This is a genomic window from Rhizobium laguerreae (genome assembly GCF_002008165.1).
Classification (GTDB): Bacteria; Pseudomonadota; Alphaproteobacteria; order Rhizobiales; family Rhizobiaceae; genus Rhizobium; species Rhizobium laguerreae.
The window spans coordinates 226412-280740 of sequence record NZ_MRDM01000032.1 but is presented as its reverse complement, the minus strand read 5'-3'; the positions used below and the strand labels follow the sequence as shown (position 1 = coordinate 280740).

Here is a 54329-nt window from a genome sequence, read left to right as displayed (position 1 = left end):
CGCGCCTTTATTTCAAAATCGTCGAGGCAGAGCACGTCGCGGCAGAGCCGGGTCGATCGATCGGTGTTGCCGCTGCGGATCGTCATGGAGCTTCATCTTCTCGGTATTTCGGGCGGGCTTGTCTAGGCTGTGGTGGTGCAGGACTGCATACAATCGCGCACCACCGATTGCTGTCAACTCCAGCATTCCGCAGTCTTCTCTGCATCTCGTCGGCGATCAGCCGCAGTGTTTGTTCAGATCAGCTTCAGCCCCTTCAGGCTGACATGCCCATCCTTGCCGATGATGACGTGGTCGTGGACGGTGATATCGAGCGCTTTGGCCGCATCAATGATCACCTTCGTCATGTCGATGTCGGCACGCGATGGCGTCGGATCGCCGGAGGGGTGGTTGTGGACGAGGATCATCGCCGTTGCCGAAAGCTCGAGCGCGCGTTTGACCACCTCGCGCGGATAGACCGGCGTATGGTCGACCGTACCGCGGCCCTGCACCTCGTCGGCGATCAGCACATTGCGCTTGTCGAGGAAGAGGATGCGGAACTGTTCGCGGGTCTCGTGCGCCATGGCGGCATGGCAATACTGGATGACAGAAGACCACGAGGACAGGACCTGTTTGCTCCTGAGCTCGCTCTTCAGCGTCCGGTGAGCGATAGTCGAGATCAGCTTCAGGTCGAGCGCCACGGCCTCGCCGACACCCTTTACTTCGGTCAGCAGCGCCTGAGGCGCGCCGAAGACACCCGAAAGTGAGCCGAACCGTTCGATCAGCGCCTTGGCGATCGGCTTGGTGTCACGCCGGGGGATCAGGCGGAAAAGCAAGAGCTCGAGGATTTCGTAGTCGGCAAGCGCGGTGTCGCCGAGCTCCCGGAAGCGGTCACGCAATCGCTCGCGATGGCCGTGATAATGCTCTTGGCCGGCGAGCGAGGCGGGCAGGGCGGTCCTGGCATTCGGCGCGGACGGCTTTTGCGGCCGTCCGCCAAAGAACGAGCGTTCGTCGGCGGCAAGGGACTCTTGCGTTAGGAAAGGCAGCTCGTCGTCGGAAGATGTCGAAACGGGGCCTTTCGCCATCGGACCGTCACCCGTTGTGCGACGGCAGGCCGGGGCGGTCGAGCCCACCCGGCGACAACGTGAAGATCTCGCAGCCATCGGAGGTGACGCCGACGGTATGTTCGTACTGCGCCGACAGTGAGCGGTCGCGGGTGACTGCCGTCCAGCCGTCGGCCAGCACCTTCACATGCGGGCGGCCGAGGTTGATCATCGGCTCGATGGTGAAGATCATGCCTTCGCGCAGCTCCGGCCCCTCGTTGGCGCGGCCGTAATGCAGGATATTCGGCGAATCGTGGAACAGCCGGCCGACACCGTGGCCGCAGAAATCGCGCACCACCGAACAGCGCTCGGCCTCTGCATAGGTCTGGATCGCCTCGCCGATCGCGCCGGTGCGGGCGCCGGGCCTGACGGCGGCAATGCCGCGCATCAGCGATTCATAAGTGACCTCGAGCAGCCGCTCGGCGGCACGCTTGACGACGCCGACCGGATACATCCGGCTGGAATCGCCATGCCAGCCGTCGACCACGAAGGTAACGTCGATATTGACGATATCGCCGTCACGCAGCGGCTTGTCGTTCGGAATGCCATGGCAGACGACGTGGTTGATCGAAGTGCAGGTCGATTTGGTGTAGCCGCGATAGTTCAGCGTCGCCGGATAGGCGCCGTGATCCATGCCGAAATCGAAGACGAACCTGTCGATCTCATCGGTCAGCAGGCCGGGCTTGACGATATCGGCAAGCGCATCGAGGCAGCGCGCGGTCAGCTGGCATGCCTTGCGCATGCCCTCGAATGCTTCAGCGTCATAAAGCCGGATGGCGCCCGTATTCTTCGGGGGCGCGGTAGAGGCTTCGATATAGTTCACCATTGCTTGGCCTTAGCGGAGATTGTTAGATTTGTTCATAATGCAGCTATGCCGGGTTCGTCCATCACGATCAACCGCCAGGACGAGATTTCTGAGCGGATCCGATCCGCCCAACGTGCAGCCCTCCACATCCGTTCGACGGACAATCAACGGTCCGGATCGAATATCCACAATCTTCCCAAAGGGATAGGATTGATTGCATGCAGCCTCCCCGTTACTCACCGATTGGTGACAGCGGGGAAGGGTCAATCATGCTGAATGAAGCCGTAAATCTTGAAAATTCACCCGGGACCGGCGAGGGGCCGGAACGGCGCGCGCGTGATCGCGGCGCCACCGAGCGCGCCATCCTTGCCGCCGCCAAGGGGCTGCTCGCCGAGGAAGGCTTCCAGAATTTCGGCATCAATGCGGTCGCCCGCCGCGCCGGTTGCGACAAGCAGCTGATCTATCGTTACTATGGCGGCCTCGACGGCTTGGTCGAGGCGATCGGTGCCGATCTCGGCACATGGGTCAAGGATCGCATTCCGGAAGACGCCGGCGGCATGTTCCTGCTCACCTATGGTGACCTGATGGAGCGGCTGTCGCTTCTCCTGCTCGACGCCTTGAGAAACGATCCGCTGATGCGCCGCATCCTCGCCTGGGAGATATCGGAAAACACCGAACAGGTGAGGCGGTTGTCCGAGGCGCGTTCGAAGGCGCTGGCTCTTTGGCTGGAGCGCATGCGCGGCTCGCTGGCGCCGCCGAAGGGGGTGGATGCGGCAGCCGTCAACGCCGTCGTCATCGCCGCGATCCAGCACCTCGTGCTCGCCGCCGCAGCCGGCGGGCAGTGCGCCGGCCTGTCGCTGAAAACGCCCAAGGACTGGGAGAAGGCAGCGACGGCGCTGAAGCGCATCGTGCGCGGCGTCTACGGCTGATATCTACTCATCCACAGGGGGCGGGCGTAGCATTAACCTTAACAAATGGTTTACGTTGCGTGGGGCTGGTTAACCCGACAGTGTGGTCTCAGCAGAGATTGTATGAGTAGAAGACCCGAGTTGACGACCATGGGAACCAAGATCGCCAAGGCAGTGTTTTTGGTGGCGGCGATGATGTTTTTCGCAGTCCTGGCGCTGGATATCGCAATTCCGACGCTGGTGCTTTGCATCATGGCATTGTCGACCTGGTTGGTCTCCCTCGATCTGCCCGTGGCGCGCAAGCATGGAGGAGAGGCCGCATGAAGTGGTTTCTGATCTTCTGGGCCGGCCCCATCGTCTTTCTGGGCGGATGGTACTGGCTCTCCTATTACGACATGAGTTTCGGCATCTTCATGCTGAGCCGGCAGGTCCATGACCTGACCTTCGAGCTTTACGGCAAGGCGCTCGGCATTCCGCCGGAGACCATCCCGCCGCTGGTTGCCCGCGCGATTGCGGTGGACAGCCTCGTCGTCTTCGCCATCCTGGCCTTCCGGAAGCGCAAATCGATCATCGCCTGGTGGAAGACGCGTCAGGCGCTGAATTCATCTCCATCAGACCTTGCCAGCAAGGATAGCCTGTCAAGCGCGCCCTGAAGGATGAAGCTTGCCGCGGCCGAATCGATCCGTTCGGCCCGCTTGGCGCGCGAAACGTCCATTTCGAGCAGCGTCCGTTCGGCGGCAACCGTCGAAAGCCGCTCGTCCCAATAGACGAAGGGCAACGCCGTCTTCTGCTCCATATTGCGCACGAAGGCGCGCGTCGCCTGCACGCGCGGACCCGCCGATCCATCCATGTTCATCGGCAGGCCGATGATGAAGCCTGCGACCTTTTCCGATTGTGCGAAGTCCAAGAGCGCCTGGGCATCGATGGTGAACTTGACGCGGCGGATCACTGTGCGCGGCGTGGCGAAACGCCGCCCGAGATCGGACATCGAAAGCCCGATTGTCTTGGTGCCGAGATCGAGGCCGGCAATCGCCTGTCGCGGGACAAGCGTCTCGGCCATTTCCTCGATCGTCAGCACCGTCATCGCCGTTTCATCCCGTCAAAACAAATTGAAGTCGCCGCCGCTTTTCTTTGCGGCCACATAAGATATGTCCTTAGAGCATGATGCCGAAAAGTGTGAGCGGTTTTCGGACGACATCATGCTTCAATTCTTTGATTGAGATCCGGATTCAGATTTTGGGCCGATCCGGCCCAAATCATCCGGATCTCCCGTCGAAACCGCCTTTGCATCACGTAATAAAGGAGACATTTCATGAAGATCACCTGGCTCGGCCATTCCGCCTTCCGCATCGAGACATCAAAGGCGAAGATCCTGCTCGATCCATTCCTCAGCTATAACGCCTCCTTTTCCGGCCAGGATATCAAGGATGTGTCGGCCGGCATCACCCATATCCTGCTGACGCATGGCCATGGCGACCATGTCGGCGATACCGTGGCACTCGCCAAGGAAACCGGCGCCGTCGTTCTCGCCAATGCCGATCTCGCCGCCTGGCTCGGCTCCAAGGGCGTCGACAAGATCGAGATGGGCAATACCGGCGGCACGATCGCCCTCGGCAGCTTCTCGGCAACCTTCACCAATGCGCTGCACTCCTCCGCCCAAATCACCGAGGACGGCGTCTCGCACGCACTCGGCAACGCCAACGGCCTGATGCTGCATTTCGACGACGAAGCCTCGATCCTTGCCATGGGCGACACCGACATATTTTCCGACATGGCGCTGATCAATGAATTGCACCAGCCTGATATCGGCTTCGTGCCGGTCGGCGACCGCTTCACCATGGGCGGCGCTGTGGCAGCACTTGCCTGCCGGCGCTATTTCAACTTCAAGACCGCGATCCCCTGCCACTACGGCACCTTTCCGATCATCGACCAGACGGCTGAAAAATTCGTTGCCGGCATGGACGGATCGAAGACGGATGTGAAGGCGATCAGGCCTTCCGAGAGCCTGTCGATCTGACGAAATCCCGTTGCGTCAGGCGGACATGGCCTTTATAGCGGGTAGGAAAAATCCTATCCGGAGAATGCCATGTCCGTCGATCTTGCCACTGTGAAGCGCGTCGCCCACCTTGCCCGTATTGCCGTCTCCGAGGACGAGGCAAATCGCATGGTTGGCGAGCTGAACGGCATCCTTGGCTTCGTCGAGCAACTCTCCGAAGTGAATGTCGACGGCGTCGAGGCGATGACGTCGGTGACCCCGACGGCGATGAAGAAGCGGCCCGATGAGGTGACCGACGGCAGCAAGGCAGCCGATATCGTCGCCAATGCGCCCGTCACCGACCACAATTTTTTCCTGGTGCCGAAAGTCGTCGAATAAGGCTTCGAAGCCTCTTTCCGACCCTGTTGCCATTCCAGATCTGAAGCGAAAACACGATGAGCGAACTCACCAGCCTGACCATTGCCGAAGCCCGCCAGAAGCTGCGCGCCAAGGAAATCACCGCGATCGAACTGACCGAAGCCTATATCTCGGCGATCGATGCGGCCAACGGTCGGCTTAACGCCTATATCAAGGTCACGCCGGATCTCGCCCGCGTCATGGCGAAGAACTCCGACGAGCGCATCGCCGCCGGCAAGGCAGGCGAACTCGAAGGCATTCCGCTCGGCATCAAGGATCTCTTCGCCACCGTCGGCGTTCACACCCAGGCCTGCAGCCACATTCTCGATGGTTTCGAGCCGCGTTATGAATCGACCGTCACGCAGAACCTCTGGGATGACGGCGCCGTCATGCTCGGCAAGCTGAACATGGACGAGTTCGCCATGGGCTCGTCCAACGAGACCTCGCATTACGGCGCTGTGATCAATCCCTGGCGTGCCGCAGGCTCCAACCAGCAGCTCGTGCCCGGCGGCTCATCGGGCGGTTCGGCCGCAGCCGTTGCCGCCCATCTTTGCGCCGGCGCGACCGCGACCGATACAGGCGGCTCGATCCGCCAGCCGGCCGCCTTCACCGGCACCGTCGGCATCAAGCCGACCTATGGCCGTTGCTCGCGCTGGGGCACCGTCGCCTTCGCCTCTTCGCTCGACCAGGCAGGCCCGATCGCCCGCGACGTACGCGATGCCGCGATCCTTTTGAAGTCGATGGCAAGCGTCGACGCAAAGGACACCACATCGGTCGATCTGCCGGTGCCGGATTACGAAGCAGCTCTGGGTCAGTCGCTGAAGGGCATGAAGATCGGCATTCCGAACGAATACCGTGTCGACGGCATGCCGGATGAGATCGAGACCCTCTGGCGCCAGGGCATCGCCTGGCTGAAGGATGCCGGCGCCGAGATCGTCGACATCTCGCTGCCGCACACCAAATACGCCCTTCCGGCCTATTACATCGTCGCTCCCGCCGAGGCATCCTCGAACCTCGCGCGCTACGACGGCGTGCGCTACGGCCTGCGCGTCGACGGCAAGGATATCGTCGACATGTACGAGAAGACGCGTGCCGCGGGCTTCGGCAAGGAAGTCAAGCGCCGCATCATGATCGGCACCTATGTGCTGTCGGCCGGTTATTACGATGCCTATTACATCCGCGCCCAGAAGGTGCGCACGCTGATCAAGCGCGATTTCGAACTCGTCTTCGACGCCGGCGTCGACGCCATCCTGACGCCGGCAACGCCGTCGTCAGCCTTCGGCGTTGCCGATGAGAACCTCGCCGCCGATCCGGTGAAGATGTATCTGAACGACATCTTCACGGTGACGGTCAACATGGCGGGCCTGCCCGGCATCGCCGTGCCGGCCGGCCTCGACCATAAGGGCCTACCCCTCGGCCTGCAGCTGATCGGCAAGCCCTTCGATGAGGAAACCCTCTTCAAGACCGCCCACGTCATCGAGCAGGCAGCCGGCCGGTTTACGCCGGCCAAGTGGTGGTAACGGATCTAAAGATCCGAAAGATCGCAGCTGCCGACCACGAAACGGTCGGCGCCGTCGGCTTTGCCGCATGGGCCGCAAGCGATGCCTTCGAGGACAGCTATCTCGATCCCGATGTGATCACCAGGGTGCGGCACGAGTTCGCCATCTTTGCCGCGGAAACGAAAGGCGAGATCTTCGTTGCCGAACGGGGCGGGACGATCGTCGGCTGGGGCGCGCGTGAAAACCAACCGAATTATGTGTCCGACCTCTGGGTGCATCCCGACCATCAGGGCAACGGCGTCGGCCGGGCTCTCTTGCTTCATTTGTGCGAACTGATGGCGGCAGAGGGGCTGGCGACTGCCAGGCTCGACACGCATGCCGGGAATAAGGGCGCAATCCGCCTCTACGAGCGCTGCGGCTTCACCATCATCTGGCGTGGCCGCGAATTTTCCGAGAGCATGGGTGTCGAACTTGAAAAGGTGCATCTGGAGAAACGGTTGGCTGACCAATAGCAGGAACCAGAGGAGGTCTTATGGTGAACAATGATCTTGCGCAATTGATCGAGGCATTCGATCGCCTCTCTGCCTGCGGTTTCACCATGGGCGCGGATTGGCAGGCGGTGCACGACATCTGCCAGCGCCACGAAGGCGAACAGCCGTTCGACTGGGGGCATGCCCTTTGCCATCGCATCGAGGGCGACGACTGGAACGCCGATTACTGGTATCGCCGCGCCGGCAAGGCGCGCGGCACGGGCACGATGGCCGACGAGTGGTCGGTGATGCGGACGGAACTCTCTGCAAAGGCTTGAGGCGATACTCCCGATCGCGCCGGGTTCAGACGCGATCGGGAGTGCCACTATTACCTGTTGTTCAGCTGCGACCTGACCAATCTCAGCCCTCTTTCGGTGATCCGGTAGGGGTGGCCGCCTGAGGACTTGATTGCCTTCAGTCGCTTCAGCCTGCGGAAGAGATCGAGGTCGACGCCGGGATAGAGCCAGCCGTCGCGAGTGAAGCAACTGACCGCTTCGATCTTCCTGTCGTCGTCGCGGGTAATTTCAATGCGGCCGCCTTGGGCCATGAGATGCAGGATGCGCTGCTCCGTGCGAGAAATGTCCATGTGTTGAGATCCGGTATTCGCGCCCGGCAGGGCGCACAAAAACGATCTGGCGCTCATTCGAACGTCAGGGCTTCGTTTTTTTCGGGCCCATGCGCGCAAGAAAACTTGCGGGCAGGGCCTTTACCGGGTCTCAGGCAGGCTCAACATAAAACACCTCGATAAGACCTATTATTCAGCCCGGAAAATTCGGTCAAGAGCGTACTTGCCTCTCAAAAACCAGTCGAAAACCGCGGTTTCTGTCGATCATCCCGTTGGAGCTACTGGTAAAATTCGCGACTCAATGGTCTAGTTGCGGGGTAACGCGGAGGTGTCGTTGATCCACATTCGCAATGCCCGCGACGGTGAAGCGGAGCTATTGAGCGAGATCGGGCTGAGGGCCTGGCAAAAGGCGATGGCGTCGATCGGCGAATCGGACGCGATGATTGACGCGGCGCGCAGCGCCTTCCGGAATTTCGTGGAAAACGACTGGCTAACCATCACCGTCGTCGAGCAGAACGGCCAGGTCGCAGGCTGGGCAGCACGCGAGGGATTGGACGAAACCATCTCGGATTTCTGGATCGATCCCGCCTTCACCCGCCAGGGCCTCGGTTCGGCTCTTCTCGTCCGCATCGAAAACGAGATCGCCGATCAGGGCTTCGAGAAGGCGGCGATGCAGACCCATTCCGGCAACAGCGAGGCGATCGGCTTCTTCCGGAAGCACGGCTATAGCATCCATTGGCTCTCGGTCGCCTACAATCCGAAGCTTGATCGAGACGTACCCTCCGTTGGATTGACGAAACAGCTCGTTTCGGACGGCCAAGGTGGATATGGGCAGGAATTCTGACGCTTCAAAAATCCTGAGGAAGCAGAAAGCTCCATTGCGGCACGAAGGCCAGCGCACCAATCAGTGCGCCATGCAGGATCAGGATCGCCGCCAGGATTGACCGGAACGGCTCCTTTCTCGTCTTGTGCCGCAACAGCTGCTGTGCCGCCGCCGCGCCAAGGCTGCCGCCGATCAGCGCAAGCAAAAGAAGCGTGCGCTCGCTGATGCGCCGCTTGCCGTGGCGGGCCGCCTGCTTGTCCCTGAGATAGATCGAAAACACCAAAAGGTTCAGCGCCAGAAACAGGAAGGCCCATTTGAGAATATCGATCATCGTCATAGGGGAACCCTACCGCGGCTGCGTTAATGGACGGCAAAACAGCGATGCGCCCCATGGCGAAAGCCTTGCACCGGCACGCCATTTCCTTTACCTCACCAGTGGAAAAGAACAGCCTGTAAAGAGCATCAGATGACCCTTGTCGACGTCCGCACGCCTGATCCGAAACGCTTCATCCCGGGCGCCACCGGCGACTGGGAAGTCATCGTCGGCATGGAAGTCCATGCCCAGGTGCTGTCCAATTCGAAGCTCTTCTCCGGCGCTTCGACGGAGTTCGGCAAGCCGCAGAATTCGAATGTCTCGATGGTCGACGCTGCCATGCCCGGCATGCTGCCCGTCATCAACGAGGAATGCGTCAAGCAGGCCGTTCGCACCGGCCTCGGCCTGAAAGCCCAGATCAACAAGCGCTCCTTGTTTGATCGCAAGAACTATTTCTATCCCGACCTGCCGCAGGGCTATCAAATCTCGCAGTTCAAGGATCCGATCGTCGGCGAGGGCAAGATCGTCATTTCGCTCGGGCCGGATCGCCAGGGCCAGTTCGAGGATATCGAGATCGGCATCGAGCGCCTGCATCTGGAGCAGGATGCCGGCAAGTCGATGCATGACCAGCACGCGACCATGTCCTATGTCGATCTCAACCGTTCCGGCGTTGCGCTGATGGAGATCGTCTCCAAGCCCGACATGCGCTCGTCCGACGAGGCCAAGGCCTATATGACCAAGCTGCGCTCGATCGTGCGTTATCTCGGCACCTGCGACGGCAACATGGACGAGGGCTCGATGCGCGCCGACGTCAACGTCTCCGTCCGCCGTCCGGGCGAGGAATTCGGCACGCGTTGCGAGATCAAGAACGTCAACTCCATCCGTTTCATCGGCCAGGCGATCGAATATGAAGCCCGTCGCCAGATCGGCATTCTGGAGGACGGCGGCAAGATCGATCAGGAGACCCGCCTCTTCGACCCGAACAAGGGCGAGACGCGTTCGATGCGCTCCAAGGAGGATGCGCACGACTATCGTTATTTCCCCGATCCGGACCTGCTGCCGCTCGAATTCGACGACGCCTTCATCAAGGCGCTCGAAGCCGATCTGCCGGAACTGCCTGACGACAAGAAGGAGCGCTTCGTGCGCGAGCTCGGCCTGTCGATCTACGACGCCTCGGTGCTCGTTTCCGAAAAAGCGATCGCCGACTATTTCGAAGCCGTCGCCGCAGGCCGTGACGGCAAGACGGCCGCCAACTGGGTGATCAACGATCTGCTCGGCGCGCTGAACCGCACCGGCAAGGACATCGAGCAGACGCCGGTTTCGCCGGCCCAGCTCGGCGCTATCATCGATCTCATCAAGGCGGGAACCATCTCCGGCAAGATCGCCAAGGATCTCTTCGAGATCGTGCTCACCGAGGGCGGCGATCCCGCCGAGATCGTCGAGGCGCGCGGCATGAAGCAGGTGACGGATACCGGCGCAATCGAAAAGGCCGTGGACGAGATCATCGCCGCCAATCCGGACCAGGTTGAAAAGGTCAAGGCGAAGCCGACCATGGCGGCATGGTTCGTCGGCCAGGTGATGAAGGCGACCAGCGGCAAGGCCAATCCGCAGGCTGTCCAGGCCCTCGTCAAGGCGAAGCTCGGCATCGAGGAGTAACCGGTGTATTTCGTCCGCACCGCCGGCGAGCGCGACCTGGAGAAGGTGCGCACCCTCTTGGTGGAGAGCTTTCATGCCACCTATGACAGCCTGCATGGCAGAGCCAAGGTGGCGGATCTGATCGCCCATCTCTTTTCGCCGGCGGCGCTGAAGACGCGCCTCGTGCGAAAGGATGTCGAATTCCTCGTTGCCGATGACGGCCGCAATATCGGCGGCATGGGTTATGCGGCAATGTCGCAGCAATTGACGAGGACGGTCATGCTGCATCTCCTCTATGTCAGGCCGGCGCTGCAGCGCCAGGGTGTCGGCCGCGATATCTTCGCTGAGCTCGAAACCTGCTTTCCCGATGCCGAGATCATGCGCCTCGAAGTCGAACCGCAGAATGCTGCGGCGATCGCCTTCTATCGCACGCATGGCTTCACTGAGGTCGGACGCAACGAAAATAGCGGGGCCGGACAATCCGGCATTCCGGCATTGGTGTTGGAAAAGCGCTTGGCGGGTTAAACGCCTGTATCGTTGAGTGCCTTGCTGTGGTGGGTGTGGTAGGTCTGGAGCAGTTGCATCAGTCGCTCCTTGCTGACGGTAAGACCACTCGTTTCGATGCGCAGTTGCCGAAGATCATTCGTGGCACGTGCGGTATGGAATAGTGAGAACATCGGTTTGCGACCCTGAATGCCGTCTGGTCGGCACCAGACAGCGATTGTATTTCCGGTGCCCTCTGCGTCCGTTCCCGGCGATGCGGACAACAGGTTGCCCAGAACCAGAAAAATTGTTCGTAGAATCCTTTGCGCCAGGGTGGGTGCCGCAGCCTCGATGCGTGCGACTGCCGGCCACGGAATTAATTCTTGCATTAGCCGAAGATCTTTGAAGCCATTTGGGCCTATCGCAATGATCGTCTTATTGGATGAAAAGATCAGGACATAAAGATTGCAAAATAAGTAGTACGCAATTGGCGGCCCACAGAGCAGAGACAGGAAAAACGAATTCAAGGTCCTATCGAAAATCCAGAAGCCGAAGACAATTATCACCAGTGTTGATAGTGCAATTCTAAGCCGAATATCCCTGGCGGAGTATCTGACCTCACGGATATCGCTCAAGAACATCCGTCTTTTTCCTTCCGCAACAATCATCGTCCGATTTTACATAGGTAGAAAAGTGTGATGCCACAAGATTTGAATATCCGTGAAGCTCGCAAGGACGACCTGCCGGCTCTGGTGGCTATGTTTGCCGCCGATGCGCTCGGCGGTCACGGCGATACAACCGACCCCGAAGCCTTTCCCGATTACGTCAGGGCCTTCGTCGCCATCGAGGCTTCGCCTGACCAGACGCTTTACGTCGCAGAGCGCAGAGGCGAGGTCGTCGGCACATTTCAGACGATGGTGACGACCTCGCTCACCGGTCGTGGCTCCTCGGCGATGATTATCGAGGCGGTGCAGACGCGCGCCGATATGCGCGGGCAGGGGGTCGGCGGACTGATGATCGAATTCGCCATTGCCGAGGCAAAAGGCCGCGGTATCGGGCGGGTAGCGTTGACCTCGAATGCAGTGCGCAAGGATGCCCACCGTTTCTATGAAAGGCTGGGCTTCAAGCCCTCTCACCTCGGCTTCAAGATGGCTTTGAAATGACCCATGGCCGTCGTGGAATCGCTGGACAATTCGGCTTGGCGACGGCATAAGCGAGGAAACGAATTCTGGTTTGGCTCGCATCTGGCGGGCACAAGGAAAAGACATGTGGAATCTTCTGGTTCAGACCTTTACCTGGTGGAACGGTCAGACGATGGGCACGCGTTTTGCGACCTGGCGTTTTGGCAAGCGCGTCGGCGAGGATGAATTCGGCAACGTCTACTACGAAGGCGGCATGTCCTCCTACGGTCTGCCGAAGCGTTGGGTGATCTACAAGGGTTATGCCGAAGCCTCCGCCATTCCGCCGGGCTGGCATGGCTGGATGCATCATCGCACCGATGTTCCCCCCTCCAAGGAGAGCTACATCGCCAAAGATTGGCAGAAGCCGCACCGGCCCAACCATACCGGTTCGCCGCAGGCCTATCGTCCGCCGGGTTCCATCGCCGTTCCGGGCGAGCGTCCGCGCGTCACCGGCGATTACGACGCCTGGACGCCAGGCAACTGAGACGGCTCGACCGGGCGATCCCAAGACCCGGCTTTTGGCCACAATTGACCTTTACCCGCAGGTTGGCCGCGCTTGACCGCGGCTGTGAACTGAAAATGTCTGGAGACGGGTACATATGAAGCTCTTCACGCGGAACATGGTCCTGCGTGCCGCCGGATCGCTGCTGGCGCTCTCGGCCCTGCTTCCGCCAGTTGCGGCACATGCCGCACGCATCGAAAATCCGGTTGCCGTCTTTTCCGGCCTCGACAAGATCACCGGCCGCATCACGACCTTCGACGTCTATGTCAACGAGACGGTGCAGTTCGGTGCGCTGCAGGTGACACCGAAGGCCTGTTATTCGCGCGACCAGTCGGAAGCACAGAAGATCGACGGTTTCGTCGAGGTCGACGAGATCACCCTCGACCGCAAAATCCGCCGCATCTTCACCGGCTGGATGTTCGCCGCCAGCCCCGGCCTCAACGCTGTCGAGCACCCGATCTACGACGTCTGGCTGAAAGAATGCAAGGCAAGTTCGGATGTCCCGGCGCCTGACGGCGCCAAGGCGAAGTAACTGCGTCTTCGGCGAAGTAACTGCGTCTTCGCTGGTCTGCCGCATCTTCCTCAACCCGGCGTGTGGCAAGGGGCGATGTTGTCTGCCGGATTTTACTCTGAAAACAATCCTCAGAATTCCAGATGCGGCGATTCCATCGCCGCGGCGAGCATCGCGGCATAATCGGCCTTCGGAACGTCGATCGCTCCGAATGTTTTCAGGTGCTCGGTGGTGAACTGGGTGTCAAGCAGGGTGAAGCCCCTTTCCCGCAGCCGGTCTACCAGATGAACGAGGCAGATCTTCGAGGCATCCGTCCGGCGCGAAAACATGCTTTCGCCGAAGAAGGCCGAGCCGAGCGAGACGCCGTAGAGGCCGCCGACCAACTCATCGCCCTCCCAGGCTTCGACGGTATGGGCATGGCCCATGTCGAAGAGCGTCGAATAAAGCGATCTGATCGTCCTGTTGATCCAGGTGCTCGGGCGCCCGGACGTCTCCTCCGCACAGGCGGCGATGACCTGATCGAACGCGTAATCGAAACGGATCTCGAAGGGCTTCTTGCGCACCGCCTTGGCCAGGCTTTTCGACACATGGAAATGGTCGAGCGGCAGCACGCCGCGCAGTTCCGGTTCGACCCAGAAGATCTCCGGGTCGTCGGCGGATTCGGCCATCGGGAACAGGCCGATGGAATAGGCGCGCAGGAGAATGTCAGGGGTTATGCCTGGTGACTTCCTGCGCGATCCTGCCATTCCTGTCCTATGCCGCCGGTGTGTTGGCGAGGTAGTCTTCCAGCCAATGGATGTCGTAATCGCCGTTGGCGATATCCTGGTTGGAGACGAGATCCTGGAACAGCGGCAGCGTCGTATTGATGCCGTCGACGACGAATTCGTCGAGCGCCCGGCGCAGGCGCATCATGCATTCGACGCGGGTACGGCCGTGCACGATCAGCTTGCCGATCAGGCTGTCGTAATAAGGCGGGATTTTGTAGCCCTGATAGGCACCGGAATCGATGCGCACGCCGAGGCCGCCCGGCGCGTGGAAATGCGTGATCGTGCCCGGCGAAGGCACGAAGGTGCGCGGGTGCTCGGCATTGATACGGCACTCGATGGCGTGACCGGAAAAATGCACTTCGTCCTGCGTCACCGAGAGACCGCCGCCGGAAGCGACGCGGATCTGCTCGTGCACGAGGTCGATGCCGGTGATCGCTTCGGTGATCGGATGCTCCACCTGCAGGCGGGTGTTCATTTCGATGAAATAGAACTCGCCGTTTTCGTAGAGGAATTCGATCGTGCCGGCGCCGCGATATTTCAGCTTCTTCATGGCGTCGGCGCAGACCTGGCCGATCTTCATGCGCTGCTCGACGTTGAGTGCCGGCGAATTCGCCTCCTCCCAGACTTTCTGATGGCGCCGCTGCAGCGAGCAGTCGCGCTCGCCGAGATGGATGGCATTGCCTTCCCCGTCACCGAACACCTGAATTTCGATGTGGCGCGGCTTGCCGAGATATTTTTCCATGTAGACGGCATCGTTGCCGAAGGCGGCTGCCGCCTCCGTGCGCGCCGTCGACCAGGCTTCGATCAAATCGGCTTCGCTCTTGGCGACCTTCATGCCACGCCCGCCGCCGCCGGCAGTGGCCTTGATCAGCACGGGATAGCCGATTTCAGCCGCCGTCTTCAGCGCATCCTCTTCGGTCTTCACTTCGCCGTCCGAGCCCGGAACGACGGGAATGCCGAGCTCGAGCGCCGTCGTCTTGGCGGTGATCTTGTCGCCCATGATGCGGATATGGTCCGCCGTCGGCCCAATGAAAGTAATGCCGTGGGCTTCGAGGATATCGGCGAACTTGGCATTCTCCGACAGAAAGCCGTAGCCCGGATGCACGGCGTCGGCGCCGGTGATCTCGCAGGCGGCGACAATCTGGTGGATGTTGAGATAGCTCTCGCGCGAGGAGGGCGGGCCGATGCAGACACTTTCGTCTGCAAGGCGCACATGCATGGCATCGGCGTCGGCGGTGGAATGGACCACGACGCAGGCGATGCCGAGCTCCTTGCAGGCCCGGAGCACGCGAAGGGCGATTTCCCCGCGATTGGCGATGAGGATTTTCGAGATCATGGGCATCGGCCTATTCGATGACGACGAGGGCTTGGCCGTATTCGACGGGATGTCCGTCATCGACGAGGATCTCGGTCACCTTGCCTGACTTCGGCGAGGGGATCTGGTTCATGGTCTTCATCGCTTCGATGATGATCAACGTCTGGCCTTCCTTGACGGTTGCGCCGACTTCGATGAACGGACGCGCGCCCGGAGCCGGCGCCATATAGACGGTACCCACCATCGGTGCATTGACGACATTGGCCGGGTTGCGGCTGGGAGCTGCGGCAGGCGCAGCAACGGCTGCCGCAGCGGCGGCTGCGGGCGCGGCATAACCAGGTGCTGCGATCGGCGCCTGGACATATTGCGGCGTGCCGGCGCGTGAAACGCGGATGCGCAGGTCATCCTGCTCGACCTCGATCTCCGTCAGATCCGTTTCGTTCAGAATATTGGCGAGATCGCGGATCAGTGCCTGGTCGATACCCGATTTCTTTTCAGCCATGGTGTTGCCCTGTCTTCTTCTTATGCCGTGATGTTCTTCAGCGCGTGGAGCGCCAGGATGTAGCTGTGAGGCCCGAAGCCGCAGATCACGCCTTTGCATGCCGGCGCGATCATCGACTTGTGGCGGAATTCTTCCCGTGCATGCACGTTGGATATGTGGAGCTCGACGACGGGAATGGAAATAGCGCGGATCGCATCATGCAGCGCGACCGATGTATGCGTATAGGCGCCTGCATTGATGGCAACGCCGACGGACTTTTCGTCGGCCTCATGGAACCAATCGACGAGCGTGCCTTCATGGTTGCTCTGGCGGAAATCGATATCGAGGCCGAGTTCGCGGCCTGCGGCCTTGCAGTCCGCCTCGATGTCCTTGAGCGTCTTGCCGCCATAAATGCCGGGCTCTCGTTTGCCCAGCATGTTCAGGTTGGGGCCGTTCAGGACAAAAATCGTTTGCGTCATCGAATGTTCCGTAAAATGTACGACGGCAACCTATAGACTCCGCGAAGGCTGAATGAAAGCCCTTACGGATTGGCCAGCGGCAATCGTGCCACATTTGTCCACATGGTTGAAACACTTCGATTTTGGCGATTTGATGGGCTGCCGGCTGGCGACTGGTTTGCTTAGCAGGTGGTCTTGCCGCAGCTGCGCATGTTCTTGACCTTGGCTTCGAGATCGTCGAGCCCGACGGCGCCGGGCACCAGTTCGTTGCCGATCACGTAGGACGGCGTGCCGCTGATGCCGAGACTGGAGGCGAGCTGGTAGGTCGCCTGGACGATCCCGTCATTCGGGCTCTTTGCCATCTCGGCGCGGATCTTGTCCTCGCTGACGCCGAGCGAGGCAGCGACCGCGACCGCTGTTTCGTCAGAGGCACGGCCTTCGGTGCCGAGAAGGGCGGTGTGGAAATCGGCATATTTCTCCGGTGCGAGCTTCCGGAAGGCGTCGGCCACCTTGTGCGCGGCGACCGAATCCGGCCCGAGGATCGGGAATTCCTTGAGGACGAAACGGACGTTCTTGTCCTTCTTTAGCATCGCCTGCATGTCGGGAAGCGCATGGCGGCAGTAGCTGCAATTATAATCGAAGAATTCGACGACAGTGACATCGCCCTTGGGATTGCCGAGCGTGACGTCGTTCTTCGATTCGAAGATGTTGGTGCTGTTCTCTTCGATCGCCATATTGGCCTTCACCGACCGCTGGGCCTCCTGCTTCTTCTGCAGCGCATCCTGGACTTCGAGCATGATCTCGGGGTTCTCGAGCAGGTATTGCTTGATGAATTCGCCGAACTCCTTCTTCTGCTGGTCGTCGAGCGCTGCCGCCGGAAGCGGAAGGGCGATCGATGCGGCAAGCGCCAGTGCGGTGAAGGTCTTCGGGAAGAATGCCATGATATCCTCGTCATCGGCGATATGGTCGTCTCTTCGTTAAGAAGACCGTCGCCGGGTTAATGGACTTGAATGCGTCGCGTCAAGGTACGGTGCGTTCGGTTCTGCTCAAACCAGAATTTTTCATCCCCGCGCGGCCCTCGCGGGATTGTGATGAGCCGATTAATGCGGCAATTGTCGGGCCGTGATTGAAGAAGCTGAGCGAGAAACGATCTTGTTTTCCATATCGAAACGCAGCGAAGTCGAGCCTTTTCACGCCATGGACGTCCTGGCCGAGGCGACGAAGCGGCGTGCGAGCGGCCATCCGGTGATCTCGATGGCGGTTGGCCAGCCCTCGCATCCGGCGCCTCAGGCGGCCCTCGAAGCAGCGCGCGCAGCCCTTGCCGAAGGCCGGATCGGTTATACCGATGCGCTGGGGACGGCACGGCTGAAATCGGCGCTCGCCTGGCACTACAAGGATCGCCACGGCCTGGAGATCGATCCCAAACGCATCGCCATCACCACAGGTTCCTCGGCCGGCTTCAATCTCGCCTTCCTGTCGCTCTTCGATGCCGGCGATGCGGTGGCGATCGCAAGACCCGGTTATCCCGCCTATCGCAATATCCTCGGCGCGCTGGGTCTGAAGGTTCTCGAAGTGCCGGTAACGGCCGAGACCCACTTCACCCTGACGCCGCAAAGCCTCGAAGCGGCGCAGAAGGAGAGCGGCATCACGCTGAAAGGCGTGCTGCTCGCAAGCCCCGCCAACCCGACCGGTACGGTGACCGGCCGCGAGGGGCTGAAGGCGCTTTCGGATTACTGCGCGGCCCATTCCATCGCCTTCATCTCCGATGAAATCTACCACGGGCTGACCTTCGCCGGCGAGGAGGCGAGCGCGCTGGAGCTGACCGACGAGGCGATCGTCATCAACTCTTTTTCTAAATACTATTGCATGACCGGCTGGCGAATCGGCTGGATGGTACTGCCGGAACGCCTGGTTCGGCCGATCGAGCGGGTGGCGCAGAGCCTCTATATATCCCCGCCGGAGCTTTCCCAGATTGCCGCCACGGCCGCTCTCAGCGCCGGCGCCGAGCTCGATCATTACAAGGCTAGTTACGCCGGCAACCGCGACTTGCTGATGCGGCGACTGCCGCAGATCGGGTTATCGATTGCCTCGCCGATGGACGGGGCCTTCTACGCCTATCTCGACGTCACCCGCTTCACCAATGACAGCATGGGCTTTGCCAAGCGCATGCTCGCGGAAATCGACGTCGCCGCTACGCCCGGTCTCGATTTTGATCCGCTGGAGGGAAATCGAACGCTGCGTCTGTCCTACGCGGGCTCGCAAGCGGAGATCGCCGAGGCGGTGGAGCGAATCGCAGCCTGGCTGAAGTAGCGCGTCCGCTGCCGGGCAAGCGGCGGTGCGCTCTCCAATCCTCAGCTGCGCCGCGAAAACAGCGAGGCAAGCGTCGAAGACGGTTTGTTGTTCAGCCGCGGCACCACGACGAGCTGCTTGATGTCGCCGCGTTTGTAGGCGGCGAGGAAGCGGCGGTAGTCCTTGAAGGAGACGCAGCCGTTGGAATCGCCGTTCTTGCCGAGCATGTAGGTGTGGGCAAGCAGGCCGACACGGTCATAGATGGCGTCCGAACCCTCGATCGGTGTCAGCCGCAGCGCCTCGACGCCGTGGAAAAGGCTCTCGCGCATGGTAAGAACATAGGTGTGCGGCGGCGTCGGTCCGTGCATCTTCTTGTTGGCGAAACGCGGCTTGTCGCGCATCTTGCCGAGCCCGGAATGGGCCTCGAGCCGCTCGCCGTTCGGCAGATAGACGGTGCTGTTCTCGATATCGTAGATCGCTACGCCTGCGCGCAGCTTCGGCGAGAAGACCGGCTTGTCGTAGCGCGGTACTGCATCGTCCTCGTCATCCTCGATCGGCGCGTTCGGCTGGGCGTAGGCAAGCACAGGCTCGCCAGAGCGCTCAGACCCCTTGGAGAGCGGTGTCGGTTTGCCGACGAGTCCGTCAGGACGCGCCATCGGCAGCGGCACCGAATCCTCGTTCGGCGCCAGCACGAGATCGAAGGGTGGCGCGTCTTCCGCGGCGGCGACAACCACCGGAGCTGGTGCCGATGCGGGAATGGAGGCCGTTTTGAGGGGAGATGCGGTTGGCTCGACCGGAGCCGGCGCGATTTGCCGGGATCCGGCATCGGCAAGAGCCAGCAGGGTCGGGAGTTCGGCTGCGGCGACGGCTTCTTTCGACGGAACGATGATCCGGTCGCCGTCTTCTTCTTCTTCCGTCTCTGCCGAGGCGAGCTCGACCGGCGCCGCCGCGATCACATCGTCCTTGCGGAATTTGGCGCTGTCGGAGATCGCCGCCACGACCGGCTGTTCGGCAGCCATTGCGAGCCGATTGTTTTTGGCGAGAACCGCAAGCGCCGTCGCAGCGGCGGCGGTCTTTTCGGCATGGGATTGAATGCGGCTCGCCGTCAGCGGGACCTTCGGCTTCGCATCGAAGGCGGCCAGCCGGTCGGCCTTGCCGACATGGATCAGCCTCTCATGGCGCGTTGAAGGCGCCACCTTCGGCGCAGCGCCGAGCTGTGCCAGGCGATCGGACGGAGAATAGGGAGTGGCTATCGAGTGCATCGTCGCGAAGGTCGCGATCAGCCAGGTGGAGGTCAGAAATCCGGCGCCGACAACACCGTAAAGGAAACCGCGAGATCTGCGCCAACGGAAAGCAGATCCGCCAAGAGGGGTGACGTCATCGAACGTCCCAACCGCACACGCCATACTACACTCGTCTTTCAAACTCGCTACGCAGGCCGGCGGCACTGACTGATACACTTCGCCGGGGCCGGTACAGGCGCAAATGGGCCGAATTTAGACCAACCGCGACTTCCGACTGTCTCGCAAGGATGACGAATTATGGTTTCTAATTTGTTTACGCGGCGTCGCTCTGTCTCTCGACGTCTCAAAAGAGATGTGTTGGGCCTTCTCAGGCGCGCTCCATCACATAACTTCCCGGCGCTTCCTCGATCGCGTTCAATGCATCGCCGCCAGGTTTGCGGGCCGGCACGCGCCTGCCGTCATGCGTCTCGATCCAGGCCTGCCAATGCGGCCACCATGATCCCGGGGTCTCCGTCGCGTGCTCGAGCCAGGTCTCGTAGTCTCCCTTGGCGGGGCCGCCCGTCCAGAATTGATACTTCTTCCTGTCGGGCGGATTAACGACGCCGGCGATGTGTCCGGAGCCGGTCACGACGAATTCCACCTTGCCGCCGAAGAACCGGCTGCCGAGGAAGACGGACTTGGCAGGTGCGATGTGATCCTCGCGGGTGGCGAGATTGTAGATCGGGATCTTCACGTCCTTCAGCGACACGGACTTGCCGTCGAGGATCATCTCGTTCTGCGTCAGCGCGTTCTTGAGATAGCAATTGCGCAGGTAGAAAGCATGGTTTGCCGCCGCCATGCGGGTCGAATCGGCATTCCAGAACAACAGGTCGAAGGGCAGGGGATCCTGGCCCTTGAGGTAGTTGTTGACGAAATAAGGCCAGATCAGCTCGGAGGCGCGCAACATGTTGAAGGCCATCGACATCTTCGTGCCGTCGAGATAGCCGGCCGCCTGCATATGCTCTTCGAGCGCTTCAAGCTGCTCCTCGTCGACGAAGACTTTGAGGTCGCCGGCATGGGTGAAGTCGACCTGGGTGGTGAAGAGTGTCGCGGTCTTGATACGCTTGTTCTTCTCCTTGGCATGCAGCGCCAGTGTTGCCGCAAGCAGCGTGCCGCCGACGCAGTAGCCGACGGCGTTGACGTCCTTCTCGCCGGTGGCCTTCTCGACCGTTGCCAGCGCGAAATCGATGCCCTCGCGGGCATAGGCCGCCCAGTCCTTGTCGGCGTGGCGCGCATCCGGGTTGACCCAGGAAATGACGAAGACCGTCTGCCCCTGGTCGACGCACCATTTGATGAAGGATTTTTGCGGGTTGAGGTCGAGAATATAGAACTTGTTGATCCAGGGCGGGCAGATCAGAAGCGGCCGCTTCAGCACCGTTTCGGTCGAAGCCTCGTACTGGATGATCTGGCAGATGTCGTTCTGGGCGATCACCTTGCCTGGCGTCAGCGCCATATCGCGGCCGACGGCGAATTTCGTCATGTCGGTCTGGCGAAGGCGAAGGTCGCCATGTCCGGCAGCGATATCCTCGGCCAGCATCTTCATCCCGCGCACCAGATTGGCGCCGCTGGTCGCGATCGTCTCGCGGTAGAGCTGCGGATTGGTGACAATGAAGTTGGTCGGCGAAAGCGCTGCCGTAATCTGCTTCACGTAGAAGCCGGCCTTGTGTTTGGTGTGCTCGTCGAGGCCCTCGGTCTCCGACACCATCTTTTCTACCCAGTCGGTCGTGACGAAATAGACCTGGCGAAGAAAATCGAAGAACGGATTCTTCTCCCAGTCCTCGTCCGAAAAGCGCTTGTCCTTGCGGGTGTCCGGCTCGGGAGGCGTGGGATCGCCCTGCATGCCGCGCGTGCCTTGCATGCGCTGCATCGAGCGCATCCAGATGCCGAAGAACGAGGACATCAGCTGCGTCTGTGCCTCGAAGGTGCGGCGCGGATCGGAAATCCAGTATTCGGTGACCTTGGAAAGCGTCTTGACCATGTCGGTCATCGGATCGGCGGCGCTTTCGCTGATCTCGCCGCGTTCGCGCGGCGCAAGCCAGGCAGATGCTGCTTGTCCGAGATTTTCGAGCGCCCGAGCGAAATTCATCGCCATGGCCTCAGGATCCTTCAGCAGATAGGGATCGAGATCGGTCGCGTCGAAGCCGGCCTTTTCGCCATTCTTTTGGCCGCCATTCTCCTGCTTGCTGTCGGTCACCATTTCCTCCGGCGGCAGCACCACTCTTTTTATCCAGTCGTTGTACATCGTGATCGAACGAGAAAACAAGTTCCACCCGCGTCGGCTCATGCTATTGCTTTGTGGCTGCGACAAATTTAACAGTCGAAGCAGTCAAAACTGGATTTTTGAGGCATGACGAAGAACGGCATTCGGCACATCGCAACCTTTAACCGCACCGCACTGATCTGCGCCGCGGCGGCGATGGCTCTTGCCGGATGCAATCTGACGGCGGAACAAAAAGCCGCCGCCGCCGCCAAACGAGCGGCGCCGACCGCCGTCGTCATGCCGGCCACCAAGGGCGAGGCGGCCGAGGGTGGCCTGGCAAAATACCCGGACGGCTATCCGAATTTCGGCGCGCCGCTGACCGCCGCCAATGTGCAGATGAGCGACGAGCAGGCGGCTGACCTGCAGCATCAGCTGACGGCACTTGCCGCCCGGCGCAAGGCGGGCGCGCTTTCGGAAGCCGAATATCAGGCCAAGGTCGCGGAAATGCGGCGTCTCGCCGCCGAGCACGGCACCGATACGCTGTCTGAAATCTCCAAATAGACCTTGCCTTTCAGGCAATTTGGACGCAAAGCCTTCGGCAAGGATCGGAAGATACAATTTTCCCGATAAAGCGCGTTACGCGGCCTTTCCGTCAAAGATTCGCCGCGTCGCTTGGGTCTGATGAATACGGCGTTGCGATTCTGAAGTTCGTGTCGCAGCCGCCGGGAGACGGAACGAACTTCGACTGCGGCCCGAAATGCCGCCTTTCCATGGGGAATGAGATGGAAGAGTTTCACAAAGTCCGGCGTTTGCCGCCTTATGTTTTCGAACAGGTCAACCGTTTGAAGGCAAGCGCGCGAGCGGGCGGCGCCGATATCATCGATCTCGGCATGGGAAACCCCGACCTTCCCACTCCCCAGTCGATCGTCGACAAGCTGTGTGAGGTCGTGCAGGATCCGCGCACGCATCGCTATTCCTCTTCCAAGGGCATTCCGGGCCTGCGCCGCGCCCAGGCCGCCTATTATGCCCGCCGTTTCGGCGTCAAGCTCAACCCGGATACCCAGGTGGTCGCCACCTTGGGCTCCAAGGAAGGCTTCGCCAACATGGCGCAGGCAATCACCGCGCCTGGCGACGTGATCCTCTGCCCGAACCCTACCTATCCGATCCACGCCTTCGGCTTCCTGATGGCGGGCGGCGTGATCCGTTCCATGTCGGTGGAGCCGGATGCGAGCTTCTTCGAACCGCTCGAACGTGCCGTCCGGCATTCGATCCCGAAGCCCTTGGCGCTGATCCTCAACTATCCCTCGAACCCGACGGCTTTTGTCGCGACGCTCGATTTCTACAAGGACGTCATCGCCTTCGCCAAGAAGCACGACATCATCGTGCTCTCCGACCTTGCCTATTCGGAAATCTACTTCGACGGCTCCCCGCCGCCGTCGGTTCTCGAAGTGCCGGGTGCAATGGACGTGACCGTCGAGTTCACCTCGATGTCGAAGACCTTTTCCATGCCCGGCTGGCGCATGGGCTTTGCCGTCGGCAACGAGCGGCTGATCGCGGCACTCACCCGCGTCAAGTCCTATCTCGACTACGGCGCCTTCACGCCGATCCAGGTGGCGGCGACGCATGCGCTGAACGGCGACGGCTCCGACATTGCGGAAGTCCGCAACGTCTATAAACGTCGCCGCGACGTCATGGTCGAAAGCTTCGGCAAGGCCGGGTTCGACGTGCCGCCGCCAGCTGCGACGATGTTCGCCTGGGCGAAGATCCCCGAAAAGTTCCGTCATCTCGGTTCGCTGGAATTCTCCAAGCTGCTGGTCGAGAAGGCCGACGTCGCCGTTGCCCCGGGCATCGGCTTCGGCGAAATGGGCGACGACTACGTCCGTCTGGCGCTTGTCGAAAACGAACACCGCATCCGCCAGGCTGCGCGCAACATCAAGAAGTTCATGTCGACGGCAGACGAGACGATGCACAATGTCATCTCGCTGAACGCACACCGCTAATCCAACCGTTGGGCAGCCGCGTCATGCGGCTGCCGCCACACAGACATTTCAGGATCGATCCATGGCAGATGCCCTCAAAATCGGCATTGCGGGCTTGGGCACCGTTGGCGCCTCGCTTGTCCGCATCATTCAGCAGAAAAGCAACGAGCTTGCCGTCACCTGCGGGCGTCCGATCACCATCACGGCGGTCTCCGCGCGTGACAGGGCAAGGGACCGCGGCATCGATCTTTCCGCTGTTACCTGGTTCGACCGGCCGGAGGAGCTTGCCGAAAAGGGCGAAATCGACGTCTTCGTCGAGCTGATGGGCGGCGCCGAAGGGGCGGCCAACATCTCCGTGCGCACCGCACTCCAGCGTGGTCTCCATGTGGTGACAGCCAACAAGGCGCTGCTTGCCTATCACGGCGTCGAGCTTGCGACGATCGCCGAGGAGAAGGGGTCGCTACTGAACTTCGAGGCGGCGGTCGCAGGCGGCATCCCGGTCATCAAGGCGCTGCGTGAATCGCTGACGGGCAATTCCGTCTCGCGCATCTATGGCATCATGAACGGCACCTGCAATTACATCCTGACCAAGATGGAGAAGGAGGGGCTTTCATTCGCCGAATGCCTGAAGGAGGCGCAGCGGCTGGGTTATGCCGAGGCCGATCCGGCCTTCGATATCGAGGGCAACGACACGGCCCACAAGCTTTCCATCCTGACCACGCTCGCCTTCGGCAATCAGATCGCGGCCGACGACATCTATCTCGAAGGCATCACCAACATCTCGATCGAGGATATCCACGCTGCAGCCGAACTCGGTTATCGCATCAAGCTCTTGGGCGTTGCCCAGCGCACCGATACCGGCATCGAGCAGCGCGTCCATCCCACAATGGTGCCGGTCGATTCGGTCATCGCCCAGGTCGACGGCGTCACCAATGCAGTGGCGATCGAATCCGACGTGCTCGGCGAACTGCTGATGGTCGGCCCTGGCGCCGGCGGCAATGCCACGGCCTCGTCGGTGCTTGGCGATATCGCCGATATCGCCAAGAGCCAGCCGGGCGCCCAGCGCGTGCCGGTGCTCGGCCATCCCGCGGCGACGCTTGAACCCTACCGCAAGGCGCAGATGCAGAGCCACGAGGGCGGCTATTTCATCCGCCTGACCGTGCTCGACCGCACCGGCGTCTTTGCCAGCGTCGCAACCCGCATGGCCGAAAACAACATCTCGCTGGAATCGATCGTCCAGCGCTCCAAGCAGCATCTGGCGCCATCGCACCACCAGACGATCATTCTCGTCACCCATGCGACGATGGAAGAGTCGGTGCGCAAGGCAGTCGCCTCGATCAAGTCGGAAGGTTACCTCTTCGGCGAACCGCAGGTGATTCGTATCGAGCGGCCGAAAGAGGAAGGCTGACCTTTTTTTTGCCACAATCCGGGATGGCTGACCCGCTCTGTGCACGCAGGGCGGGTTTTTTATTGCCTAACCGCTCTCACGAAAACTTATATTAACAGATACCGAAACATTGATATAAATAAGCCGGGAGAGGGAGTCGCCGGCTTTGGAGAATATCGTGAACAAGGACAGCCATGCCGGGAAGGGGTATGGTCGCCCGGAAGAGGAACCTCCCGATCATCCTGGTGTGTTTGAGGACGTTCCTGAGACGAACCGTGATGCGGTTCGTGACCACCCCTCCGACGAGGCCCCCAATGAGGCCTATGACGACGACGAAAGCCCGGAAGGCCGTAACTGGGCTATTCTTCTTACCCTCTTCTCCGTCATCCTGGTGCAACTAGGCGGCATCGCCCTGATCGTCTGGGCAGTATTCTGGTAAAAATCCGTGTCTGCAAATCCATCGCTATGTTATCTCCGCTGCTCCTGTAGAAAGAGCAGATGAAGTCAGCGGAGTGTGGCATGGCAGATCTCGTCGACCCCGTACAGCGCGCATTTCTCGGCGTGGAGAAATCCGCGCTCGACAATCGCTGGGTGGCGCGGCTCGACCAAGCAGGGCAGAACCGCGCGCTGGCCATGTCGCAGATCCACGGACTGCCGGATCTGATCGCCCGGGTGCTTGCCGGGCGCGGCGTGACGGTAGACGAGGCGATCGAATTCCTCGATCCGACGATCCGCAGCCTGATGCCCGATCCCCATAAGCTGACCGATTGCGAAAAGGCCGCGACCCGCCTTCTGCGCGCGATCGAGCGCGGCGAGAGCGTCGCCATCTTCGGCGACTACGACGTGGACGGCGCAGCCTCCTCTGCGCTGATGTTTCGTTTTCTCAGCCATTTCGGCGTCAGGGCGACCATCTATATTCCTGACCGCGTCTTCGAAGGTTACGGCCCCAATCCGGCGGCGATCAACCAGTTGATCGACAATGGCGCTCAGCTGATCGTGACCGTCGATTGCGGCTCCACCAGCCACGAGGCGCTGGCCGCCGCTGCCGCGCGCGCTATCGATGTCGTCGTCATCGATCACCACCAGGTGACACATGAGCTGCCGCGCTGCTATGCGCTGGTCAACCCGAACCGCGAGGACGATCTCTCGGGGCAGGGGCATCTTTGCGCGGCCGGCGTCGTCTTCATGGTGCTGGTCGCGACGCTCCGGCTGCTGCGCGCGGCCGGTAACAAGCGCATCCTGGCGATCGACCTGCTGCAGTGGCTGGATATCGTGGCTCTTGCGACGATTTGCGATGTCGTGCCGCTGAAGGGCCTCAATCGCGCCTATGTCGTAAAGGGGCTGGTCGCTGCCCGCCACCAGAGCAATGCTGGACTGGCAGCACTCTTCCGCAAGGCGGGGCTCGCCGGCCCGGTGACGCCCTATCATTTCGGCTTCCTGATCGGCCCGCGCATCAATGCCGGTGGGCGGATCGGCGACGCGGCACTCGGAAGCCGGCTGCTGACGCTCGACGATCCTGGCGAGGCTGATGTGATCGCGCAGCGCCTGGACGAGCTCAACCGCGAACGCCAGGCGATGGAGGCGATCATGCTGCAGGAGGCTGAAGCCGAGGCGCTTGCCGAATATGGCGATGGCGAGGGCGCCTCCGTCATCGTTACCGCCCATGAGAAATGGCATCCCGGTATCGTCGGGCTGATTGCGGCGCGGCTGAAGGAAAAGTTCAAACGACCTGCCTTTGCGATCGCCTTCGATCCCTCAGGCCGCGGCACCGGCTCGGGCCGCTCCATCAACGGCTTCGACATGGGCAGGATGGTCCGGGCTGCGGTCGACGAGGGTCTGCTCGTCAAGGGCGGCGGCCACGCCATGGCCGCAGGCCTGACGGTCGAGCGTGCCGACCTCGGCAGGCTGAGGACCTTCTTCACCGAGAGGGCGGCAAGGACGGTTGCCGGCCTCGTCGCCAACGAGACGCTGAAGATCGACGGCGCGATCGGCGCAAGCGGCGCTACCCTCGAACTCATCGACCGCCTGGAGGCCGCCGGCCCCTATGGCTCGGGCCACGCACAGCCGCTCTTTGCCGTGCCGGCGCATAGGGTGCGAGACGCCCGCCTGGTCGGCGAGAAACATGTGAAGGTGACGCTGGAGGCGATGGACGGATCGCGGCTCGACGGCATCGCCTTCCGCGCCGCCGATACGCCCCTTGGTAATCTTCTCATCAATTCACGCGGCGCCAGCCTGCATGTCGCGGGTTCGCTCGGTGCCGACCATTACCAGGGCGCACGCCGTATCCAGCTGCGCGTCTGCGATGCTGCGCCGGCGAAATGAAATGGCAGCGCGCGAGCGCTGACGATGGAAAGTGACAAGGGAGAGAAAGTGGTACGCCCTAGGGGAGTCGAACCCCTCTTCCCAGAATGAAAATCTGGTGTCCTAACCGATAGACGAAGGGCGCTTCCTTCGTGGTGGCGCCCTTATAGTCAGCACCTTCGAAGGCCGCAAGCGCCAAGGCGCGAAAAAATCATCGTTTTCGCCGATTTATTTGCCGCTGTGGAAAATCGAGGCGCAGGCTACGGCGGAGCGGAGAAAAATCAAACCGGCGGTCTAGAATGGGCGGCGTCGCGCGAACCAGAAGGGTTCTCCTCAAGGGGGCTGATAGCGCCGGCCGACGTCGATTGAATGACGACGGCCTATCATCGGGATGGTACGCCCTAGGGGAGTCGAACCCCTCTTTACAGAATGAGAATCTGTCGTCCTAACCGATAGACGAAGGGCGCAGGCAGCCTCGTTAAAATAGGAGCGCGCGCCGGCTTCTGCAAGCGGAAGTGATGGCTTCTATATGGAGAGAAAGTGGTACGCCCTAGGGGAGTCGAACCCCTCTTCCCAGAATGAAAATCTGGTGTCCTAACCGATAGACGAAGGGCGCTTCCTTCGTGGTGGCGCCCTTATAGTCAGGCGTTTTGAATCCCGCAAGCGGAATTGCGGTTTTCTTTCAAAAAAATGACAGGAAATCCAAGTGCGTTCGAGAAGCCGATTATTGAAGCTGAATCAATAGGCTGCCGGTTGTTCTTTAACGAGACGAGGCGGTGCTGCCGTAACGTAATGCGGAAATCGCGCGGCCGTCAGATCGCTCTTGCCGTCGTCATTGGTACGCGCTTGCCGCCGCAGCCCCAGTTCCAGTCACGGGTTTTGCCGGTGTCGAGGTGAACCGAATCCGTGTGGCAGTAGGTGCCGACGCCGCCGCGGTCCGGCAACGAGCGGATATAGGCGGCGATATCCCACTTCGTAACACCGTCGATCTGGATGTCGGCGGCCTCGCAGCTCTTGTGCATCGATTCGTCAGCCCCGCCGACGAGGCGGTTATGCTCTTCGTCACGGTAGCCGGAGGTGACGATAACAGGCCGGCCGAAATGACTTTCGACCATCTTGATCACTTTCAAGAGGTCGGGCTTGAAGCAGCCGACCTCGACCTTGTCGTTCTGGAGATGCAGCCCGTTCGGCGCGATACGCGTCATGCCGGGCAGGGCCGCCTTGTGCAGCAGGCCAGAGAGGCTGCCGAGCAGGTTTTGCTTCGGCGCGCTGTAGAGCGCGTTCATCGTCGAGGTCGGAATGCTGGCCGTCGCCAGCGACGCCGTTTGCACGGGTGCAAGCTGCGTGCTGTTATTCTGCGAGGATTGCTGCGGCAGCACCGGCTCCGCCGGCTGTTGGGGCGCGGGCGGCTGGCTGTAGACGCTGCTTCGCGCCGGTGCTGCACCTTCCACCGGCACATAGGCCTGCGGCTGAATGACGGTGGACGTGCTGTTGTTCTGCGGCGCCGGCTGGTGATCGGAAAAGATGCTCATCGCCTGCGCGTTGATCCGGGTGGACTGCAGGACGAGCCCGCCGATATTGGCAGGCGCCGCCGTTGCCGAACCGGCGAGCGGGACGGCGGCATTTGGATCCTGCGCGACGACCTGAGGCGCGCCCTGGGCGCCGGAAACGTTGACGAGCCGGGGATCGGTATAGACCGAACGTGGGGCAGGGTTTGCAGGCGCTGCCGTGGCCAGCTGCGGTGCTGCGGCCGGCACCGCTGGAACCACCGCCGCCGAATCGAGCGCCTTCTTGTCCGACGCGCAGCCGGACAGTGCCAGCACCGAGGTGGCGATCAGCAAAGCGCCCGTCACGGGCATCCGCATCTGCATGTTACGCAAGCGAAAGTCTCCAGTTGATGCGGAAAATAAGCGAAAAACGCTTCTCTTCCGCTTCGAGTCGCCAGGAGATTGCCTGCGGCGTGGGATCGCGGCAAGCGCCGAGGCGCCGGCCGGACCCGAAATCGAAAAAGCCGCAAGCCTCGCAAAAGCCTTGCGGCGAAAACCCTTACCAGGCGCCGGTATTGCCCATCGAGGCCCAGGGTTCGGCGGCCGGAAGCGGGCTGCCCTTCTGCAGGATTTCGATCGAGATGCCGTCGGGCGAGCGCACGAAGGCCATGTTCCCGTCGCGCGGCGGCCGGTTGATGGTGATGCCGTTGTCCATCAGATTCTGGCAGGTGGCGTAAATATCGTCGACCTCATAAGCGAGGTGGCCGAAATTGCGTCCTCCGCTATAATCTTCCGTGTCCCAATTGTAGGTCAGCTCGAGGCAGGGAGCTTTTTCGCTGCGCGCACGGTCGAGATCGTCGCGAGCAGCCAGGAAAACCAGGGTGAAGCGGCCCTTCTCGTTTTCGTGGCGGCGAATCTCCTCCAGCCCGAACAGCGTGGTGTAAAAGGTAAGTGAGGCGTCGAGGTCTTTGACGCGCACCATTGTATGAAGATAACGCATTCTATTTACTCCTTTATTGGGGCTAGCTTTTTTCGGCGAGCCGAGGTCAGCTTCGGGCAAGTCATCTTTATAAAATGTGCACCTGGGAATAACCGAAAACTAGGACTTGCGCTTATCCGTTACCAAGATGTTAATCTTGATTTCAAGAATCAGTTAACCGTAACAGTGTGACGCGTATTCGAGGGGCTGGCGACAATGGCTGACAGGATTTCATCGAACGAATACTCCGATCTCGACGAGCTATCAGGAGAGGCGGTCGATCTTGTTGAAATCACCGGTGTCGTCAAGTGGTTCGACGTCGCCAAGGGTTTCGGCTTCATCGTGCCCGACAACGGCATGCAGGATGTTCTCCTGCACGTGACCTGCCTGCGCCGCGACGGTTACCAGACGATCCTCGAGGGAACGCGCATCGTCGCCCTCATCCAGCGCCGCGAGCGCGGCTACCAGGCTTTCAAGATCCTCTCGATGGACCAGTCGACCGCGATTCATCCCTCGCAGCTGCCGCCGGTGCGCACCCATGTGCAGGTCACCGCGACGAGCGGCCTCGAGCGTGCGCTGGTCAAGTGGTTCAACCGCACCAAGGGCTTTGGGTTCCTGACCCGCGGCGAGGGCACCGAAGATATCTTCGTGCACATGGAGACGCTGCGCCGCTTCGGCCTGACGGAGCTCCGCCCCGGCCAGGTGGTTCTCGTCCGCTTCGGCGACGGCGAAAAGGGCCTGATGGCCGCAGAGATCCATCCCGACGTTCCGAGCCCGGCAAGCCGGTCGCACTAACATGCGCGGCCTAATCCTAATTGATGCTATCAGAAGCGCCATCCTGGCGCTTTTTTTCATGGTCGCGCTGCCGGCGTTGGCTCAAGAGGAGATGCGGTTCGACAAGGAGCCGCTGCTGATCCAGACCGCTGCGGGCAAGGTGTTGCATTTCACCGTCGAAATCGCCTCGACCCCGGATCAGCGCGCCCACGGCCTGATGTTTCGCAAGACGATGGCCGATGATGCCGGCATGATCTTCGATTTCGACCAGCCGCGGCGCGTCACCATGTGGATGGAAAACACCATCCTGCCGCTCGACATGCTTTTTGCCGACGACACCGGCACGATCCGCCACATCAAGGAAAAGGCAGTGCCCTATTCGCGTGACATCATCGATTCGATGGTTGCGGTGAAATACGTCGTCGAACTCAATGGCGGTATCGTTGCCAAACTCGGAATCAAGCCCGGCGACAGGATCGTCAGCGCCACGACGACGAAGAAGGCGAAGTGACGGCGCGCGACCACAAGCTGCGCTGCGCCTGTCAAGGAATTCGAGAATATCGGGATATTGAATGGTCGGAGTGGAGAGATTCGAACTCCCGACCCTCTGGTCCCAAACCAGATGCGCTACCAGGCTGCGCTACACTCCGTGCCGTGAATGGCAGGGGAGATACACGGTTCACTTCGCCGTCGCAACCCATAAATCCAGCTCTGGCCGAAGATTCCTCGCCGGACCTGTGGATGCAAGACAGAAAAATCTTGATAGGCCGCCAGGCTGCTTGCCGGGCGCACGAGTTCGGTCTGCCTGGCGCAATGGTACGTCAGCACAAGGCTACCTTAGCCGTGGGCGATCAGGCCGATATATTGGGCGTAGCTGATGGCAACGTAGAAGAACGCCGTGATGCTAGCGCCTATGACAATGGCATTGAACTCCGCCGAACGTCTCATCATGAGCTGCAAATCCACTGAAATCGATTGAGCCGTAAACTAGTGCCGAGGGAAGGCAGCGGCAATCAGGTTGTGATCACAAGGTGAGACAAGCGGGAATATTGCGAAATCCGGCCGGCAATCACCGGATTTGAAAGGGAGGCAGTGTCGGCCGTCATGCGAACGGAGTCGGCAGCCGTGTCGCACACCGCCTTTTGTCTTGAAAAAGCGGGGATTCGCGGCTAAGCAAAATTCATCTCTTGGCATTATCCTCAGCGATGATGCCAAGGCCCGAGAACGGGCCGGCAACGGGATTGAGACCATGAAAGGCGGGCGCTGCCCGCATAGTCGGAGACGCTGCAGTCATGTCTGCCAAGATCTATCGTCCAGCCAAGACCGCCATGCAGTCCGGCAAGGCCAAGACCCATCTCTGGGTGCTTGAATACGATCAGGAGTCGGCGCGCAAGATCGATCCGATCATGGGCTATACCTCCTCGGGCGATATGCGCCAGCAGGTGAAGCTCACCTTCGAAACGCAGGAACTCGCCGAAGCCTACGCCCAGCGCAACGGCATCGAATACCGCGTCATCGCACCGAAGGATCCGGTCCGCCAGGTCGTCGCCTATCCGGACAATTTCCGCTATACGCGCACGCAGCCCTGGACGCATTGAGATTTCTGGTCCAGATATGCCGCATCCGGTCGCGCTCGTGAGACGCGGCCGCCGGACGGCCCCTTAGCTCAGCTGGATAGAGCACCTGCCTTCTAAGCAGGTTGTCGCAGGTTCGATTCCTGCAGGGGTCGCCACCATTTCAAGTGTCCGTACCGAAGAGATGGGTAACAGCTGGTTTCGGCCTCTGGTGCGGACTCATGTCTGGTCCAGCGGCCCGAGCGGACATTGTCGCTATTCTCGCCGAAGCAAGTTTGTGAGCTTGTTCATATTTCGTTCCCATGGTGCTACTCTCACCCTCAGTGACCGCAAGAGGCATTTATGGATCAATGGGCCAAGTTCGAGCGACTGAAGGCACTTCACCAGGGAGACAGCGCCTTTGTCATCCCCAACCCATGGGACGCCGGTTCGGCTCGCCTTCTCGCAAGCCTTGGCTTCGAGGCGCTCGCGACCACCAGCGCGGGTTACGCCTTTTCCAAAGGCAAGTTGGATTCATTCGCGAGCCTTGGACGGGATGAGGTTCTTGAGAACGCTGCCGAGATCATCCGTGCTACGGATCTTCCTGTCTCTGCCGACCTTGAAGATGGCTTCGGTGCGTCGCCAGAAACCTGTGCGGAAACCATCCGCTTGGCCTGCGAAACCGGACTTGTCGGCGGATCGATCGAAGACGCAACAGGGAATTCTGCTGCCCCGATCTACGAGCTGTCGCAAGCCGTCGAGCGCATCCATGCTGCAGCAGAGGCTGCACGCGGTCTGCCTTTCCTACTCACGGCGCGGGCGGAGAACTATCTTTGGGAGAGACCCGATCCGGACGATACCATCGAAAGGCTGCAGGCGTTTTCGGCCGCTGGGGCAGATGTACTTTACGCCCCGGCTTGCCTGATATCGAGGCAATCAGAACCGTCTGTGCAGCCGTGGACAAGCCAGTCAACGTGGTCATGGGTTTGAAAGGGCGAAAATACTCTGTTGCCGAACTGTCGAGCGTCGGCGTGCGCCGCGTGAGTGTCGGCGGCTCTTTCGCGCGGGCCGCGCTGGGTGCGTTGATGCGCGCCGCTATGGAGGTCAAAACAGCCGGTACGTTTGAGTATGCCGACGACGCGCTCTCCGCTGCATTCGCCAGCCAACTGATGTCACGGGAGAAGCGCCAGGACAGGCTATGAGTTGGGCAGAACCAAAGTCGAGAAGCAAGCTTTCTTCAAGGGACCGCTGCGGCGGTTAGTTTGTCGTCAGCAGGACGACCCGGACGGAACGTCACGGTGACTTTCTTCGCGCGGATGAAACCATCCAGCCCGTAACAGGGTCGGAGCTCGATTTCGATGTCTTCTGGTCCTTTTGGCAGGGCATAGTAGCTGGCTCGACCGCGATCAGCTGCATAGCGGAGGACGAGACCGTTGATCACGTTCTGACGGCTGAAGCCGTCCAGCTGCAGGTCCATAATATCTTCGAAGGTGAAGGTGACGACTGCGTGCTTGTCGAGGACGCGATAGCCATCTTGATCAACAGCGTCGGTGCCAATCCAGCCGTGAATCTTCAGCTCGCTTATGCCAGTGCGATTGAGAGCGAGACTCAAAATTTCCGCGTCATGAAAGGTCGGCTTTTGGCCGAACCACGCCAGCAGTTCCGGACCTCCGGGCATCTTCTCGTAGGTCATCTCATCTCACACGGCAGATTGGTGATGCCACACGATAGCCATTTCAGATGAATTGGCAATCGGCTCTGAATGCACCGTGTCCGCCGCCTGCTGGGCGGCGGCTTCGTCCCAAATGAGTTGCCGCCGGCTTGCGAGCCTGACACTGCAAGCCGGCGGCGCATTCTATTTAGCGACCTTGAAAAATCTTGATGAGCTTCGGGGTGGGCCGGTGACGTTTGATGTCAACGACGTCGTCATAAGTGGCGCGACCGGAAGCGATCGCTGCGACAAATCGATTGCAGCCAACGCGCGCAGCGTCTTTGTCCGAGGTGTTTGTCAAAAGGCCGAAGTTGCGAGTGGTCCTTCCGTCGAAGCCCCTCACGCATTCTTTGACGGCTTCATTTCTCGCTCTCGAGCTGCCCTGCAGCAATGTGACGAGAGCATCATAGTCCTGACGCGTCGGCGTGCAGGCCGTAAGCAATCCCATGGCAATCAATACTGTTAAGATACCAGCGCGCATTATTATATTATTCCCTTAATGACCCATTGATCGGCGTTCGGTGTTTATTTCGATTCGTGTGACGCGGGAAAGACCATGTGCGAAATTGCGAAGGTCGATCAGAAGGCAGAAATGCCTTGCTTCAAACGCGCTTGAAATGGCGAAGCCAGGAAGATACGCGCGGCTCGAATTCTGCAGTCGTTCCGTTATTCGCCAAAGCTCAGGAACGCGGTGCCCATATCTGTTCGAGCGGCGAATTTGCACTGCTCGAGCGTTTTCCGCAAATTCTTCCCTGGAATCTGCTCGAGCGATCTCAGTGAACGACCGAGAGGTAGCGGATGCCGGCTTCATCAGCCGCTCTCATCAGCGCTTCCCGTGCGGCATTTGGGGGCGTGGTGCCGCGGATGGCGTCGAGGCATGTCCTCACCGCCACGACATATTCCTCGCCGTCATCGCCGGGCCATTGGGAAATGAGCATGGTGGCTGCGTCGCCGAGGGTCCTGACGACGCTGTATTTTTCCTGGCCGCTCATGAGGATCCTCAGTGCGGGAAACTGATGCGATGTGTACCGATTCATGACATTTGGTCCTTGCATCATAAACATATTAGTAACTCTGCAAGAAGTGTTCCAACCAGCGCTGCAGGATGATTATCCTCTATGAATCGGCAAAAGCAGTCGGCAACGCCTCTCCAGGCAGGAAGCCGGGAACTTGTTTTAAACACATTGCCGTCATATTGATTCATCTATCGAAATTGCTTGTCGAGCTTGGTTGCGCCTTGGCGTCCCAGCTGATCTTTCCTTTCAAAATCGATTTCTGCGCCGTCCGGCAGCCGCCGGAGGGTGATTGTCATGCCGGTTGAGGGGGGATCGTCATGAACGCAGGCAATTCTTTGATCGACACAAGCCTCCGCCCACACCCATCGTCGCTGCCTGATATGCCTTCGGTCTTTGACCGCGGATGTCAGCGGCGGCATTCCGGCTGGGTTTTCCAGCCATTGAGGAGAATTTCATGAGCAAGACCAATGCAGAGGCACTGTTGCGCAAAGCGCAGCGCCAGGTTGCCAATACCAGCGGCGGTGGCCATCTCGGCGGCACCAACTTCGGTCAGGGCAATGATGCCAAGACCTCGTCCGGAAGCGGCAATCGCCCGGCGGGCAAGGGTCGGCCGCCAGCTGGCGGCAAACGCTGACTATAAAGCCGCGCGTCTTTTCCGATTTAAGGAACTATGCAGAGGTTGCAGCATCGCGATTGAAGACAGCCCCGCCAAAATGGCGGGGTTTCTGTTTGACAGGCCTCTGAAGGGCGCGGCTCTTCTCAGCGATCCAGGAAATGATCGAAGTAGACCTGGGGGATGGGGTAGGCGTGGACGCCTCTGTCGACGAAGCTGCGCCTATAGAGGCAATTTCTGAGAGCCGCGTTGTAATAAAGGCTTCGCGGGTCCGGCGAGCCTCGTCGCCATGAGCTTGCTTCCGGCACGCAGCGTTGGAGTGCCTTGTCGTATCGAGCCAGGAGGACCGGGTCCGTATCGACCCGAATGCCGCTGTAGGATTGATAGTTTGAAGGAGATTCTGCGGCCGATATACAGCCCAGGCTCAGTGCAACACCAACGACTGCCATCAATCTCATCGGATTTAATTCTCCCCTGATCGATTATCGAAGTATCGAGCCAAACATTATTGGTTCCAGCGCCTGCGGGCAAGGGACGCCTTGTTCCGGCGTCCGCATCTGCCCGAGACGTTGCCCGCATCGCTGCCGCCACAGAATAGCGGCAGCGATGCGTCATCGATCAATCCAGGAGATCGGCCGGGACTTTGCCGCCATTTTCCGAAAGCCGCTTCATCAGGGCCTTGTGCAGCCACATGTTCATTTTTGCGGAATCGTTGGTGTCGCCGGTATAGCCGAGTTCAGCGGCAAGTTCCTTGCGTTCGGTCAGGCTCGCATCCATCCCGACGGCTTTCATCAGGTCTACGATCGAGCGGCGCCAATCGAGTTTCTGACCGCTCTTGTTCGCAGCCGCATCGAGGATCGGGACGATATCGACTGTGGCTGTGCCTGGTGCGGTGGCCGTGGGGACCGGCTTGCTCTGCGGGGCAGGGGCCGCGGGCGCCGGACTGGGGGCTGCCGACGGTGAGGCAGGCGCTGGCGCCGGCTCTGTCTTCGGCGCGCCGGCAGCAACGGGTTCGGCTGCTTTCGCCTCTCCGAAGATTGCATTTTTGATCTTGTCGAAAATACCCATTTTAAACCTCCAGTTCCCTCAGATGAGAACATGCAGAAACATGGACTTCCCGCTTGATATATCCAGGCGGAAAGGGAGTTATTTTTAGCATGTTCAATCGCTGGTGGAAAAGCCAATGCGCGCGACATCTGAGGTCGATCATAGGGAAAAGCTGCCATACGATTATTCGCCGACGGCTGAAGATTGCTGGCGCCATCGGAGGGAATACTTCAGCAGTCCTCCGACTGTTAGCAGACATGCCCGTTTTTGGCACAGTCGGTCGGTCGATTCGGAATTCAATAACCGTGAAACATCATTGCACGCCGCCGAACCGACTTTGCCGCGCCATGCTGTGAAACCTTCGTCATCTCTTCACGTTGCCTTGCCATGGACGTCCTGTAGTTGCAGGCGTCCGATCGATCGAAGGCACGCGCGTTCCTCGATTTTCGACTGCCGGGCAGATCGTTCGGCCCAATGGAAACGGAGGAAAACATGACCCATAACCACAATAGACTCTCCTTTGCAGTCTTCGCATCTACCTGCGCCCTCCTTGCCATGCCGGCAAGCGATGCGCGTGCGATCGATGTCGGTGTGTCGGTGAATGCAGGCAACGCCGTCAGCGCCGATGTCGGGGCTTCGATTGGCGGCGGGAGCGGCATCAGCGCCGATGCCGATGCTTACGTTGGCGGCTCGAGTGGCGTCAATGCCGATGCGACCGCCAATGCCGGCAGTGGCCGGGGCATCGACGCCGATGTCAATGCCAGTGTCGGCGGTGGCAACGGTCTCGACGCAGACGCCCACGCCAGGATCGGTGGCGGGCGTGGCGTCAATGCCGATCTCAACCCACGCATCGGCGGTTCCGATGGAATCGATGCCAACACAACGGCCTCGGTCGGCAGCGGTAATGGCATCGCCAATCTCGCCATAGGCGGGGTAGACGAAGCTGGCGGCGGAGCCACGGCTACGTCTGGCAGCACCCTCAGCCCCTCACAGGCCCGCACTCTGGAGGCCTTCCGGGCGAGGCCTGTCAATGAGCAGCGCAAGATGCTCGTCCGTTGCGCCGACATCTCCGGCTCCGGCGGTGATTCCGGTCTTGCCGGTCTCTGCAGTCTGCTGCAGGCGACAGCCTCCCGCTGAACGTGAAAGACCCGCCGACCGGGAGGCGCGGCGGGTCTTTTCAAAGGACGCTTCGATTTAGTGCAAGATCTGGCTGAGGAACAGCTTGGTGCGTTCGTGCTGCGGATTGTCGAAGAACTCGGCCGGCGAATTCTGTTCGACAATTTGGCCCTGGTCCATGAAGATGACGCGGTTGGCGACCTGGCGGGCAAAGCCCATTTCATGGGTGACGCAGAGCATGGTCATGCCTTCCTCTGCAAGACCTACCATGGTGTCGAGCACTTCCTTGATCATTTCGGGGTCGAGCGCCGAAGTCGGCTCGTCGAACAGCATGATCTTCGGGTTCATGCACAGCGACCGGGCGATCGCCACGCGCTGCTGCTGGCCGCCGGAGAGCTGGCCCGGATATTTGTTGGCCTGCTCCGGGATCTTGACCCGCTTCAGGAAGTGCATGGCCACTTCTTCGGCTTGCTTCTTCGGCATCTTGCGGACCCAAATTGGTGCCAGCGTGCAGTTTTCCAGGATCGTCAGATGCGGGAAGAGGTTGAAGTGCTGGAACACCATGCCGACTTCGCGCCGCACCTCGTCGATCTTTTTCAGATCGTTAGTGAGCTCGGTGCCGTCGACGACGATCTTGCCTTTCTGATGCTCTTCAAGGCGGTTGATGCAGCGGATCATCGTTGACTTGCCCGAACCCGACGGGCCGGCAATGACGATGCGCTCGCCGCGCATGACCTTCAGGTTGATGTCGCGCAGCACGTGGAAATCGCCGTACCACTTGTTCATGTTGACGATCTCGACCGCCACTTCCGTTGCGGAAACGGTGAGCTTTTTCGCTGGAGCTTCAGCCATGACTATTTTCCCTCATTCTTATCGTTGTAGCGTTCTTATCGTTTGTGGCCGGTATCGAGATGGCGTTCCATGAAGCCTGAATAACGCGACATGCCGAAGCAGAACAGCCAGAAGATGAAGCCCGCGAAGATCAGGCCCGTCATTGGCGTGACGGCGCTTGCCCAGTTGGCATCGGAGAAGTTCAGCTTGACGATGCCAAGCAGATCGAACATGCCGATAATGGTGACCAGCGACGTGTCCTTGAAGGTTCCGATGAAAGTGTTCACGATGCTCGGGATCACCAGCTTGATGGCCTGCGGCATGATGATCAACCGGGTCTTCTGCCAGTAGCCGAGGCCAAGCGAATCGGCGCCTTCGAACTGTCCCTTCGGGATCGCCTGAAGGCCGCCGCGGATCACTTCCGCCATATAGGCCGACGTGAAGATCGACACGCCGATCAGCGCCCGAAGCAGTTTGTCCACGTTCCAGCCTGTCGGAAGGAAAAGCGGCAGCATGACACTTGCCATGAACAGAACGGTGATCAGCGGAACGCCTCGAATGACCTCGATGAAGGTAACGCAAAGCATCCGGATGACGGGCATCTTCGAGCGGCGTCCCAGCGCAAGCAGAATGCCGACGGGTAGGGAGACGGCAATACCGACAAAGGACAGGACGAGCGTCACCATCAACCCGCCCCAGAGTGGAGTTTCCACCACTTCGAGGCCGAAGCCGCCGTGAAGAAGCCAGAAGGCGACGATCGGCAGGACGGCGAACAGAAGAATGGCGTTCAGGCCCTTGCGCGGCGCCGACGGGATCAGCATTGGAACCAGCAGCACAATGAACAGGATCCCGACGATCGCCGGCCGCCAACGCTCACCGAGCGGGTAGCGGCCGAAGATAAACTGATCGTACTTGGCGCTGATGAAGGCCCAGCATGCACCGCTCCAGCCGTCAGGCTGGATGCCGCCCTGGAGCGTCGTCGCGCAGAATGTGCGGTCCGGACCGGACCACACGGCCTGGATGAACAACCAGTTGACGAGCTGCGGCACGGCCCATGCGATGAGCGCAAGAGCCAGAATTGTCAGGATCACGTCCTTCGGAGTTGCCAGGAGATTGCGACGTATCCAGGCGACGGCTCCCCTCTCGCCGGGCGGCGGCGGTTCGGCGGCAAGGATGGACGTTCTGACGAAGGGTTTATCAGCAACCGACATCTTATCTCTCCACCAGTGCCATCTTGGCATTGAACCAATTCATGAACAGCGACGTGAGAATGCTCAAACTGAGATAGACGATACCCCAGATGCAGACGATCTCGATCGCTTGACCGCTCTGATTGAGGATCGTGCCACCGACGGCAACGAGATCCGAGAAACCGATCGCGATGGCGAGTGAGGAGTTCTTGGTCAGGTTGAGGTACTGGCTCGTCAGCGGCGGGATGATGATGCGCAGCGCCTGCGGCACCACGACAAGTCTCGTCACGCTCGACGGATGCAGCCCCAGCGCGCCGGCTGCTTCGGATTGTCCCTTTGGAACGCCGCGAATGCCGCCGCGAACGATCTCGGCGATGAACGAGGCGGTATAGAAGGACAGAGCGAGAAACAGCGACATGAATTCGGGGCCGACGACGGAGCCGCCCGTGAGGTTGAATTTTCCGGCAACCGGAACGTCGAAGGTGAGCGGAAAGCCGGAGACAACGAAGACCAGCAATGGCAAGCCGACGATCAGCGCGATCGCCGTCCATACGGTGTGGAACGGCTGGCCGGTTGCGGCTTGGCGTTTGTGGGCCCAGCGCGCGATGATGATGGTGGCGACAATCGCAATCACGAGGGCGATGCCGACCGCTATCATGCCCGTCTCGAAGATTGGCTTCGGGAAGGCTAGTCCTCTGTTGTTGAGGTACATGCTGAACGGCAGACCCACCGACTCGCGCGGCTGCGGCAAGACGGAGAGAACGCCGAGATACCAGAAAAAGATGACGAGCAGCGGCGGAATGTTGCGGAAAACCTCGACATAGACCGTGCAGAGCTTGGCAATCAGCCAATTGCGCGACAGCCGGCCGATCCCGATCAGAAAGCCGATGATGGTCGCCGTGAAGATACCCGTCACCGCCACCAGCAAGGTATTCAGAATACCGACGAGAAGTGCGCGCGCATAAGTCGAGTCACTCGAGAAGCCGATCAGCGACTGGCCGATTTCGAAACCGGCGCGACCGCGAAGAAAGCCGAAACCCGATGCCGTATTGCTGCGGGCAAGGTTCACGGCCGTGTTATGGGCCACCCACCACACAAAGCCCACGAGAACGACAATTGTTAGAACCTGGTAAAATATGCTCCGGTATTTCGGGTCGTACATTGCCGACCGGAAACTCCAGCCGGTGCCATGCAAAGGTGTCCTATCCACAGCCTCATGCGTCATACCGCGCCAATCCCCTTGTGCCCGTTTTCGGGCTTTCTTTTTTAACTTTTGGAAGCGGGAAAGCGGCTCGGCCGCCCTCCCGGTAGTTCATGCCAGTGCTCGATTAACGAACCGGCGGTGCGTACTGGATGCCGCCCTTGTTCCACAGAGCATTCAAGCCGCGTTCGATCTTGAGCGGGCTGCCCTGACCGATGTTGCGCTCAAAGATTTCGCCATAATTGCCGACGCCCTTGATGACGTTGGCGGCCCAGTCATTGGTCAGGCCGAGATCGGTACCGATCTTGGTGTCGGTCTCGCTGCCGAGGAAGCGCTTGATATCCGGGTTCGGCGAGTTCTTCATCTCGTCGACATTTGCCTGGGTGATGCCGAACTCTTCGGCATTGATCAGCGCATAAGCCGTCCAGGAAACGATGTCGAACCACTGATCATCACCCTGACGGACGGCCGGGCCAAGCGGCTCCTTGGAGATGATCTCAGGAAGGATGACGTGTTCGTCGGGATTCTTCAGCGTCAGACGCAACGAATAGAGACCGGATTGGTCGGTCGTGTAAACGTCGCAACGACCGGCGTCGTAGGCCGCGTTGACCTCAGGAAGATTTTCGAAGACGACCGGATTGTACTGCAGATTGTTCGTCTTGAAATAATCGGCAAGGTTCAGTTCGGTGGTGGTACCCGACTGCACGCAGACTGCGGCGCCGGAGAGTTCGAGAGCCGACTTCACGTTCAGGCCCTTGCGCACCATGAAGCCCTGGCCGTCATAATAGGTGACGGGACGGAAGTTGAAGCCGAGTGCGGTGTCGCGATTGATCGTCCAGGTCGTATTGCGCGAGAGGACGTCGATTTCGCCGGACTGCAGAGCGGTGAAACGTTCCTTCGCGTTTGTCGGCGTATACTTGACCTTGGTGGGGTCGCCGAACACGGCCGAAGCGACGGCCTTGCAGAAATCGACGTCGAAGCCGGCCCAATTGCCGGAAGCGTCAGGTGCGGCAAAGCCGGTAAGGCCGGTATTGACGCCGCACTGAACGAAACCCTTTGCCTTGACGTCTGAGAGAGTGGTGGCGGAGGCGGCCGAGGCGCCAACTGCCAAAACTGCTGCGCCGATGGCGGCCGACAGGAGCTTATTTTTCATTTTCCCAACCTTTTCCGTTGTCTTATCTTTTCTTGTGGAGAGTGCGTGCCGACAATCCGTGCCGCCTCCCCATTGTCTCGACACCCTCCCGGCGCGAGTGACCCTATCACAGTCGCAAATGTCACTACGGTCAAGTGTCGCGCCCAATAATTGCGGCGAAATGCAACATTTTGGCAGATAGCGCTGCATTCATGGGCGGTTGACTAGGAAATAGGCGTCCTGTTGCGGAAAAATAACGCGAAAATCGAAATTTCCATCATTTCGGATCGTCGCCTCCAACCGATCCTCAAGGGGTTGACCCGAAACGGTCGGGCGTCCAAAAGTCTGGTTTCGCGACCTTTCGCAAAGGCTATCCCCGACATGAAAGACAAAGACAGCTTGCTGCAGAATGCCGGCATCAATACCCGCCTGACCCATATCGGCAACGACCCCTTCGACTATCACGGCTTCATCAATCCGCCGGTCGTGCACGCCTCGACGGTGTTGTTTCCGAATGCGCGGGCGATGGAGACGCGCACGCAGAAATACACCTACGGAACGCGCGGCACACCGACGACGGATGCGCTCTGCGAGGCGATCGACGCACTTGAAGGCTCGGCCGGAACGATCCTTGTGCCGTCGGGCCTTGCGGCCGTCACCATTCCGTTTCTGGGTTTCGTCGCTGCCGGCGATCATGCGCTGGTGGTCGATTCGGTCTATGGCCCGACGCGCCATTTCTGCGACACGATGCTGAAGCGCCTCGGTGTCGAGGTGGAATATTACGATCCGGAGATCGGCGCCGGCATCGAGACGCTGTTCCGGCCGAACACGAAGCTCGTCCACACCGAGGCTCCCGGCTCCAATACCTTTGAAATGCAGGATATTCCGGCGATCTCGGCGGTTGCGCATCGCCATGGCGCCGTCGTCATGATGGACAATACCTGGGCGACGCCGGTCTATTTCAGGCCGCTCGATTACGGCGTCGACATCTCGATCCACGCATCGACGAAATATCCGTCCGGCCATTCCGACATCCTGCTCGGAACGGTTTCGGCCAATGCCGAGCACTGGGAGCGGCTGAAGGAAGCAAACGGTGTGCTCGGCATCTGCGGCGCACCCGATGATGCCTACCAGATTCTGCGCGGATTGCGCACCATGGGCCTGCGCCTCGAGCGGCATTATGAAAGCGCACTCTCGATCGCGGAATGGCTCGAGGGCAGGGACGACGTCGCCCGCGTGCTGCATCCGGCCCTGCCGAGTTTCCCCTCGCACCATCTCTGGAAGCGCGATTTCAAGGGTGCCAGCGGCATCTTTTCCTTCGTGCTTGCCGCCGATGGTCCCGAAAAGTCCAGAGCAAAGGCGCATGCCTTCCTGGACGCGCTCAGGATTTTCGGTCTCGGCTATTCCTGGGGTGGCTTTGAAAGCCTCGCCTTGCATGCCTATCTCAACGATCGCAAGGTCGCCAAGGCGCCGACGGACGGTCCGGTCATCCGCCTGCAGATCGGCATCGAGGACGTGGCCGACCTGAAGGCCGATATTGAACGGGGTTTTGCGGCGGCAAGCGCGGTCTGATCAGGCACGCTCATCGTCGCTTGCGGCGCCTCAAGGCAGATCGACAGCCCGATAGCCGTAGATCCAATCGAGATCTGCCGCGAGGCTTAGCGGCGGCTTGAGGCCGAGCACGAGATCGCGGCCGATCCGGATCGGCCCTTTCGCATGATAGGCGAACCGGTTGAAGGCGCCACGCTGGCGAAGCTTCGCAATGCGCGGCGCCCGATGTCTTTCAAACCGCGCCAGCGCTTCCGCCACGGGACGGTTCGAAAGAAACGCGGCCAGTTCGTAGGCATCTTCGATCGCCATCGCCGCTCCCTGGGCGGCAAAAGGCATCATCGCATGCGCTGCGTCGCCGATCAGAACCGTCTTTCGGCCATCCTGCCATGCGCCTGATGTGGTTTCGAACAGCGGCCAGAACGTCAGCTTCCTATTTCTGTCGAGCAGCGAGACGATCGCGGTGTTCCAGCCGGAAAGGCGCGCCCGCAGTTGCGCCCGCTGCTCGGCCGTCGCTTCGCTTTGCCAGGCCTGGGGCGCGATATTGCCGGCCGTGATCGCCACCATGTTGAAGCTGCCGGTCTCCCTCAGCGGATAGCAGACGAGATGCGCCGAACCGCCGAGAAAGGCCGAAACGCTTGTCCGGTCGAGGAAACCGGGCGCCTCCGTTTCGGCAATGGTGAAGCGGTAGGCGATATTGCCGGAAAAGCGCGGCGAGGGGCTGCCCGGAACGATTTGCCGGAGCTTCGACCAGACGCCGTCGGCGCCGATCACGACATCGACCGCTCGCTCGAAAGGCGGTGGGGTCGAGTCCATCCGCACGCCGAGGTGAAGCCGGCAGAGCGGATCGGCTGCAACCGCAGCCAAAAGGGCTTTCTGCAATGTGGTTCGGTGCAGGACGCCATAAGGTGCGCCCCAGCGTTCCCGCGCGAATTTGCCGGCCGGCACCGCCGCGAGCTGGCGCAGCGACCCACCCGATATCAGCCGGATCGCGTCCGGCTCAAGCCAGACCTTTGACAGTCCCTCAAGGATACCAAGTTCGGCAAGGATGCGGGAAGCGTTCGGCGAAACCTGCAATCCGGCGCCGATGTCGGTGAGTTCACCCGCCTGCTCGAAGATCTCAGAGCTGATACCCCGGCGTGAAAGCGCAAGGGCAGCTGTCAGTCCTGATATCCCGGCGCCGATGATGGCGGCATGTTCGATCGGCATTGTCCGTCCGATCCGGATCTGGACCGGTTACGCCGCCTTCACATGGAAAACGCAACCGGCCGGATTGGTCTGGCTGGGCTTGAGCGCGGAATTGAAACGATAAAGCGTCGAGCAGTAGGAACAGACCTTCTCGTTGTCGTCGCCCATGTCGATGAAGATATGCGGATGATCGAAGGGAGCCGAAGCGCCCGTGCACATGAATTCCTTGACGCCGACTTCGATAACGCGGTGACCGCCGTCGTTCTGGAAGTGGGGAATGTTGTGGCCGGCCATGTCGCTCTCCGAATGCTCTGAAATGTGCGCGAACCTTATAAGCCTTCGCCGCAAATGTGTAGAGCCAAAGCGCCGCGCCAGGCACAGTTTTTAGCCACAGTTTTTGGCTTCACGATAAAGGGCCGCTCGATTATGGTCGCGCCAAAAAGGAAGGCCCGATGAACCTGAATACGCCGACATTTTCGAGCTTCACCCATGACGGATTGCAGCTCGCCTTCTTCGATGAGGGCGATCCGGCCGGCGTCCCCGTGTTGTTGATCCACGGCTTTGCCTCGACCGCAAACGTCAACTGGGTGCATCCGGGCTGGCTGAAGACGCTCGGCGATGCCGGCTACCGGGTGATCGCCATCGACAATCGCGGCCACGGCGCAAGCGACAAGCCGCACGATGCCGAAGCCTATCGTCCCTGGGTCATGGCCGGCGATGCGATCGCCTTGCTGGATCATCTCGGCATCCCGGAAGCCAATGTCATGGGCTATTCGATGGGCGCGCGCATTTCCGTTTTTGCCGCGCTTGCCAATCCGCATCGCGTCCGTTCGCTGGTGCTCGGCGGCCTCGGCATCGGCATGACCGACGGCGTCGGCGACTGGGACCCGATCGCAGATGCGCTGCTGGCTCCCTCGCTGGAGGCGGTGACGCATACCCGCGGCCGCATGTTCCGCGCCTTCGCCGAGCAGACGAAGAGCGACCGCGTCGCGCTTGCCGATTGTATCCGCGGCTCGCGCGATCTCGTCGCCCGCTCCGACATGGCCAAGCTGGACATGCCGACGCTGATCGGCGTCGGCACCAAGGATGATATCGCCGGCTCGCCGCAGGAATTGGCGGCGCTGATGCAAAATGCCGAAGCGCTCGATATTCCCGGCCGCGATCATATGCTCGCCGTCGGCGACAGGGTTTTCAAGCAGGCGGTTCTGGCCTTCTACGCAAAGGTCGCCCATCGCTGACAACATCGTGATGCCGAAAAACCATACTAAAAAACCATGGCGACGGCACCCATTTATGTTATTGGCGTTTTCCTCTATATATTGGCATTCCGAAAACGGCATTCCTTCCGGCAACGAGGAGAGCGGCGATGGTCGCAAAGACTGACATTCGTGCTTTTGACACAGGCCATCCGCTGAAGGTGATGGATCCCATCTGGGACAGCCTGCGTGAGGAAGCCCGACTCGCCGCCGAACGCGATCCGGTTCTCGCCGCCTTCCTCTATTCTACTGTGATCAACTACCATTCGCTCGAGGAATGCGTCATCCACCGCATCTGCGAACGTCTCGATCACCCCGACATGCAGGCGAACCTGCTTCGCCAGACCTTCGAGGAAATGCTCCTCGACTGGCCGGACTGGAGCTCCATCCTGCGTGTCGATATCCAAGCGATCTACGACCGCGATCCCGCATGCCTGCGCTTCATGGAGGCGGTACTTTATTTCAAGGGCTTCCACGCGCTGCAGACGCATCGTCTCGCCCATTGGCTGCTGAACCGCGGCCGGCGTGATTTTGCGCTTTATCTGCAGAGCCGTTCCTCCAGCGTCTTCCAGACCGACATCAATCCGGCCGCCCGTATCGGCAAGGGCATCTTCCTCGATCACGCCACCGGCCTCGTCGTCGGCGAGACGGCCGTCATCGGCGACAACGTCTCGATCCTGCACGGCGTCACACTCGGCGGTACCGGCAAGGAGGGCGCTGACCGCCATCCGAAGATCGGCTCCGGCGTGATGATCGGCGCCGGTGCGAAGATCCTCGGCAATATCGAGATCGGCTATTGCTCACGCGTCGCCGCCGGCTCCGTCGTCCTGAAGGCGGTGCCGCCCAAGAAGACGGTTGCGGGCGTGCCGGCCAAGGTCGTCGGCGAGGCCGGTTGTTCCGAGCCGTCGCGCAACATGGACCAGGTGATCGGCGCCGATATCTGAGCGCCCATTGGAAACAAGGATAGGAAAAGTCGGCGGGATCCGAACGGGGAGGGCCATGAGCAAACGGCAACCTTGCCTTTACACCGCTGCATTTCCTGTGCAAGAAGCGGCCAATCAAGACCGCTTACGGAGATGACAGAGTGAAGCCAGAAGAAATCAAGAAGCTCGACGCCTATTTCAAGCGCATGTTCAACCCGCAGATGATCGTCAAGGCGCGTCCGCGCAAGGATGATTCTGCGGAAGTCTATCTCGGCGAAGAATTTCTGGGTGTCGTCTATATTGATGACGAGGACGGCGACCGCTCCTACAACTTTTCGATGGCGATCCTCGACGTCGATCTCTGACCGCGCTCGAATGCTTCAAAGGGACCGAACGGTGCGATCCGTTCGGTCTTTTTTGTTTTTTCGATTCGGAGCGAGAATTTGTTCAAAACTTCCGGTTGCGGCATTCTGATATATTTTAGCAAAATCAATTAAAGACGTACGTGCCCCGACGCGTGGGCTTTGTTATATGATTGTCATGCAGCTCCTGGATGTTTTGCAACGCACAAGACTACTTGACTATTTGTGCGTTGCAGCTACCCTGCCGCCACCAACAGCCCAACGGAGGATGGCTCATGTTCAACTTTGACGATGCTAACAAGAAGAGCAAGGAAGCCGTCGACACGGCACTGAAAAACTATTCCGACACCACCAAGGGCTTTCAGGCGATCGCCGCTGAAGCCACGGAATATTCGAAGAAATCCTTTCAGGACGCGGTGACGCATTTCGAAACCCTAGCCGGCGTCAAGAGCTTCGAGGCCGCTTTCGAGCTGCAGACGAGCTACGTTAAGGCGTATTTTGAAGGCTTTGTCTCCGAGACCACGAAGCTCAGTGAGATGTATGCCGATCTCGCCAAATCAGCCTACAAGCCCCATGAAGCACCGATCGCCGCTGCCGTCGTCAAGAGCGCCAAGTCGGCGCCGTCGGCGACGCCTGCTGCCGCATGAATTGATTTTGACGGCGCAACCTGCGCGACATATTGAAAAATGAGGACCGGCTACGCATCTGTGGCCGGTCTTTTTGTTTCCGCTTTCGCTGCAGCGCCCGCATGGGATCGACCAGGGACTTTTTTGGTCTTTCCCGTGCATGCCGGCCATTTCTTGATTGCAGTGTCTGACAGGGGGCTTAAAATCAGCCTATTATGAACTAAGTTAGTGTTTCAGATATTCGGCGGGAAAAGCACCCTCCCATGCTCCGCCGGATTGCTTGAGGAATGAATGACAATGATCGCAAAGCCGATCCGGATGCAGAACGACAGCGAAAGGAACGGGGACAACGCAAATCGAACCTCGGTCATCACACGCACCAAGCCGAAGACCAAAAAGCCCAACCTCTATCGCGTGCTGCTTTTGAATGACGACTACACTCCCATGGAATTCGTCATCCATATTCTGGAGCGTTTTTTTCAGAAGGATCGTGAAAGTGCCACCCGCATCATGCTTCATGTCCATAACCACGGCGTTGGCGAATGCGGAATATTCACATACGAGGTAGCGGAAACGAAGGTCAGCCAGGTGATGGACTTCGCCCGGCAGCACCAGCATCCGCTGCAATGCGTCATGGAAAAGAAGTGAGGATCTGAACGTGCCAACATTTTCGCCTAGTTTAGAGAAGGCGCTCCATCAGGCACTGACCTTTGCCAACGAGCGGCACCACGAATATGCGACGCTCGAGCATCTGCTGCTCGCCCTGATCGACGATGCCGATGCGGCCGCGGTCATGGGTGCCTGCAATGTCGATCTCGACACCTTGCGCAAGACGCTCGTCGAATATGTCGATAACGAACTTTCCAACCTGATCACCGGTTATGACGAGGATTCGAAGCCGACCTCCGGCTTCCAGCGCGTCATCCAGCGTGCCGTCATCCACGTGCAATCGTCTGGCCGCGAAGAGGTGACCGGCGCCAACGTGCTCGTCGCCATCTTCGCCGAGCGCGAAAGCCACGCCGCCTATTTCCTGCAGGAGCAGGAGATGACCCGCTACGATGCCGTCAACTATATCTCCCACGGCATCGGCAAGCGGCCGGGCGCTTCGGATGTGCGTCCCCCGCGCGGCGCTGAGGAAGAAGCCGAAAGCAGCAAGCCGACGGCGCGCGGCGGCGAGGAAGAGGGCGGCCCGAAGAAGCAGCAGGATGCGCTCAAGGCCTATTGCGTCAATCTCAACGAGAAGGCCAAGGGCGGCAAGATCGATCCGCTGATCGGCCGTCACGCCGAGGTCAGCCGCACCATCCAGATCCTGTGCCGCCGTTCGAAGAACAATCCGCTCTACGTCGGTGATCCCGGCGTCGGCAAGACGGCGATCGCCGAAGGCCTTGCCAAGCGCATCGTCGAAGGCAAGGTTCCCGAAGCCCTCGCCGATGCGACGATCTTCTCGCTCGACATGGGCACGCTGCTCGCCGGCACGCGCTACCGCGGCGATTTCGAGGAGCGCCTGAAGCAGGTCGTCAAGGAACTGGAAGAATATCCGGGCGCCGTGCTCTTCATCGACGAGATCCACACGGTGATCGGCGCTGGCGCCACCTCGGGCGGCGCGATGGATGCATCGAACCTGCTGAAGCCGGCCCTATCATCGGGCGCGATTCGCTGCATCGGTTCGACCACCTACAAGGAATACCGCCAGTTCTTCGAGAAGGATCGTGCGCTGGTCCGTCGTTTCCAGAAGATCGACGTCAGCGAACCGTCGATCGAAGATGCGATCGAGATCATGAAGGGCCTGAAGCCCTATTTCGAAGAGTATCACCACCTGCGTTATTCGAATGATGCCATCAAGTCGGCCGTCGAATTGTCGGCCCGCTACATCTCCGACCGCAAGCTGCCCGACAAAGCGATCGACGTGATCGACGAAACCGGTGCGGCCCAGATGCTGCTGCCGCCGTCCAAGCGCCGCAAGCTGATTACCGAAAAGGAGATCGAGGCAACGGTCGCCACGATGGCGCGCATTCCGCCGAAGACCGTCTCCAAGGACGATGAAGCGGTGCTCGCCAATCTCGAGCAGGAACTGCGTTCTGTGGTCTACGGCCAGGATATCGCGATCGAAGCTCTTTCGACCTCGATCAAGCTGGCGCGTGCCGGTCTTCGCGAGCCGAACAAGCCGATCGGCGCCTATGTCTTCTCCGGTCCGACCGGCGTCGGCAAGACCGAGGTGGCAAAGCAGCTGGCATCGTCGCTCGGCGTCGAACTCCTGCGCTTCGACATGTCGGAATATATGGAGCGGCACACGGTCTCGCGTCTGCTCGGTGCACCTCCCGGCTATGTCGGCTTCGACCAGGGCGGTCTTCTGACCGATGGCGTCGACCAGCACCCGCATTGCGTGGTCCTGCTCGACGAAATCGAGAAGGCCCATCCCGACATCTACAATATCCTCTTGCAGGTCATGGACCACGGCACGCTGACCGACCATAACGGCAAGAAGATCGACTTCCGCAACGTCATCCTGATCATGACGACCAATGCGGGTGCGTCGGAAATGGCCAAGGCGGCGATCGGCTTCGGCTCGTCCAAGCGCACCGGCGAGGACGAGGAGGCGCTGACCCGCCTGTTCACGCCGGAATTCCGCAACCGTCTCGACGCGATCATTCCTTTCGCGGCGTTGCCGACGGCCGTCATCCACAAGGTCGTACAGAAGTTCATCATGCAGCTGGAGGCCCAGCTTTCCGAAAGGAACGTCACCTTCGACCTGCACGAGAATGCGATCGCCTGGCTGGCGGAAAAGGGTTACGACGAGAAGATGGGCGCCCGCCCGCTTGCTCGCGTCATTCAGGATACGATCAAGAAGCCGCTCGCCAACGAAATCCTCTTCGGCAAGCTGAAGAAGGGCGGCGTCGTCAATGTCACCGTCGGCCCGAAGGAAGACGGCAAGCCCGGCATCGTGCTCGAAGCCATCTCGGAAACGGCGCCGATCAAGCCGAAGCCCGAAGCCGAGGTTGTGCATCCCGAAGCCGAGGATGGGGATGACGGCGAGCTGAAGACGAAGGCGGCCCGCAAGACCCGCGCCAAAGCGGTGCCGCAGGCCGAGCCTGAGGTCCGCGAAGCCCCGAAGAAGGGAAGCGCGGTTCCGAAGGTTCCACGCAAGAAGTAAGATACCGTCACCGAATTGGAAAAGGCCGCGTCACTGCGGCCTTTTTTGTGTCCGGATCTACATGCGCCCTTTCAGAGCTTGGTGTAGTCGATCTCGAGAAAATCGGCGACCTCGGGCACCCAGCGGTCGCGGACGAAGGCGACATGCAGGGGATGGAGGTTGTACGTGTCGTAGCCAGCCTGATCGTCGAATTCCATCGAAAAGCCGAAGGCATAAGCATTCTTTGGACTCGTCTGCCGAAGCTGCTCGAAATTCCGCACGCTCGGGATCTTGGCAAGCACCAGCGCGTCGGAGAGGAACGACGTTTCTTCAGCCGAGCCGGCTTCGTGCTTCAGGCGGAATGCGACAGTATGGCGGATCATGATCTTGTTCCAAATAATTGTCTGGATTGAATTCTCTCAAATCGACAGGGGTTGACCTTACCCCAGCGCTGCTCTGATCTTTTCGGCATTGCCGGCAAGCACGGCGCCGTCCTCCATCGTGCCGGAATGCGGCTTGAGGGCGGTGCCCTCATGGCGCGGGATGACGTGGAAATGCAGATGGAACACCGTTTGCCCGGCGGCCGGTTCGTTGAATTGGGCGATGAACACACCGTCGGCATCGAAGACGTCCTTGACCGCCTTGGCGACCTTCTGGACCACGGTGATCGCCTGGGTGAGGGTGGCTGGATCGGCATCGAGAATGTTGCGCGACCCCGCCTTCGGAACGACGAGCACGTGGCCCGGCGCCTGCGGCATCACATCCATGAAGGCGATGGTATACTCGTCCTCGTAGATCCGGTGCGAGGGGATTTCACCGCGCAGGATCTTGGCGAAGATGTTGTTGTCGTCATAAGCGGCAGGGTTGGTCATCGCGAAAATCTCCTCGTTTCCAGATTATCCGGGTAGCGCGGCCGGTGCGGCGGCGTCAATCCTCCTGCTGGCGCTCACCCTTGCGGAAAGGGCTGTGCTCGGTCAGCAACTCGCTCATCTGTTCGACATCGGCGCGCTCGCGGGCGAGATAGTCGCCGATCGCCCGGCGAAGGCCGGCATGCGCGACATAATGGGCGGAATGCGTCGTCACCGGCAGGTAACCGCGGGCGAGCTTGTGTTCGCCCTGGGCGCCGGCCTCGACACGTTTCAGCCCTTTCGAAAGGGCGAAGTCGATCGCCTGGTGATAGCAGACCTCGAAATGCAGGAAGGGATGATCCTCGATGCAGCCCCAGTGACGACCGTAGAGCGTATCGCCGCCGATGAAATTGATCGCGCCGGCGATATAGCGCCCGTCGCGTTTGGCCATGACGAGCAGGATATCGTCGGCCATGCGTTCGCCGATTAGCGAATAGAACTTACGGGTGAGGTAGGGCCGGCCCCACTTGCGCCCGCCGGTATCCATGTAAAACTTGAAGAACTGGTCCCAGATGCGTTCCGTCAGGTCGCGGCCGGTCAGCCAGTCGATGCTGATACCGTTTTCGAGGGCGGCGCGACGCTCCTTGCGCAACGCCTTGCGTTTGCGCGAGGCAAGCGTTTCGAGAAAATCCTCGTGATCGGCATAGCCGTCATTGATGAAATGGAACTGCTGGTCGGTGCGGTGCAGATAGCCGTCCATCTCGAAGACGCCGATCTCTTCGTCCGGCACGAAGGTGATATGGGCCGAGGAGATGCCGAGCCGGCGCACCACCTCCTTCAGACTTTCGGCGATCGCGCTCTGGACCGGCAGCCGCTGCAGCCCTTCGGCGACAAGAAGCCGCGGGCCTGTCGCCGGGGTGAACGGGATCGAGCACTGAAGTTTGGGATAATAGCGCCCGCCGGCCCGCTCGAATGCGTCGGCCCAGCCATGGTCGAAGACATATTCGCCCTGGCTGTGGTTCTTGAGATAGCCGGGCAGGGCGCCGATCAATTCGCCGCGCCCGGTCTCGAGCAGCAGATGGTGGCCGAGCCATCCGGTCTCGGCGTCGGCGGAGCCGGATTCCTCCAGCGACGATAAAAAGGCGTGCGAAACGAAAGGGTTGTAGGCAATCGCAGTGCAGGTCTTCGACGCCCCGGAAAGCCTGGACCAGCTCTCCGGGGAAATCGCGGTGAAGGAGCGTTCTACGCGAATGGATAATTCATCAGTCATGGGACAAATGCGAAGCCTGTGGGAGGATAGTCTCGGCTCTGCCTTACAGCGCCGCGCGTCTTTTCAGACGCGCAAAGGACGCTGTAACACTTTGAGTTGCTGCATAATTTATCCTCAAATGGATCCGATTTAAGGAGTTATGCAGCAGTCTGCGCATGATCTTGGCCAAAAAGCGAGCGTCAAGCAGTCGCACGCGGATCGAAGCCTTCGAAGGTCATCTGGTCTGCATTGGCGAATGTGCGTCGGCGCGCCTCTTCGTCACGCACCGTCCAGGTGATGACGGGAATGCCCTTTTCGCGTTCGCCGGTGATGAAGGCATTCGGCAGGTCGTCATAATAATAAGAGATGAAATCGAGACCGATCTCCATCGCCTTTTCATGCGTCTTGAACTCTTCCGGCGTGTTGCCGTTGGCGGTCAGCCCGAGCGGGTAGGGTGAGCCAAGCGCCTTCAGGTCGCGCAGCAGCCAGTGGTCGAAGCTCATCAGCGCCACCTTGCCCTCATAGCCTTCGAGGACCTCGAGCACAGCTTCGGCGAAACCTTCGTCATCGGCCTCGCGCCCCTTGAGCTCCAGCACCAGTGGCACCTTGCCTTCGACGAGATCGAGAAGCTGGCGCAGCGTCGGCACCTTGTCGCTCGTGCCGCCAACGGCGATCAGTCCGAGTTCCCGGGAGGTGCGCTCGCGGATGTCGCCGTTGAGATTGCACAGGCGCTGCAGGTCCTCGTCGTGAAAGATGACCGGCACGCCGTCGGAGGCATAGTGCAGGTCGCATTCGATCGCAAAGCCCGCTTCGACAGCGCGCGAGAAGGCCGAAAGCGTGTTTTCCCAGACATGCGTGTTGAG

General features: G+C 60.3%; 63 protein-coding genes, 5 tRNA genes and 1 pseudogene (2 of these 69 running past the window's edge). 34 read left to right on the top strand and 35 right to left on the bottom strand.

Going from position 1 to position 54329, the window contains the following annotated elements:
• The 3 genes from BS630_RS35280 to map all read right to left on the bottom strand — a co-directional run.
• Positions 1–86, bottom strand: the beginning of a protein-coding gene (locus BS630_RS35280) for an alpha-hydroxy acid oxidase (RefSeq protein ID WP_077981156.1). Its footprint begins 1102 nt before the window's first position; the window shows 86 of its 1188 coding nt (coding positions 1–86); the start codon lies at positions 84–86; the stop codon falls past the left edge of the window.
• A 147-nt stretch (positions 87–233) separates the two neighbouring features.
• Positions 234–1061 (bottom strand): RadC family protein, encoded by an 828-nt coding sequence (gene radC, locus BS630_RS35275; RefSeq protein WP_077981280.1) that lies wholly within the window; start codon positions 1059–1061, stop codon positions 234–236.
• A 7-nt stretch (positions 1062–1068) separates the two neighbouring features.
• Positions 1069–1905, bottom strand: coding sequence for a type I methionyl aminopeptidase (gene map / locus BS630_RS35270; protein WP_077981155.1), 837 nt, complete (start codon positions 1903–1905; stop codon positions 1069–1071).
• A gap of 248 nt (positions 1906–2153) precedes the next feature.
• Between map and BS630_RS35265 the strand changes: the two genes are divergently transcribed.
• From BS630_RS35265 to BS630_RS35260, 3 genes are all read left to right on the top strand, one after another.
• The gene (locus BS630_RS35265) at positions 2154–2813 is read left to right on the top strand and encodes a TetR/AcrR family transcriptional regulator (RefSeq protein WP_077981154.1); all 660 of its coding nucleotides are present in this window, start codon (positions 2154–2156) and stop codon (positions 2811–2813) included.
• 102 nt (positions 2814–2915) lie between these two features.
• Positions 2916–3116: a hypothetical protein gene (locus tag BS630_RS36945; protein WP_131663897.1), complete on the top strand. Its 201-nt coding sequence runs from the start codon at positions 2916–2918 to the stop codon at positions 3114–3116.
• A complete protein-coding gene (locus BS630_RS35260) occupies positions 3113–3445 on the top strand; it encodes a DUF6105 family protein (protein ID WP_077981153.1) in 333 nt (110 codons plus the stop codon). Before BS630_RS36945 ends, BS630_RS35260 begins: the two co-directional genes overlap by 4 nt.
• Here BS630_RS35260 and ruvX read toward each other — a convergent pair.
• Complete coding sequence (gene ruvX, locus BS630_RS35255) at positions 3382–3876, bottom strand: Holliday junction resolvase RuvX (protein ID WP_017960224.1); 495 nt, start codon at positions 3874–3876, stop codon at positions 3382–3384. The genes BS630_RS35260 and ruvX overlap by 64 nt on opposite strands.
• 228 nt (positions 3877–4104) lie before the next feature.
• On the opposite strand from ruvX, the gene BS630_RS35250 reads away from it, so the two are divergent.
• The 5 genes from BS630_RS35250 (at position 4105) to BS630_RS35230 (ending at position 7491) form a co-directional block, all read left to right on the top strand.
• A complete protein-coding gene (locus tag BS630_RS35250) occupies positions 4105–4809 on the top strand; it encodes a metal-dependent hydrolase (protein WP_011651680.1) in 705 nt (234 codons plus the stop codon).
• A gap of 69 nt (positions 4810–4878) precedes the next feature.
• The gene (gene gatC / locus BS630_RS35245; protein ID WP_077981152.1) at positions 4879–5166 is read left to right on the top strand and encodes an Asp-tRNA(Asn)/Glu-tRNA(Gln) amidotransferase subunit GatC; all 288 of its coding nucleotides are present in this window, start codon (positions 4879–4881) and stop codon (positions 5164–5166) included.
• 56 nt (positions 5167–5222) lie between these two features.
• Complete coding sequence (gatA, locus tag BS630_RS35240; protein WP_077981151.1) at positions 5223–6704, top strand: Asp-tRNA(Asn)/Glu-tRNA(Gln) amidotransferase subunit GatA; 1482 nt, start codon at positions 5223–5225, stop codon at positions 6702–6704.
• Positions 6695–7195: a GNAT family N-acetyltransferase gene (locus tag BS630_RS35235; protein ID WP_077981150.1), complete on the top strand. Its 501-nt coding sequence runs from the start codon at positions 6695–6697 to the stop codon at positions 7193–7195. Before gatA ends, BS630_RS35235 begins: the two co-directional genes overlap by 10 nt.
• A 20-nt stretch (positions 7196–7215) precedes the next feature.
• Positions 7216–7491: a hypothetical protein gene (locus BS630_RS35230; RefSeq protein ID WP_077981149.1), complete on the top strand. Its 276-nt coding sequence runs from the start codon at positions 7216–7218 to the stop codon at positions 7489–7491.
• A 50-nt stretch (positions 7492–7541) separates the two neighbouring features.
• On the opposite strand, the gene BS630_RS35225 is transcribed toward BS630_RS35230, so the two are convergent.
• Entirely contained in the window at positions 7542–7799 is a 258-nt protein-coding gene (locus BS630_RS35225; RefSeq protein ID WP_027666014.1) for a YjhX family toxin, read from the bottom strand.
• Between the two features lie 313 nt (positions 7800–8112).
• On the opposite strand from BS630_RS35225, the gene BS630_RS35220 reads away from it, so the two are divergent.
• On the top strand, positions 8113–8622 hold the full coding sequence (locus tag BS630_RS35220; RefSeq protein WP_077981148.1) for a GNAT family N-acetyltransferase: 510 nt from the start codon (positions 8113–8115) through the stop codon (positions 8620–8622).
• 4 nt (positions 8623–8626) lie between these two features.
• Here the strand turns inward: BS630_RS35220 and BS630_RS35215 are convergent, their stop codons facing one another.
• On the bottom strand, positions 8627–8938 hold the full coding sequence (locus BS630_RS35215; RefSeq protein ID WP_077981147.1) for a DUF1294 domain-containing protein: 312 nt from the start codon (positions 8936–8938) through the stop codon (positions 8627–8629).
• 129 nt (positions 8939–9067) lie between these two features.
• On the opposite strand from BS630_RS35215, the gene gatB reads away from it, so the two are divergent.
• Positions 9068–10570, top strand: a complete 1503-nt coding sequence (gene gatB, locus BS630_RS35210; protein WP_077981146.1) for an Asp-tRNA(Asn)/Glu-tRNA(Gln) amidotransferase subunit GatB — start codon at positions 9068–9070, stop codon at positions 10568–10570.
• Between the two features lie 3 nt (positions 10571–10573).
• Positions 10574–11074, top strand: a complete 501-nt coding sequence (locus tag BS630_RS35205) for a GNAT family N-acetyltransferase (RefSeq protein ID WP_077981145.1) — start codon at positions 10574–10576, stop codon at positions 11072–11074.
• Here BS630_RS35205 and BS630_RS35200 read toward each other — a convergent pair.
• Positions 11071–11673, bottom strand: a complete 603-nt coding sequence (locus tag BS630_RS35200; RefSeq protein ID WP_077981144.1) for a hypothetical protein — start codon at positions 11671–11673, stop codon at positions 11071–11073. The two genes, BS630_RS35205 and BS630_RS35200, sit on opposite strands and share 4 nt — an antisense overlap.
• A 57-nt stretch (positions 11674–11730) precedes the next feature.
• Here BS630_RS35200 and BS630_RS35195 point away from each other — a divergent pair, with 57 nt between their 5' ends.
• From BS630_RS35195 to BS630_RS35185, 3 genes are all read left to right on the top strand, one after another.
• On the top strand, positions 11731–12195 hold the full coding sequence (locus tag BS630_RS35195) for a GNAT family N-acetyltransferase (RefSeq protein ID WP_077981143.1): 465 nt from the start codon (positions 11731–11733) through the stop codon (positions 12193–12195).
• A gap of 103 nt (positions 12196–12298) precedes the next feature.
• Positions 12299–12697, top strand: a complete 399-nt coding sequence (locus tag BS630_RS35190) for an NADH:ubiquinone oxidoreductase subunit NDUFA12 (RefSeq protein ID WP_077981142.1) — start codon at positions 12299–12301, stop codon at positions 12695–12697.
• Positions 12698–12812: 115 nt separating this feature from the next.
• On the top strand, positions 12813–13247 hold the full coding sequence (locus tag BS630_RS35185; protein ID WP_077981141.1) for a DUF2155 domain-containing protein: 435 nt from the start codon (positions 12813–12815) through the stop codon (positions 13245–13247).
• A 110-nt stretch (positions 13248–13357) separates the two neighbouring features.
• On the opposite strand, the gene aat is transcribed toward BS630_RS35185, so the two are convergent.
• From aat to BS630_RS35160, 5 genes are all read right to left on the bottom strand, one after another.
• Positions 13358–13972, bottom strand: a complete 615-nt coding sequence (aat, locus tag BS630_RS35180) for a leucyl/phenylalanyl-tRNA--protein transferase (RefSeq protein WP_077981140.1) — start codon at positions 13970–13972, stop codon at positions 13358–13360.
• A 7-nt stretch (positions 13973–13979) separates the two neighbouring features.
• Positions 13980–15335, bottom strand: a complete 1356-nt coding sequence (accC, locus tag BS630_RS35175) for an acetyl-CoA carboxylase biotin carboxylase subunit (RefSeq protein ID WP_017960235.1) — start codon at positions 15333–15335, stop codon at positions 13980–13982.
• A 4-nt stretch (positions 15336–15339) separates the two neighbouring features.
• Positions 15340–15810 (bottom strand): acetyl-CoA carboxylase biotin carboxyl carrier protein, encoded by a 471-nt coding sequence (gene accB, locus BS630_RS35170; protein WP_017960236.1) that lies wholly within the window; start codon positions 15808–15810, stop codon positions 15340–15342.
• Between the two features lie 20 nt (positions 15811–15830).
• On the bottom strand, positions 15831–16268 hold the full coding sequence (gene aroQ, locus BS630_RS35165; protein ID WP_077981139.1) for a type II 3-dehydroquinate dehydratase: 438 nt from the start codon (positions 16266–16268) through the stop codon (positions 15831–15833).
• Between the two features lie 161 nt (positions 16269–16429).
• Positions 16430–17188 (bottom strand): DsbA family protein, encoded by a 759-nt coding sequence (locus tag BS630_RS35160; protein WP_077981138.1) that lies wholly within the window; start codon positions 17186–17188, stop codon positions 16430–16432.
• Between the two features lie 211 nt (positions 17189–17399).
• Between BS630_RS35160 and BS630_RS35155 the strand changes: the two genes are divergently transcribed.
• A complete protein-coding gene (locus BS630_RS35155; protein ID WP_077981279.1) occupies positions 17400–18557 on the top strand; it encodes a pyridoxal phosphate-dependent aminotransferase in 1158 nt (385 codons plus the stop codon).
• A 41-nt stretch (positions 18558–18598) separates the two neighbouring features.
• Here the strand turns inward: BS630_RS35155 and BS630_RS35150 are convergent, their stop codons facing one another.
• Both BS630_RS35150 and BS630_RS35145 read right to left on the bottom strand, forming a co-directional pair.
• A complete protein-coding gene (locus BS630_RS35150; RefSeq protein ID WP_077981137.1) occupies positions 18599–19942 on the bottom strand; it encodes a DUF2778 domain-containing protein in 1344 nt (447 codons plus the stop codon).
• A 205-nt stretch (positions 19943–20147) separates the two neighbouring features.
• On the bottom strand, positions 20148–22016 hold the full coding sequence (locus BS630_RS35145; protein ID WP_245310625.1) for a PHA/PHB synthase family protein: 1869 nt from the start codon (positions 22014–22016) through the stop codon (positions 20148–20150).
• Between the two features lie 150 nt (positions 22017–22166).
• Here BS630_RS35145 and BS630_RS35140 point away from each other — a divergent pair, with 150 nt between their 5' ends.
• The 5 genes from BS630_RS35140 (at position 22167) to recJ (ending at position 27707) form a co-directional block, all read left to right on the top strand.
• Positions 22167–22580, top strand: coding sequence for an SHOCT domain-containing protein (locus tag BS630_RS35140; protein ID WP_077981135.1), 414 nt, complete (start codon positions 22167–22169; stop codon positions 22578–22580).
• 221 nt (positions 22581–22801) lie between these two features.
• Positions 22802–24019, top strand: a complete 1218-nt coding sequence (locus BS630_RS35135; RefSeq protein ID WP_027684874.1) for an LL-diaminopimelate aminotransferase — start codon at positions 22802–22804, stop codon at positions 24017–24019.
• Positions 24020–24080: 61 nt separating this feature from the next.
• Complete coding sequence (locus BS630_RS35130) at positions 24081–25406, top strand: homoserine dehydrogenase (RefSeq protein WP_077981134.1); 1326 nt, start codon at positions 24081–24083, stop codon at positions 25404–25406.
• A 157-nt stretch (positions 25407–25563) separates the two neighbouring features.
• On the top strand, positions 25564–25824 hold the full coding sequence (locus BS630_RS35125) for a hypothetical protein (protein ID WP_077981133.1): 261 nt from the start codon (positions 25564–25566) through the stop codon (positions 25822–25824).
• 80 nt (positions 25825–25904) lie between these two features.
• Positions 25905–27707 carry a single-stranded-DNA-specific exonuclease RecJ gene (gene recJ / locus BS630_RS35120; RefSeq protein WP_077981132.1) on the top strand — a complete coding sequence of 601 codons (1803 nt, stop codon included), beginning with the start codon at positions 25905–25907 and terminating at the stop codon, positions 27705–27707.
• Between the two features lie 49 nt (positions 27708–27756).
• Here the strand turns inward: recJ and BS630_RS35115 are convergent.
• The 5 genes from BS630_RS35115 to gloA all read right to left on the bottom strand — a co-directional run bounded on the left by BS630_RS35115 (position 27757) and on the right by gloA (position 30173).
• Positions 27757–27831 (bottom strand) — tRNA-Glu (locus BS630_RS35115).
• A gap of 247 nt (positions 27832–28078) precedes the next feature.
• A tRNA-Glu gene (locus tag BS630_RS35110) sits at positions 28079–28153 on the bottom strand.
• A 74-nt stretch (positions 28154–28227) separates the two neighbouring features.
• A tRNA-Glu gene (locus tag BS630_RS35105) sits at positions 28228–28302 on the bottom strand.
• 196 nt (positions 28303–28498) lie between these two features.
• Positions 28499–29566, bottom strand: a complete 1068-nt coding sequence (locus BS630_RS35100; protein WP_077981131.1) for a YcbK family protein — start codon at positions 29564–29566, stop codon at positions 28499–28501.
• 166 nt (positions 29567–29732) lie between these two features.
• A complete protein-coding gene (gene gloA / locus BS630_RS35095) occupies positions 29733–30173 on the bottom strand; it encodes a lactoylglutathione lyase (protein ID WP_012757288.1) in 441 nt (146 codons plus the stop codon).
• 195 nt (positions 30174–30368) lie between these two features.
• Here gloA and BS630_RS35090 point away from each other — a divergent pair, with 195 nt between their 5' ends.
• Both BS630_RS35090 and BS630_RS35085 read left to right on the top strand, forming a co-directional pair.
• The gene (locus BS630_RS35090) at positions 30369–30947 is read left to right on the top strand and encodes a cold-shock protein (protein ID WP_017960248.1); all 579 of its coding nucleotides are present in this window, start codon (positions 30369–30371) and stop codon (positions 30945–30947) included.
• A gap of 1 nt (position 30948) precedes the next feature.
• A complete protein-coding gene (locus tag BS630_RS35085; protein ID WP_017960249.1) occupies positions 30949–31437 on the top strand; it encodes a DUF192 domain-containing protein in 489 nt (162 codons plus the stop codon).
• A gap of 62 nt (positions 31438–31499) precedes the next feature.
• On the opposite strand, the gene BS630_RS35080 is transcribed toward BS630_RS35085, so the two are convergent.
• A tRNA-Pro gene (locus BS630_RS35080) sits at positions 31500–31576 on the bottom strand.
• Between the two features lie 642 nt (positions 31577–32218).
• On the opposite strand from BS630_RS35080, the gene BS630_RS35075 reads away from it, so the two are divergent.
• From BS630_RS35075 to BS630_RS35065, 3 genes and pseudogenes are all read left to right on the top strand, one after another.
• Positions 32219–32524, top strand: coding sequence for an ETC complex I subunit (locus BS630_RS35075; RefSeq protein WP_003539138.1), 306 nt, complete (start codon positions 32219–32221; stop codon positions 32522–32524).
• A 57-nt stretch (positions 32525–32581) separates the two neighbouring features.
• A tRNA-Arg gene (locus BS630_RS35070) sits at positions 32582–32658 on the top strand.
• A 184-nt stretch (positions 32659–32842) separates the two neighbouring features.
• Positions 32843–33681: pseudogene (locus BS630_RS35065) on the top strand (isocitrate lyase/PEP mutase family protein).
• Positions 33682–33716: 35 nt separating this feature from the next.
• Here BS630_RS35065 and BS630_RS35060 read toward each other — a convergent pair.
• The 3 genes from BS630_RS35060 to BS630_RS35045 form a co-directional block, all read right to left on the bottom strand.
• Positions 33717–34172 carry an Imm50 family immunity protein gene (locus BS630_RS35060; RefSeq protein ID WP_077981130.1) on the bottom strand — a complete coding sequence of 152 codons (456 nt, stop codon included), beginning with the start codon at positions 34170–34172 and terminating at the stop codon, positions 33717–33719.
• 166 nt (positions 34173–34338) lie between these two features.
• Positions 34339–34671 carry a hypothetical protein gene (locus BS630_RS35055; RefSeq protein ID WP_077981129.1) on the bottom strand — a complete coding sequence of 111 codons (333 nt, stop codon included), beginning with the start codon at positions 34669–34671 and terminating at the stop codon, positions 34339–34341.
• A gap of 292 nt (positions 34672–34963) precedes the next feature.
• Positions 34964–35254 carry a DUF982 domain-containing protein gene (locus tag BS630_RS35045; RefSeq protein ID WP_017960252.1) on the bottom strand — a complete coding sequence of 97 codons (291 nt, stop codon included), beginning with the start codon at positions 35252–35254 and terminating at the stop codon, positions 34964–34966.
• A 406-nt stretch (positions 35255–35660) separates the two neighbouring features.
• Here BS630_RS35045 and BS630_RS35035 point away from each other — a divergent pair, with 406 nt between their 5' ends.
• Positions 35661–35840 carry a hypothetical protein gene (locus BS630_RS35035; protein WP_003559012.1) on the top strand — a complete coding sequence of 60 codons (180 nt, stop codon included), beginning with the start codon at positions 35661–35663 and terminating at the stop codon, positions 35838–35840.
• Between the two features lie 125 nt (positions 35841–35965).
• Here BS630_RS35035 and BS630_RS35030 read toward each other — a convergent pair whose 3' ends face one another.
• Both BS630_RS35030 and BS630_RS35025 read right to left on the bottom strand, forming a co-directional pair.
• Positions 35966–36277: a hypothetical protein gene (locus BS630_RS35030; protein ID WP_017960254.1), complete on the bottom strand. Its 312-nt coding sequence runs from the start codon at positions 36275–36277 to the stop codon at positions 35966–35968.
• A 160-nt stretch (positions 36278–36437) separates the two neighbouring features.
• Positions 36438–36887 (bottom strand): DUF3597 domain-containing protein, encoded by a 450-nt coding sequence (locus BS630_RS35025; protein WP_077981127.1) that lies wholly within the window; start codon positions 36885–36887, stop codon positions 36438–36440.
• Positions 36888–37358: 471 nt separating this feature from the next.
• Here BS630_RS35025 and BS630_RS35015 point away from each other — a divergent pair, with 471 nt between their 5' ends.
• Positions 37359–38003 carry a hypothetical protein gene (locus BS630_RS35015; protein ID WP_077981126.1) on the top strand — a complete coding sequence of 215 codons (645 nt, stop codon included), beginning with the start codon at positions 37359–37361 and terminating at the stop codon, positions 38001–38003.
• A 57-nt stretch (positions 38004–38060) separates the two neighbouring features.
• On the opposite strand, the gene BS630_RS35010 is transcribed toward BS630_RS35015, so the two are convergent.
• From BS630_RS35010 to BS630_RS34995, 4 genes are all read right to left on the bottom strand, one after another.
• The gene (locus tag BS630_RS35010) at positions 38061–38834 is read right to left on the bottom strand and encodes an amino acid ABC transporter ATP-binding protein (protein WP_012757299.1); all 774 of its coding nucleotides are present in this window, start codon (positions 38832–38834) and stop codon (positions 38061–38063) included.
• Between the two features lie 35 nt (positions 38835–38869).
• Positions 38870–40024: an amino acid ABC transporter permease gene (locus BS630_RS35005; RefSeq protein WP_077981125.1), complete on the bottom strand. Its 1155-nt coding sequence runs from the start codon at positions 40022–40024 to the stop codon at positions 38870–38872.
• Between the two features lies 1 nt (position 40025).
• Positions 40026–41228, bottom strand: coding sequence for an amino acid ABC transporter permease (locus tag BS630_RS35000; RefSeq protein WP_077981124.1), 1203 nt, complete (start codon positions 41226–41228; stop codon positions 40026–40028).
• A gap of 103 nt (positions 41229–41331) precedes the next feature.
• Complete coding sequence (locus BS630_RS34995) at positions 41332–42357, bottom strand: amino acid ABC transporter substrate-binding protein (RefSeq protein ID WP_017960259.1); 1026 nt, start codon at positions 42355–42357, stop codon at positions 41332–41334.
• A 360-nt stretch (positions 42358–42717) separates the two neighbouring features.
• On the opposite strand from BS630_RS34995, the gene BS630_RS34990 reads away from it, so the two are divergent.
• On the top strand, positions 42718–43908 hold the full coding sequence (locus BS630_RS34990; protein WP_077981278.1) for a cystathionine beta-lyase: 1191 nt from the start codon (positions 42718–42720) through the stop codon (positions 43906–43908).
• A gap of 30 nt (positions 43909–43938) precedes the next feature.
• Here the strand turns inward: BS630_RS34990 and BS630_RS34985 are convergent, their stop codons facing one another.
• Both BS630_RS34985 and BS630_RS34980 read right to left on the bottom strand, forming a co-directional pair.
• Positions 43939–45093, bottom strand: a complete 1155-nt coding sequence (locus tag BS630_RS34985) for an FAD-dependent monooxygenase (protein WP_077981123.1) — start codon at positions 45091–45093, stop codon at positions 43939–43941.
• A 27-nt stretch (positions 45094–45120) separates the two neighbouring features.
• On the bottom strand, positions 45121–45366 hold the full coding sequence (locus tag BS630_RS34980) for a zinc-finger domain-containing protein (protein ID WP_003539274.1): 246 nt from the start codon (positions 45364–45366) through the stop codon (positions 45121–45123).
• A gap of 158 nt (positions 45367–45524) precedes the next feature.
• Here BS630_RS34980 and BS630_RS34975 point away from each other — a divergent pair, with 158 nt between their 5' ends.
• From BS630_RS34975 to clpA, 6 genes are all read left to right on the top strand, one after another.
• Complete coding sequence (locus BS630_RS34975) at positions 45525–46310, top strand: alpha/beta fold hydrolase (protein ID WP_077981122.1); 786 nt, start codon at positions 45525–45527, stop codon at positions 46308–46310.
• Between the two features lie 128 nt (positions 46311–46438).
• Positions 46439–47272: a serine O-acetyltransferase gene (gene cysE / locus BS630_RS34970; RefSeq protein ID WP_003539276.1), complete on the top strand. Its 834-nt coding sequence runs from the start codon at positions 46439–46441 to the stop codon at positions 47270–47272.
• 140 nt (positions 47273–47412) lie between these two features.
• Complete coding sequence (locus BS630_RS34965; protein WP_003539277.1) at positions 47413–47616, top strand: DUF3126 family protein; 204 nt, start codon at positions 47413–47415, stop codon at positions 47614–47616.
• Positions 47617–47888: 272 nt separating this feature from the next.
• On the top strand, positions 47889–48260 hold the full coding sequence (locus tag BS630_RS34960) for a phasin family protein (RefSeq protein WP_077981121.1): 372 nt from the start codon (positions 47889–47891) through the stop codon (positions 48258–48260).
• A gap of 276 nt (positions 48261–48536) precedes the next feature.
• Complete coding sequence (gene clpS / locus BS630_RS34955; protein WP_017988219.1) at positions 48537–48887, top strand: ATP-dependent Clp protease adapter ClpS; 351 nt, start codon at positions 48537–48539, stop codon at positions 48885–48887.
• Positions 48888–48897: 10 nt separating this feature from the next.
• Complete coding sequence (gene clpA / locus BS630_RS34950; RefSeq protein WP_077981120.1) at positions 48898–51390, top strand: ATP-dependent Clp protease ATP-binding subunit ClpA; 2493 nt, start codon at positions 48898–48900, stop codon at positions 51388–51390.
• 71 nt (positions 51391–51461) lie between these two features.
• Here clpA and BS630_RS34945 read toward each other — a convergent pair whose 3' ends face one another.
• From BS630_RS34945 to BS630_RS34930, 4 genes are all read right to left on the bottom strand, one after another.
• Positions 51462–51752, bottom strand: coding sequence for a Dabb family protein (locus tag BS630_RS34945; RefSeq protein ID WP_077981119.1), 291 nt, complete (start codon positions 51750–51752; stop codon positions 51462–51464).
• A 57-nt stretch (positions 51753–51809) separates the two neighbouring features.
• Positions 51810–52241: an HIT family protein gene (locus BS630_RS34940; protein WP_077981118.1), complete on the bottom strand. Its 432-nt coding sequence runs from the start codon at positions 52239–52241 to the stop codon at positions 51810–51812.
• Positions 52242–52296: 55 nt separating this feature from the next.
• A complete protein-coding gene (locus BS630_RS34935) occupies positions 52297–53487 on the bottom strand; it encodes a GNAT family N-acetyltransferase (protein WP_077981117.1) in 1191 nt (396 codons plus the stop codon).
• Positions 53488–53666: 179 nt separating this feature from the next.
• Positions 53667–54329, bottom strand: partial view of a glycerophosphodiester phosphodiesterase gene (locus tag BS630_RS34930; RefSeq protein WP_077981116.1) — the 3' portion only. Its footprint extends 57 nt past the window's final position; only the last 663 of its 720 coding nucleotides appear in the window; the start codon falls outside the window, past its right edge — the gene reads right to left on this strand; its stop codon occupies positions 53667–53669.

Excerpts from the sequence above, each read along its gene's own strand:
- cysE (WP_003539276.1), top strand. The coding sequence starts at position 46,439 with ATGGTCGCAAAGACTGACATTCGTGCTTTTGACACAGGCCATCCGCTG.
- BS630_RS35200 (WP_077981144.1), bottom strand. The coding sequence starts at position 11,673 with ATGTTCTTGAGCGATATCCGTGAGGTCAGATACTCCGCCAGGGATATT.
- BS630_RS35215 (WP_077981147.1), bottom strand. The coding sequence starts at position 8,938 with ATGACGATGATCGATATTCTCAAATGGGCCTTCCTGTTTCTGGCGCTG.
- BS630_RS34985 (WP_077981123.1), bottom strand. The coding sequence starts at position 45,093 with ATGCCGATCGAACATGCCGCCATCATCGGCGCCGGGATATCAGGACTG.
- BS630_RS35145 (WP_245310625.1), bottom strand. The coding sequence starts at position 22,016 with ATGGTGACCGACAGCAAGCAGGAGAATGGCGGCCAAAAGAATGGCGAA.
- map (WP_077981155.1), bottom strand. The coding sequence starts at position 1,905 with ATGGTGAACTATATCGAAGCCTCTACCGCGCCCCCGAAGAATACGGGC.
- BS630_RS35085 (WP_017960249.1), top strand. The coding sequence starts at position 30,949 with ATGCGCGGCCTAATCCTAATTGATGCTATCAGAAGCGCCATCCTGGCG.
- BS630_RS35060 (WP_077981130.1), bottom strand. The coding sequence starts at position 34,172 with ATGACCTACGAGAAGATGCCCGGAGGTCCGGAACTGCTGGCGTGGTTC.
- BS630_RS35250 (WP_011651680.1), top strand. The coding sequence starts at position 4,105 with ATGAAGATCACCTGGCTCGGCCATTCCGCCTTCCGCATCGAGACATCA.
- BS630_RS35035 (WP_003559012.1), top strand. The coding sequence starts at position 35,661 with ATGAGCAAGACCAATGCAGAGGCACTGTTGCGCAAAGCGCAGCGCCAG.
- BS630_RS34935 (WP_077981117.1), bottom strand. The coding sequence starts at position 53,487 with ATGACTGATGAATTATCCATTCGCGTAGAACGCTCCTTCACCGCGATT.
- BS630_RS35140 (WP_077981135.1), top strand. The coding sequence starts at position 22,167 with ATGACGAAGAACGGCATTCGGCACATCGCAACCTTTAACCGCACCGCA.
- BS630_RS34995 (WP_017960259.1), bottom strand. The coding sequence starts at position 42,357 with ATGAAAAATAAGCTCCTGTCGGCCGCCATCGGCGCAGCAGTTTTGGCA.
- aroQ (WP_077981139.1), bottom strand. The coding sequence starts at position 16,268 with ATGACGCAAACGATTTTTGTCCTGAACGGCCCCAACCTGAACATGCTG.
- BS630_RS35025 (WP_077981127.1), bottom strand. The coding sequence starts at position 36,887 with ATGGGTATTTTCGACAAGATCAAAAATGCAATCTTCGGAGAGGCGAAA.
- BS630_RS35225 (WP_027666014.1), bottom strand. The coding sequence starts at position 7,799 with ATGGACATTTCTCGCACGGAGCAGCGCATCCTGCATCTCATGGCCCAA.
- ruvX (WP_017960224.1), bottom strand. The coding sequence starts at position 3,876 with ATGACGGTGCTGACGATCGAGGAAATGGCCGAGACGCTTGTCCCGCGA.
- BS630_RS35030 (WP_017960254.1), bottom strand. The coding sequence starts at position 36,277 with ATGAGATTGATGGCAGTCGTTGGTGTTGCACTGAGCCTGGGCTGTATA.
- gloA (WP_012757288.1), bottom strand. The coding sequence starts at position 30,173 with ATGCGTTATCTTCATACAATGGTGCGCGTCAAAGACCTCGACGCCTCA.
- BS630_RS35090 (WP_017960248.1), top strand. The coding sequence starts at position 30,369 with ATGGCTGACAGGATTTCATCGAACGAATACTCCGATCTCGACGAGCTA.
- accB (WP_017960236.1), bottom strand. The coding sequence starts at position 15,810 with ATGGCTGAAAAGAAATCGGGTATCGACCAGGCACTGATCCGCGATCTC.
- gatC (WP_077981152.1), top strand. The coding sequence starts at position 4,879 with ATGTCCGTCGATCTTGCCACTGTGAAGCGCGTCGCCCACCTTGCCCGT.
- BS630_RS35230 (WP_077981149.1), top strand. The coding sequence starts at position 7,216 with ATGGTGAACAATGATCTTGCGCAATTGATCGAGGCATTCGATCGCCTC.
- BS630_RS34945 (WP_077981119.1), bottom strand. The coding sequence starts at position 51,752 with ATGATCCGCCATACTGTCGCATTCCGCCTGAAGCACGAAGCCGGCTCG.
- BS630_RS35195 (WP_077981143.1), top strand. The coding sequence starts at position 11,731 with ATGCCACAAGATTTGAATATCCGTGAAGCTCGCAAGGACGACCTGCCG.
- BS630_RS35010 (WP_012757299.1), bottom strand. The coding sequence starts at position 38,834 with ATGGCTGAAGCTCCAGCGAAAAAGCTCACCGTTTCCGCAACGGAAGTG.
- BS630_RS35055 (WP_077981129.1), bottom strand. The coding sequence starts at position 34,671 with ATGCGCGCTGGTATCTTAACAGTATTGATTGCCATGGGATTGCTTACG.
- BS630_RS35135 (WP_027684874.1), top strand. The coding sequence starts at position 22,802 with ATGGAAGAGTTTCACAAAGTCCGGCGTTTGCCGCCTTATGTTTTCGAA.
- BS630_RS34990 (WP_077981278.1), top strand. The coding sequence starts at position 42,718 with ATGAAAGACAAAGACAGCTTGCTGCAGAATGCCGGCATCAATACCCGC.
- BS630_RS34980 (WP_003539274.1), bottom strand. The coding sequence starts at position 45,366 with ATGGCCGGCCACAACATTCCCCACTTCCAGAACGACGGCGGTCACCGC.
- BS630_RS35075 (WP_003539138.1), top strand. The coding sequence starts at position 32,219 with ATGTCTGCCAAGATCTATCGTCCAGCCAAGACCGCCATGCAGTCCGGC.
- accC (WP_017960235.1), bottom strand. The coding sequence starts at position 15,335 with ATGCCCATGATCTCGAAAATCCTCATCGCCAATCGCGGGGAAATCGCC.
- BS630_RS35185 (WP_077981141.1), top strand. The coding sequence starts at position 12,813 with ATGAAGCTCTTCACGCGGAACATGGTCCTGCGTGCCGCCGGATCGCTG.
- radC (WP_077981280.1), bottom strand. The coding sequence starts at position 1,061 with ATGGCGAAAGGCCCCGTTTCGACATCTTCCGACGACGAGCTGCCTTTC.
- BS630_RS35260 (WP_077981153.1), top strand. The coding sequence starts at position 3,113 with ATGAAGTGGTTTCTGATCTTCTGGGCCGGCCCCATCGTCTTTCTGGGC.
- BS630_RS35160 (WP_077981138.1), bottom strand. The coding sequence starts at position 17,188 with ATGGCATTCTTCCCGAAGACCTTCACCGCACTGGCGCTTGCCGCATCG.
- BS630_RS34960 (WP_077981121.1), top strand. The coding sequence starts at position 47,889 with ATGTTCAACTTTGACGATGCTAACAAGAAGAGCAAGGAAGCCGTCGAC.
- gatA (WP_077981151.1), top strand. The coding sequence starts at position 5,223 with ATGAGCGAACTCACCAGCCTGACCATTGCCGAAGCCCGCCAGAAGCTG.
- BS630_RS35005 (WP_077981125.1), bottom strand. The coding sequence starts at position 40,024 with ATGTCGGTTGCTGATAAACCCTTCGTCAGAACGTCCATCCTTGCCGCC.
- BS630_RS35130 (WP_077981134.1), top strand. The coding sequence starts at position 24,081 with ATGGCAGATGCCCTCAAAATCGGCATTGCGGGCTTGGGCACCGTTGGC.
- BS630_RS35265 (WP_077981154.1), top strand. The coding sequence starts at position 2,154 with ATGCTGAATGAAGCCGTAAATCTTGAAAATTCACCCGGGACCGGCGAG.
- BS630_RS34975 (WP_077981122.1), top strand. The coding sequence starts at position 45,525 with ATGAACCTGAATACGCCGACATTTTCGAGCTTCACCCATGACGGATTG.
- BS630_RS34940 (WP_077981118.1), bottom strand. The coding sequence starts at position 52,241 with ATGACCAACCCTGCCGCTTATGACGACAACAACATCTTCGCCAAGATC.
- BS630_RS36945 (WP_131663897.1), top strand. The coding sequence starts at position 2,916 with ATGAGTAGAAGACCCGAGTTGACGACCATGGGAACCAAGATCGCCAAG.
- BS630_RS35015 (WP_077981126.1), top strand. The coding sequence starts at position 37,359 with ATGACCCATAACCACAATAGACTCTCCTTTGCAGTCTTCGCATCTACC.
- BS630_RS35000 (WP_077981124.1), bottom strand. The coding sequence starts at position 41,228 with ATGACGCATGAGGCTGTGGATAGGACACCTTTGCATGGCACCGGCTGG.
- recJ (WP_077981132.1), top strand. The coding sequence starts at position 25,905 with ATGGCAGATCTCGTCGACCCCGTACAGCGCGCATTTCTCGGCGTGGAG.
- clpS (WP_017988219.1), top strand. The coding sequence starts at position 48,537 with ATGATCGCAAAGCCGATCCGGATGCAGAACGACAGCGAAAGGAACGGG.
- BS630_RS35045 (WP_017960252.1), bottom strand. The coding sequence starts at position 35,254 with ATGTTTATGATGCAAGGACCAAATGTCATGAATCGGTACACATCGCAT.
- BS630_RS35150 (WP_077981137.1), bottom strand. The coding sequence starts at position 19,942 with ATGGCGTGTGCGGTTGGGACGTTCGATGACGTCACCCCTCTTGGCGGA.
- gatB (WP_077981146.1), top strand. The coding sequence starts at position 9,068 with ATGACCCTTGTCGACGTCCGCACGCCTGATCCGAAACGCTTCATCCCG.
- BS630_RS35190 (WP_077981142.1), top strand. The coding sequence starts at position 12,299 with ATGTGGAATCTTCTGGTTCAGACCTTTACCTGGTGGAACGGTCAGACG.
- aat (WP_077981140.1), bottom strand. The coding sequence starts at position 13,972 with ATGGCAGGATCGCGCAGGAAGTCACCAGGCATAACCCCTGACATTCTC.